At 64.7% G+C, this 53738-nt stretch carries 61 protein-coding genes and 3 tRNA genes (1 of these 64 only partly in view); 31 read left to right on the forward strand and 33 right to left on the reverse strand.

What is annotated here, in order from left to right; translation table 11 throughout:
- Nucleotides 1–555 (reverse strand): aconitase family protein (locus E4S61_RS26265; protein WP_245180816.1); only part of this gene is annotated, 555 nt, incomplete at its 3' end.
- 138 nt (nucleotides 556–693) lie between these two features.
- Here E4S61_RS26265 and E4S61_RS17395 point away from each other — a divergent pair.
- The 4 genes from E4S61_RS17395 (at nucleotide 694) to E4S61_RS17410 (ending at nucleotide 2849) form a co-directional block, all read left to right on the forward strand.
- Nucleotides 694–1158 (forward strand): deoxyuridine 5'-triphosphate nucleotidohydrolase, encoded by a 465-nt coding sequence (locus E4S61_RS17395; RefSeq protein ID WP_135305220.1) that lies wholly within the window; start codon nucleotides 694–696, stop codon nucleotides 1156–1158.
- A gap of 229 nt (nucleotides 1159–1387) precedes the next feature.
- On the forward strand, nucleotides 1388–2047 hold the full coding sequence (locus tag E4S61_RS17400; RefSeq protein WP_135305221.1) for a helix-turn-helix domain-containing protein: 660 nt from the start codon (nucleotides 1388–1390) through the stop codon (nucleotides 2045–2047).
- 96 nt (nucleotides 2048–2143) lie between these two features.
- A complete protein-coding gene (locus E4S61_RS17405) occupies nucleotides 2144–2422 on the forward strand; it encodes a HalOD1 output domain-containing protein (protein ID WP_135305222.1) in 279 nt (92 codons plus the stop codon).
- 43 nt (nucleotides 2423–2465) lie between these two features.
- Nucleotides 2466–2849 (forward strand): methylglyoxal synthase, encoded by a 384-nt coding sequence (locus E4S61_RS17410; RefSeq protein ID WP_135305223.1) that lies wholly within the window; start codon nucleotides 2466–2468, stop codon nucleotides 2847–2849.
- 4 nt (nucleotides 2850–2853) lie between these two features.
- On the opposite strand, the gene queC is transcribed toward E4S61_RS17410, so the two are convergent.
- The 8 genes from queC to E4S61_RS17450 all read right to left on the reverse strand — a co-directional run bounded on the left by queC (nucleotide 2854) and on the right by E4S61_RS17450 (nucleotide 10225).
- Nucleotides 2854–3552 (reverse strand): 7-cyano-7-deazaguanine synthase QueC, encoded by a 699-nt coding sequence (gene queC, locus E4S61_RS17415; RefSeq protein WP_135305224.1) that lies wholly within the window; start codon nucleotides 3550–3552, stop codon nucleotides 2854–2856.
- A 40-nt stretch (nucleotides 3553–3592) separates the two neighbouring features.
- Entirely contained in the window at nucleotides 3593–4393 is an 801-nt protein-coding gene (locus E4S61_RS17420; RefSeq protein ID WP_135305225.1) for a 7-carboxy-7-deazaguanine synthase QueE, read from the reverse strand.
- Nucleotides 4393–4842 carry a 6-pyruvoyl trahydropterin synthase family protein gene (locus E4S61_RS17425; RefSeq protein WP_135305226.1) on the reverse strand — a complete coding sequence of 150 codons (450 nt, stop codon included), beginning with the start codon at nucleotides 4840–4842 and terminating at the stop codon, nucleotides 4393–4395. The genes E4S61_RS17420 and E4S61_RS17425 overlap by 1 nt, the downstream gene beginning before the upstream one ends.
- Before the next feature lie 485 nt (nucleotides 4843–5327).
- Complete coding sequence (locus tag E4S61_RS17430; RefSeq protein ID WP_135305227.1) at nucleotides 5328–6062, reverse strand: DICT sensory domain-containing protein; 735 nt, start codon at nucleotides 6060–6062, stop codon at nucleotides 5328–5330.
- On the reverse strand, nucleotides 6059–6463 hold the full coding sequence (locus E4S61_RS17435) for an ArsR/SmtB family transcription factor (protein ID WP_135305228.1): 405 nt from the start codon (nucleotides 6461–6463) through the stop codon (nucleotides 6059–6061). Before E4S61_RS17435 ends, E4S61_RS17430 begins: the two co-directional genes overlap by 4 nt.
- 221 nt (nucleotides 6464–6684) lie before the next feature.
- Entirely contained in the window at nucleotides 6685–7947 is a 1263-nt protein-coding gene (locus E4S61_RS17440; RefSeq protein WP_135305229.1) for an ABC transporter ATP-binding protein, read from the reverse strand.
- The gene (locus tag E4S61_RS17445) at nucleotides 7940–9031 is read right to left on the reverse strand and encodes an ABC transporter ATP-binding protein (RefSeq protein ID WP_135305230.1); all 1092 of its coding nucleotides are present in this window, start codon (nucleotides 9029–9031) and stop codon (nucleotides 7940–7942) included. The genes E4S61_RS17440 and E4S61_RS17445 overlap by 8 nt, the downstream gene beginning before the upstream one ends.
- Before the next feature lie 3 nt (nucleotides 9032–9034).
- Entirely contained in the window at nucleotides 9035–10225 is a 1191-nt protein-coding gene (locus E4S61_RS17450; RefSeq protein ID WP_245180818.1) for an ABC transporter permease, read from the reverse strand.
- A gap of 172 nt (nucleotides 10226–10397) precedes the next feature.
- On the opposite strand from E4S61_RS17450, the gene E4S61_RS17455 reads away from it, so the two are divergent.
- Both E4S61_RS17455 and E4S61_RS17460 read left to right on the forward strand, forming a co-directional pair.
- On the forward strand, nucleotides 10398–11342 hold the full coding sequence (locus E4S61_RS17455) for an ABC transporter permease (protein WP_135305231.1): 945 nt from the start codon (nucleotides 10398–10400) through the stop codon (nucleotides 11340–11342).
- 420 nt (nucleotides 11343–11762) lie between these two features.
- Entirely contained in the window at nucleotides 11763–12713 is a 951-nt protein-coding gene (locus E4S61_RS17460; RefSeq protein WP_135305232.1) for an AEC family transporter, read from the forward strand.
- 43 nt (nucleotides 12714–12756) lie between these two features.
- Here the strand turns inward: E4S61_RS17460 and E4S61_RS17465 are convergent, their stop codons facing one another.
- The 5 genes from E4S61_RS17465 to E4S61_RS17485 all read right to left on the reverse strand — a co-directional run bounded on the left by E4S61_RS17465 (nucleotide 12757) and on the right by E4S61_RS17485 (nucleotide 18135).
- Nucleotides 12757–13659: a hypothetical protein gene (locus E4S61_RS17465; protein WP_135305233.1), complete on the reverse strand. Its 903-nt coding sequence runs from the start codon at nucleotides 13657–13659 to the stop codon at nucleotides 12757–12759.
- Between the two features lie 142 nt (nucleotides 13660–13801).
- Entirely contained in the window at nucleotides 13802–14917 is a 1116-nt protein-coding gene (locus E4S61_RS17470) for a Gfo/Idh/MocA family protein (protein WP_135305234.1), read from the reverse strand.
- A 67-nt stretch (nucleotides 14918–14984) separates the two neighbouring features.
- The gene (locus tag E4S61_RS17475) at nucleotides 14985–16031 is read right to left on the reverse strand and encodes a class I SAM-dependent methyltransferase (RefSeq protein WP_135305235.1); all 1047 of its coding nucleotides are present in this window, start codon (nucleotides 16029–16031) and stop codon (nucleotides 14985–14987) included.
- A 15-nt stretch (nucleotides 16032–16046) separates the two neighbouring features.
- Complete coding sequence (locus tag E4S61_RS17480) at nucleotides 16047–17183, reverse strand: 60S ribosomal export protein NMD3 (RefSeq protein ID WP_135305236.1); 1137 nt, start codon at nucleotides 17181–17183, stop codon at nucleotides 16047–16049.
- A gap of 58 nt (nucleotides 17184–17241) precedes the next feature.
- A complete protein-coding gene (locus tag E4S61_RS17485; protein WP_135305237.1) occupies nucleotides 17242–18135 on the reverse strand; it encodes an NAD-dependent epimerase/dehydratase family protein in 894 nt (297 codons plus the stop codon).
- 117 nt (nucleotides 18136–18252) lie between these two features.
- Here E4S61_RS17485 and htpX point away from each other — a divergent pair, with 117 nt between their 5' ends.
- From htpX to E4S61_RS17515, 6 genes are all read left to right on the forward strand, one after another.
- Entirely contained in the window at nucleotides 18253–19137 is an 885-nt protein-coding gene (gene htpX, locus E4S61_RS17490; RefSeq protein WP_135305238.1) for a zinc metalloprotease HtpX, read from the forward strand.
- 267 nt (nucleotides 19138–19404) lie between these two features.
- Nucleotides 19405–21582: a catalase/peroxidase HPI gene (gene katG / locus E4S61_RS17495; protein ID WP_280663817.1), complete on the forward strand. Its 2178-nt coding sequence runs from the start codon at nucleotides 19405–19407 to the stop codon at nucleotides 21580–21582.
- A gap of 70 nt (nucleotides 21583–21652) precedes the next feature.
- Nucleotides 21653–22270 (forward strand): PspA-associated protein PspAB, encoded by a 618-nt coding sequence (pspAB, locus tag E4S61_RS17500; RefSeq protein WP_135305240.1) that lies wholly within the window; start codon nucleotides 21653–21655, stop codon nucleotides 22268–22270.
- Entirely contained in the window at nucleotides 22271–22729 is a 459-nt protein-coding gene (locus E4S61_RS17505; RefSeq protein WP_209309547.1) for a hypothetical protein, read from the forward strand.
- Between the two features lie 154 nt (nucleotides 22730–22883).
- Nucleotides 22884–23930 carry a DNA repair and recombination protein RadA gene (gene radA, locus E4S61_RS17510; protein WP_135305241.1) on the forward strand — a complete coding sequence of 349 codons (1047 nt, stop codon included), beginning with the start codon at nucleotides 22884–22886 and terminating at the stop codon, nucleotides 23928–23930.
- 42 nt (nucleotides 23931–23972) lie between these two features.
- Complete coding sequence (locus E4S61_RS17515) at nucleotides 23973–25019, forward strand: PAS domain-containing sensor histidine kinase (RefSeq protein WP_209309548.1); 1047 nt, start codon at nucleotides 23973–23975, stop codon at nucleotides 25017–25019.
- Between the two features lie 302 nt (nucleotides 25020–25321).
- Here E4S61_RS17515 and E4S61_RS17520 read toward each other — a convergent pair whose 3' ends face one another.
- Genes E4S61_RS17520 through E4S61_RS25555 form a run of 3 tightly spaced genes read right to left on the reverse strand, consistent with a single transcriptional unit; the run spans nucleotide 25322 to nucleotide 27620 of the window.
- Entirely contained in the window at nucleotides 25322–26374 is a 1053-nt protein-coding gene (locus tag E4S61_RS17520) for an aldo/keto reductase (RefSeq protein ID WP_135305242.1), read from the reverse strand.
- Nucleotides 26375–26432: 58 nt separating this feature from the next.
- Nucleotides 26433–27443: a CPBP family intramembrane glutamic endopeptidase gene (locus E4S61_RS17525; RefSeq protein ID WP_135305243.1), complete on the reverse strand. Its 1011-nt coding sequence runs from the start codon at nucleotides 27441–27443 to the stop codon at nucleotides 26433–26435.
- 24 nt (nucleotides 27444–27467) lie between these two features.
- Nucleotides 27468–27620: a hypothetical protein gene (locus E4S61_RS25555; protein ID WP_167768554.1), complete on the reverse strand. Its 153-nt coding sequence runs from the start codon at nucleotides 27618–27620 to the stop codon at nucleotides 27468–27470.
- A 64-nt stretch (nucleotides 27621–27684) separates the two neighbouring features.
- Between E4S61_RS25555 and E4S61_RS17530 the strand changes: the two genes are divergently transcribed.
- The 6 genes from E4S61_RS17530 (at nucleotide 27685) to E4S61_RS17555 (ending at nucleotide 31210) form a co-directional block, all read left to right on the forward strand.
- Nucleotides 27685–28587, forward strand: a complete 903-nt coding sequence (locus E4S61_RS17530) for an acyltransferase (protein ID WP_135305244.1) — start codon at nucleotides 27685–27687, stop codon at nucleotides 28585–28587.
- Between the two features lie 97 nt (nucleotides 28588–28684).
- Complete coding sequence (locus E4S61_RS17535) at nucleotides 28685–28942, forward strand: DUF7577 domain-containing protein (protein WP_135305245.1); 258 nt, start codon at nucleotides 28685–28687, stop codon at nucleotides 28940–28942.
- A 30-nt stretch (nucleotides 28943–28972) separates the two neighbouring features.
- Nucleotides 28973–29686: an Nmad3 family putative nucleotide modification protein gene (locus E4S61_RS17540; RefSeq protein WP_135305246.1), complete on the forward strand. Its 714-nt coding sequence runs from the start codon at nucleotides 28973–28975 to the stop codon at nucleotides 29684–29686.
- A gap of 133 nt (nucleotides 29687–29819) precedes the next feature.
- A complete protein-coding gene (locus E4S61_RS17545; RefSeq protein WP_135305247.1) occupies nucleotides 29820–30506 on the forward strand; it encodes an RAD55 family ATPase in 687 nt (228 codons plus the stop codon).
- Complete coding sequence (locus tag E4S61_RS17550; protein WP_135305248.1) at nucleotides 30503–30913, forward strand: hypothetical protein; 411 nt, start codon at nucleotides 30503–30505, stop codon at nucleotides 30911–30913. The genes E4S61_RS17545 and E4S61_RS17550 overlap by 4 nt, the downstream gene beginning before the upstream one ends.
- Nucleotides 30914–30970: 57 nt before the next feature.
- Nucleotides 30971–31210 (forward strand): ribbon-helix-helix domain-containing protein, encoded by a 240-nt coding sequence (locus E4S61_RS17555; protein WP_135305249.1) that lies wholly within the window; start codon nucleotides 30971–30973, stop codon nucleotides 31208–31210.
- A 79-nt stretch (nucleotides 31211–31289) separates the two neighbouring features.
- Here E4S61_RS17555 and E4S61_RS17560 read toward each other — a convergent pair whose 3' ends face one another.
- Entirely contained in the window at nucleotides 31290–31577 is a 288-nt protein-coding gene (locus E4S61_RS17560) for a DUF5789 family protein (protein WP_135305250.1), read from the reverse strand.
- Between the two features lie 145 nt (nucleotides 31578–31722).
- On the opposite strand from E4S61_RS17560, the gene E4S61_RS17565 reads away from it, so the two are divergent.
- The 4 genes from E4S61_RS17565 to E4S61_RS17575 all read left to right on the forward strand — a co-directional run bounded on the left by E4S61_RS17565 (nucleotide 31723) and on the right by E4S61_RS17575 (nucleotide 33575).
- Nucleotides 31723–32496: a PHP domain-containing protein gene (locus tag E4S61_RS17565; RefSeq protein ID WP_135305251.1), complete on the forward strand. Its 774-nt coding sequence runs from the start codon at nucleotides 31723–31725 to the stop codon at nucleotides 32494–32496.
- Nucleotides 32497–32550: 54 nt separating this feature from the next.
- Complete coding sequence (locus E4S61_RS25560) at nucleotides 32551–32715, forward strand: DUF6757 family protein (RefSeq protein WP_164509628.1); 165 nt, start codon at nucleotides 32551–32553, stop codon at nucleotides 32713–32715.
- Between the two features lie 46 nt (nucleotides 32716–32761).
- Nucleotides 32762–33229, forward strand: coding sequence for a cupin domain-containing protein (locus E4S61_RS17570; protein ID WP_135305252.1), 468 nt, complete (start codon nucleotides 32762–32764; stop codon nucleotides 33227–33229).
- Nucleotides 33230–33326: 97 nt separating this feature from the next.
- Nucleotides 33327–33575: a DUF7533 family protein gene (locus E4S61_RS17575; RefSeq protein WP_135305253.1), complete on the forward strand. Its 249-nt coding sequence runs from the start codon at nucleotides 33327–33329 to the stop codon at nucleotides 33573–33575.
- Here the strand turns inward: E4S61_RS17575 and E4S61_RS17580 are convergent.
- Nucleotides 33572–34246, reverse strand: coding sequence for an RNA ligase partner protein (locus tag E4S61_RS17580; RefSeq protein WP_135305254.1), 675 nt, complete (start codon nucleotides 34244–34246; stop codon nucleotides 33572–33574). The genes E4S61_RS17575 and E4S61_RS17580 overlap by 4 nt on opposite strands.
- 73 nt (nucleotides 34247–34319) lie before the next feature.
- Here E4S61_RS17580 and E4S61_RS17585 point away from each other — a divergent pair, with 73 nt between their 5' ends.
- On the forward strand, nucleotides 34320–35432 hold the full coding sequence (locus tag E4S61_RS17585; RefSeq protein WP_135305255.1) for an RNA ligase: 1113 nt from the start codon (nucleotides 34320–34322) through the stop codon (nucleotides 35430–35432).
- Nucleotides 35433–35488: 56 nt separating this feature from the next.
- Here the strand turns inward: E4S61_RS17585 and E4S61_RS17590 are convergent, their stop codons facing one another.
- From E4S61_RS17590 to E4S61_RS17600, 3 genes are all read right to left on the reverse strand, one after another.
- Nucleotides 35489–37330 (reverse strand): UvrD-helicase domain-containing protein, encoded by a 1842-nt coding sequence (locus E4S61_RS17590; RefSeq protein ID WP_135305256.1) that lies wholly within the window; start codon nucleotides 37328–37330, stop codon nucleotides 35489–35491.
- Nucleotides 37331–37405: 75 nt separating this feature from the next.
- Nucleotides 37406–37705: a DUF7521 family protein gene (locus E4S61_RS17595; RefSeq protein ID WP_135305257.1), complete on the reverse strand. Its 300-nt coding sequence runs from the start codon at nucleotides 37703–37705 to the stop codon at nucleotides 37406–37408.
- Between the two features lie 26 nt (nucleotides 37706–37731).
- Complete coding sequence (locus tag E4S61_RS17600; RefSeq protein WP_135305258.1) at nucleotides 37732–38082, reverse strand: ArsR/SmtB family transcription factor; 351 nt, start codon at nucleotides 38080–38082, stop codon at nucleotides 37732–37734.
- A gap of 132 nt (nucleotides 38083–38214) precedes the next feature.
- Here E4S61_RS17600 and E4S61_RS17605 point away from each other — a divergent pair, with 132 nt between their 5' ends.
- Complete coding sequence (locus E4S61_RS17605) at nucleotides 38215–38715, forward strand: PadR family transcriptional regulator (protein WP_135305259.1); 501 nt, start codon at nucleotides 38215–38217, stop codon at nucleotides 38713–38715.
- Nucleotides 38716–38927: 212 nt separating this feature from the next.
- On the opposite strand, the gene E4S61_RS17610 is transcribed toward E4S61_RS17605, so the two are convergent.
- A complete protein-coding gene (locus tag E4S61_RS17610; RefSeq protein WP_135305260.1) occupies nucleotides 38928–39107 on the reverse strand; it encodes an HVO_0416 family zinc finger protein in 180 nt (59 codons plus the stop codon).
- 155 nt (nucleotides 39108–39262) lie between these two features.
- On the opposite strand from E4S61_RS17610, the gene E4S61_RS17615 reads away from it, so the two are divergent.
- Nucleotides 39263–39517, forward strand: coding sequence for a hypothetical protein (locus E4S61_RS17615; protein WP_135305261.1), 255 nt, complete (start codon nucleotides 39263–39265; stop codon nucleotides 39515–39517).
- A 145-nt stretch (nucleotides 39518–39662) separates the two neighbouring features.
- Here the strand turns inward: E4S61_RS17615 and E4S61_RS17620 are convergent.
- Nucleotides 39663–39737: transfer RNA gene (locus E4S61_RS17620), tRNA-Ile, on the reverse strand.
- Nucleotides 39738–40087: 350 nt separating this feature from the next.
- Nucleotides 40088–40160 (reverse strand) — tRNA-Asn (locus E4S61_RS17625).
- Between the two features lie 96 nt (nucleotides 40161–40256).
- Between E4S61_RS17625 and cca the strand changes: the two genes are divergently transcribed.
- Entirely contained in the window at nucleotides 40257–41666 is a 1410-nt protein-coding gene (gene cca / locus E4S61_RS17630; RefSeq protein ID WP_135305262.1) for a CCA tRNA nucleotidyltransferase, read from the forward strand.
- On the opposite strand, the gene E4S61_RS17635 is transcribed toward cca, so the two are convergent.
- The 4 genes from E4S61_RS17635 to E4S61_RS17650 all read right to left on the reverse strand — a co-directional run bounded on the left by E4S61_RS17635 (nucleotide 41645) and on the right by E4S61_RS17650 (nucleotide 45250).
- On the reverse strand, nucleotides 41645–42652 hold the full coding sequence (locus E4S61_RS17635) for a histone deacetylase family protein (protein ID WP_135305263.1): 1008 nt from the start codon (nucleotides 42650–42652) through the stop codon (nucleotides 41645–41647). The two genes, cca and E4S61_RS17635, sit on opposite strands and share 22 nt — an antisense overlap.
- Nucleotides 42653–43090 (reverse strand): histone, encoded by a 438-nt coding sequence (locus tag E4S61_RS17640; protein ID WP_135305264.1) that lies wholly within the window; start codon nucleotides 43088–43090, stop codon nucleotides 42653–42655.
- 55 nt (nucleotides 43091–43145) lie between these two features.
- The gene (locus tag E4S61_RS17645) at nucleotides 43146–44600 is read right to left on the reverse strand and encodes a single-stranded DNA binding protein (protein WP_135305265.1); all 1455 of its coding nucleotides are present in this window, start codon (nucleotides 44598–44600) and stop codon (nucleotides 43146–43148) included.
- A gap of 164 nt (nucleotides 44601–44764) precedes the next feature.
- Nucleotides 44765–45250 (reverse strand): hypothetical protein, encoded by a 486-nt coding sequence (locus E4S61_RS17650; RefSeq protein WP_245180820.1) that lies wholly within the window; start codon nucleotides 45248–45250, stop codon nucleotides 44765–44767.
- A 134-nt stretch (nucleotides 45251–45384) separates the two neighbouring features.
- Here E4S61_RS17650 and E4S61_RS17655 point away from each other — a divergent pair.
- Nucleotides 45385–45457 (forward strand) — tRNA-Arg (locus tag E4S61_RS17655).
- A gap of 273 nt (nucleotides 45458–45730) precedes the next feature.
- Nucleotides 45731–47536: an ArnT family glycosyltransferase gene (locus E4S61_RS17660; protein WP_135305266.1), complete on the forward strand. Its 1806-nt coding sequence runs from the start codon at nucleotides 45731–45733 to the stop codon at nucleotides 47534–47536.
- Nucleotides 47537–47585: 49 nt separating this feature from the next.
- Here E4S61_RS17660 and E4S61_RS17665 read toward each other — a convergent pair whose 3' ends face one another.
- The 4 genes from E4S61_RS17665 to E4S61_RS17680 are packed head-to-tail and all read right to left on the reverse strand — an operon-like array spanning nucleotide 47586 to nucleotide 50466.
- Nucleotides 47586–48599 carry a lysylphosphatidylglycerol synthase transmembrane domain-containing protein gene (locus tag E4S61_RS17665; protein ID WP_135305267.1) on the reverse strand — a complete coding sequence of 338 codons (1014 nt, stop codon included), beginning with the start codon at nucleotides 48597–48599 and terminating at the stop codon, nucleotides 47586–47588.
- 1 nt (nucleotide 48600) lies between these two features.
- The gene (locus tag E4S61_RS17670; protein ID WP_135305268.1) at nucleotides 48601–49443 is read right to left on the reverse strand and encodes a polysaccharide deacetylase family protein; all 843 of its coding nucleotides are present in this window, start codon (nucleotides 49441–49443) and stop codon (nucleotides 48601–48603) included.
- Nucleotides 49436–49789, reverse strand: a complete 354-nt coding sequence (locus E4S61_RS17675; RefSeq protein WP_135305269.1) for a DUF2304 domain-containing protein — start codon at nucleotides 49787–49789, stop codon at nucleotides 49436–49438. The genes E4S61_RS17670 and E4S61_RS17675 overlap by 8 nt, the downstream gene beginning before the upstream one ends.
- A 2-nt stretch (nucleotides 49790–49791) precedes the next feature.
- On the reverse strand, nucleotides 49792–50466 hold the full coding sequence (locus E4S61_RS17680; RefSeq protein ID WP_135305270.1) for a glycosyltransferase family 2 protein: 675 nt from the start codon (nucleotides 50464–50466) through the stop codon (nucleotides 49792–49794).
- A 100-nt stretch (nucleotides 50467–50566) separates the two neighbouring features.
- On the opposite strand from E4S61_RS17680, the gene E4S61_RS17685 reads away from it, so the two are divergent.
- The 3 genes from E4S61_RS17685 to E4S61_RS17695 form a co-directional block, all read left to right on the forward strand.
- Nucleotides 50567–52108 (forward strand): alkaline phosphatase family protein, encoded by a 1542-nt coding sequence (locus E4S61_RS17685; RefSeq protein WP_135305271.1) that lies wholly within the window; start codon nucleotides 50567–50569, stop codon nucleotides 52106–52108.
- Between the two features lie 51 nt (nucleotides 52109–52159).
- A complete protein-coding gene (locus tag E4S61_RS17690; RefSeq protein ID WP_135305272.1) occupies nucleotides 52160–52771 on the forward strand; it encodes a DUF309 domain-containing protein in 612 nt (203 codons plus the stop codon).
- Nucleotides 52772–53220: 449 nt separating this feature from the next.
- On the forward strand, nucleotides 53221–53738 hold the 5' portion of the coding sequence (locus E4S61_RS17695; RefSeq protein WP_135305273.1) for a hypothetical protein. It continues 88 nt past the right edge of the window; 518 of the gene's 606 nt are visible here — the first part of the coding sequence; its start codon is at nucleotides 53221–53223; its stop codon lies beyond the right edge, outside the window.

Consider the following 53738-nt stretch of genomic DNA (forward strand, 5'->3'; position numbering starts at 1 on the left):
CTTGACGGAGAGACGGCGGAGCAGTTCGAGGATGACGTCCTTGGCGGTGGCCCAGTCGGGCAGTTCGCCTTCGAGACGGACGTTGACGACCTCGGGCATCTCGATGTAGTACGCGCCGCCACCCATCGCGACGGCGACGTCGAGGCCACCGGAGCCGATGGCGAGTTCGCCTAGGCCGCCGGGGGTCGGCGTGTGGGAGTCCGAGCCGAGCATTGTCTTGCCGGGCGCGGCGAAGTTCTCCTTGTGGACGTTGTGACAGATACCATTGCCGGGGCGCGAGAAGTGCGCACCGAACGTACCGGCGGCCGAGCGCAGGAAGCGGTGGTCGTCGGTGTTCTTGAAGTCGAACTGGTAGGTCTGGTGGTCACAGTACTGGGCGGCCAGTTCCGTCTGGACCTCTTCGAGGCCGAGCGCCTCGAACTGCAGCCAGACGAGCGTGCCGGTCGTGTCCTGTGTGAGCACCTGGTCGATCTCGATACCGATCTCCTCTCCGGGAGTCAGTTCCCCTTCGACGAGGTGTTCGTCGAGAATCTTTTCCGTGAGCGTCTGTCCCATAACGTCCGACAATCGACGGTCCGCGCGTATAAATCCCGCGTATTCCACCCTATTTTTCATCGAACGATACCCGCGCCCGGTTCCGGTTCCCGCCGGTCGAACAGTAGCGTTTTCGCGGTGGCGGTCAGAGCCGCCACTATGTTCAAGAGCGGGCAGTTCGTCGCCGACAGACTCGGTGACGTGCGCGACGGACAGGTGCAACCAAACGGCGTCGACCTCACACTCGGAGCGGTGTACGAACAGGTTGAACCCGGTCGCATCGAGAAGGGAGGGAAGACAGTGGGCGAGCGCCGAGAAGTCGACCAGGAAGACGGCGTCTACGCGCTCGACCGGGGCGGATACGTCGTCGAGTACGCCGACCGCGTGGTTATCCCGGAGGGACACATCGGCTTTCTCTATCCCCGGTCGTCGCTGCTTCGCAACTCCTGTATGCTCGATACGGCGGTGTGGGACGCCGGCTACGAGGGCCGCGGCGAGGGACTTCTCGAAGTGCATCACCCGATCGAACTCGAAACGGGCGCGCGCATCGCGCAACTCGTCCTTGCAGAGGCCGCTCACGAGGGGACTTACGAAGGGAGCTATCAGCGGGAGAATTTGGACTAAGCGCTCCCGTCTTTCACTCGAACGCGTCCCGGAGACCCCGCTGAGTGCGAACTTGTGACACGGGAGGTGCATATTTAAGTAATACCACTGAGTAGTACCAACTGGTGTTTCGGGGGCGTCAACCGATCTGTGCCTCTGACAGCCCTAGATTCGGCCCCCTTCGGCACCGTTTTCGCGTCGGACAGCCGTCTGCCAGCATTTTATGCCGACGCCAGACCCACCCAAACACATGATAGCTGAGTTTCACGTGAAGTCGGCGTGTCTCCGGCGGATCGGCGAGGCAGCGTACGGCGGCGTCTCGATACAGCGTCTCCACGCGCGTGAGCGACGATGCCGACTCGTCGTCTGGGTCGGTGAGTCAGACCGGCGCGAGGTCGAAGCGGCGATAGCAGACGAGGACTGCGTACAGACGATGACCCACGTCGGTGCGGAGGCTGGCGGTCACTGGTTCGTCGTCGAGGCGACGGACGCGGCGTTGCTGACCGTCGGGCGCGCGCTGTTGTCGGCCGACGGGATGTTGATCCACGCCGACCGGGCCGATGAGGGGTGGACGGTCCGAGCGCGGTTCTCCGACCGGAGCGCCGTCATCTCCTTTCGCGAAGACATCGTCGCAGACGGCGTGACCGTGGACTTCCAAAGCGTCCTCACGGACGACGACGAGCCGTCTTCCAACTTCGGTGTAACTGCCCCCCAGCGAGAGGTGCTGTTGCTCGCGTCGGAGTCGGGCTACTTCACGGTCCCGCGGGACGCCTCCCTCTCAGACCTCGCAGCGCGACTCGATATCTCTAGTCAGGCCGCGTCCGAACGTCTCCGACGAGGAACGGGGACGCTCGTCGGCAACACGCTCGCGTCCCCGCACCGACCTGCCGTCCGCTCACACCGCCCTTGACTGGCTACTCTCCCGGTGGAGAGACGCGCTTTCGGGCTATTTCACGTTCTGAAACCACCCACATCCCGTTATATCGTTCGAGGGAATAGGAACGGTATGAATTCGGACGAGGGGACAGTGTACATGATACGGGGCCGCACCGCCGACGAAGGCGGCGACGAATGGGTCAGTCCCGAACCTGCAGACGACGTGATTACCGACGCCGTCGTGGACGCGACGGACCGCACGGTGGACGAGATCGACGCCATCGAGACGTACGTCGATGCCGACGAACTCCGGGCCGTCCTCGGCGACGGCGACAGGGAGACAATCACTTTCGACGTAGCGGGCCACGACGTGACCGTCACGGCCAACGGCGAGGTCACTGTGGCGTGAGAGAACCCACATATCTTTGGCCGGTGCCGACCTTGTCCGAGATATGACACGCGTCGCGCTCATCGCCCACGACGACGAGAAACCGGAGATGATCGACCTCGTGCGGGAGTACGAGGACGTCCTCTCGGCGTTCGACCTCGTCGGGACGGGCACCACCGGCAAGCGCATCATGGAGGAGACGGCCCTCGACATCGAGCGCAAACAGAGCGGGCCACTCGGCGGTGACACCCAGATCGGGGCGGAGGTCGCCGACGACCGGATGGACGCGATCGTTTTCCTCCGAGACCCGCTGACCGCACAGCCACACGAACCGGACATCTCCGCCCTGCTCCGTATCTGTGACGTTCACGACGTGCCGATGGCGACGACCCGCACCTCCGCCGAGTACGTGCTGGACGGTCTCGCAGCCGACGGGAGCGACAAGTAGGATATCAGCCGGCGTATTCGGGTCGCTCTTCGTACTCGATTGGGTCACGTTCGCCGAGTCGCTGAAACGCTTCGAGTCTGAACGCGCAGGCGTCGCAGGTGCCACAGGCCGGTTCGTCGCTCCGGTAGCAACTCCACGTCTCGTCGTAGGGGACGCCCAGTTCGAGCCCTCGCTTGGCGATATCCGTCTTCGACCACTCGACGAACGGTGCGGTCAGTTCGACGTTCGTCTCGGGTTTGGTCCCCACGTCGATCACCCGCTGGAACGCCTCGAAGAAGGCCGGTCGGCAGTCCGGATACCCCGAGAAGTCCTCGCTGTGTGCGCCGATAAACACCGCCGCGCAGTCGTTGGTCTCTGCGTAGGAGACGGCCATCGAGAGGAGATTCGCGTTCCGGAAGGGGACGTAGGAACTCGGAATCTCCTCGCTGTCGGTGTCGGCCTCGGCGACGCTCATGTCGTCGTCGGTCAGCGACGAGCCGCCGATCTGCTGGAGGTGACTCGTCTCGACGTGACAGAAATCCGCCGCGTCGACGTGGTCAGCGAGGGCGCGAGCGCAGTCGTACTCACGCTGTTCGGTGTTCTGGCCGTAGCTGGTGTGCAACAGATACAGGTCGTCGTATCCGCGTGACTGTGCTTCGTAGGCCGCCGTGGCGCTGTCCATGCCGCCGGAAGCGAGCACGACAGCGCGGTCGTCGTGGGTCATGATGATTTCGGTGTCTCGATCGTCGGTTTCGGTGCAGTGTTCAGGTGCCCGGCGCGTCGTTCCAGAGGTCGACGTGAAGCCGCGGCGTGTAGCGGTAGCCGAACTCGATCGCCAACTCCGCGACGACTTCGCGGGTCTCGTTCAACTGCTCGCGCGTCTGGCCTTCGGGCATCAGCAACACTCGATCGTCGGGCAGGGTGGCGTCGGTCCCCGCTCGCACGCGCGAAACAAGCGTCTCGACCTCGTCCATGTCGTCGGGACCGGTGACGACGAACTTCAGTTGCGTCTCGTAGCGTTCGAGCAGTTGGGCGAGCGTTTCGACGTCGAGTCGCCGCTGTTCGTGTCGGTCCGCCCACTCGCCGTCGCCTTTCGGGTCGCGCTCGTCGGTCGGCGTGCTCGATGCGAGTTTCGGGCTCACGCTGGCGAGGTCGATGGGGGCATCGCGGTAGATGGTACCGTTGGTCTCGACGGTGGTGTGGTATCCCCGGTCGGCGAGCGCTTCGAGAAGATCGACGCTCGCGTCGTGGATCAACGGTTCGCCGCCGGTCAGCACGACGTGGTCGGCGTCGAACTCGCCGATGGCCGCCACGAGGTCCGCGACGCCGTACCAATCGCCGGTCGGTTCCCAGGACGTGTGATAGGAGTCACAGAACCAACAGCGGAGGTTACAGCCGCTCGTGCGGACGAATACGGACGGGACGCCGGCCAGTTGCCCCTCTCCCTGTAGCGAGCAGAACAGCTCGTTGATGGGGAGACTGTCGTCTTCGCCACCGCCCTCGCGTCCCTCGCCGCGTCGTTCGACAGTCTCGCCGAGCGCGTCGGTGTCGTCGGCGACGGGCATCAGCGAGTGCAGAGTTCGTTGGTCTCCCGAACGGTGACGCCGACATCCGAGACGGTGTCCGGAAGCCGATCGGTCAACCGCCGTTCCAGCACCGCGGCCATCACCTCGGCCGTCGGTGGGTGATCGAGGACGACGACGCTCTCACCGTCGCCGCTCTCCTCGAACGCCTCGACGAGTGGATCGCCCGTCTCTAGGAGGAATCGGTGGTCCCACGCGTCGATAACGTCGGTGACGACGCCCTTGTCGACGATCCAGCCTTCGTCGGTGAGTTGACCGGTGATGTGTACCGTCACCTCGTAGTTGTGTCCGTGCGGCCGCGAGCACTTCCCCTCGTGGTGCATGAGTCGGTGTCCCGCCGAGATGCGAAGCGGCCGGTCACCGCCGACGATGAGTTCGCGGTCGTCGGTCCCGGTGACCGGGTCGTTCGCCGTCGATATTCTCTCAGTCACACCCCGTGATTATCACGAGGCGATATAAACGCCTCGGCTACTGCTCGCCGATCGTCGCTCGGTAGCCGCGTCGCTCGAAACGTTGTGGCAGTGTGGCACCGCGCCAGGTGGGTAGCGCGGTGCCGAATGGGGGATTGGTGCACGTGATGCCCCCGGACACGAGGGCAGTCACGTATCCGCTGACTGACGACGGCAGGGGACGGGTCGGCCGGGGAAATGGCTGTAGACTCCGTTCGGCATGGACTACGGGACCGGTCGTGGGTGGGTGGGATGACCGGTCACACGTATCGGCCCGACGACCTGCCACCTGTACCCACTCACCGCTACGATAAATACTCTACGAAATATGTTACTTCTGAACCGAGTAAGTTCTTTCACCGAGATACCAGCCACCTCTTGCCAGTAAACCGACGATATGGGTTTTGGTAGTGGTGTCTATTTTATGATAATAATACGTAAACTCTGCGCCCGGTGTGCAGGTTCACTTACTCGATAGCCGCGAACGCCCGGGCGATTAGTTCCTGGTCGTACGTCCAGATACCACGATACTGGCCCGGAGCGGTCTCCTCGGCCACGAGACCGCAGTTTTGCGTCCCGTTGCCGCCGTCCTCGAAGAGGATGAACCAGTAGCGACCGATTTCGTCCGACGGTCCGACGTGGATCGTCAACGGCGCGTCGTCGAGGTGGTCGGCAGCGACGGCCGAATCGACGTAAACGTGGACGTCGATGTCGGTCGCGGTCGCCAACTGGCGATAGAGGTCGGCTTGGGCGGCGAAGGCGTCCGGCGATTGAAAGCCGACGTGGAGGCGGCCACGACCGGTTCGCCACGCGCGGTCCTCGAACTCTCGGGACGTCGCCAGCAGCTGTCGGCGGTTCAGCGCAACGAACAGCGTCTCGTCCAGCAGCTCGAAGATAGCGCGGTATTCGAGGTCGGCCGAATCGAGGTCTGCAGGTCGTTCGATGGGTGGCGCGAGGAATACGAGGAGGTCGGCGAGCGAGATTGCGCCCCGAAAGCGACCGTCGTCGCGGACCACGACGAACGCGTCGTCGCCGATAGTCGGGAGCGTCCGGTGTTCGACAGTCACGTTTCGCGTCGCGAGCGTCTCCGCGAGGTCCCGCTCGGCCCGGTCGGGCGCGTAGACGACGACGGACTTCCGTCGTCGAGCGACCTCCGCGAGAATCCCGCCGAGCGTCGTCACCCCGGTCTCTGTGGGAGTCACTGCTGGTTCTCGACGGCGCGTTCGTACTCGTCTGCGAACTCGAAGAGACCGTAGACAGCATCAGGGAGCGACGTGAGACGAACTTCGCCGCTGTCCTCGTCGTAGTCGACGAGACTGGCCTCCGTCAAGAGCGGGAGATGCGCGTGAACGAGTTCTATTTTCACCTGCGCCCACTCGTCCGGCCCGGCCGGACCGTCGGTCGTGGTCGCCATTCCAACGAGGATGTCCGTCAGGTCGTCGAGCGCGATCGTCTCTTGGGCCGCCAGCAACGCGAGCAACTGGCGACGCTTGGTGTTGGCGAGTGCCCGAAATAGATCGTCGGGCGGTGGCCGCGTCGCTGCGCTATCGAGCGACTCGGCATCGAGAGGCGTCTGCAGAGGCCGGTCGTTAGACGGAGCCATCTGTGCTCACACGTAATAATTCACGGGGCAACGTAATATATGTTGTTCAATCGTTAACGACCCCGGGTAGCCGTTCGAGATGATCTATGGATGAACTATCCGTGACTGACCCGAAGACAGAGGTAGAACTGGACAACTGGTATTCACACTCGGACTCCTGGCAACCACGTCTTCTCGCGAGACGACTCGTCGGCCCGGACCGGGCTGCCGGCCAGACGGCATCAGTCGAGTCCGTCGGAATCGACGAGCGGTTCGCCCGCCCGCTCGGGGTTGTAGCGATGACACTGCACCGAACAGCCTCCGACGTCTGTCGTCTCGGGCGTCTCGCGCTCGCAGATGGTCGGGAGCGCGTCGGCGAGGCGCTCGCTCGCGCGAGTCAGATTCCCGTCGGCCACCGACGCGGCGGCGTCCGCGACGGCGCGTTCGACCGTCTCGTCCGGAACCTCGTTCGGCACGTCGAAGACGTCTCTGACTGCCCCGGCGTCGGTCGCGTCGGCGGCCGCGGGCGGGAGGGTGCCCGCTTGCAGCGTGAACCGGAACGCGGCGACGGCGCGCCACGTCGCCTCGGGCAACGAGACGCTGTCGGGCTGAATCACCGCGGGACAGCGCGGATGAAATCGGCAGCCTGCGGGCGGGTCGGCGGGGTCGGGGACGGTGTCGGTCAGCGGTTCCGCCAGTCCCCGGTCGGTCGGGTCGAGCGAGGGAACGGTATCGAGCAAGAGGCGGGTGTAGGGGTGGGCGGGCGCGGTCAGCACGCGGTCGGTCGGTCCCCGTTCGACGATCTCGCCGAGGTACATCACCGCCACGCGGTCACAGAAGCGCCGGACGACGTCGATGTCGTGGCTGATGAACAGCACCGCGACGTCGAACTGCCGGCGGATGTCCGCGAGCAAGCCCAAAATCTCGGACTCGACGCGGGTGTCCAGCGCGCTCGTCGGTTCGTCGGCGACGACGAGGTCCGGGTCGACGACGAGGGCGCGGGCGATGGCGAGGCGCTGTTTCTCCCCACCGGAGAACTCGTGTGGGTAGCGGTCGGCGTCGGCCGCCGACAGGCCGACGTGTTCGAGCAAATCCGTGACGATGGCCTGCCGACGCTCGGCGTCGGCCATTCCGTGGAGTGCGAGCGGTTCGGCGACGGCCTCCCCGACCGGCAGCCGCGGGTTGAACGCCTCGTTGGGGTCTTGGACGACGAGTTGGACGCGACGGCGAAACGCGCTCTCGTCGGCCCCTGAGAGGTCGCTCACGGGAGCCCCCTCGAACCTGACCTCGCCACCGGTCGGCGTCTCTAAGCCGAGAATGGCGTGGGCCGTCGTCGTCTTGCCGCTGCCCGACTCGCCGACGAGGCCGACCGTCTCGCCGCGGCCGACGGTGAAGTTCACGCCGTCGACGGCCCGCACGCGGCCGACCTCCCGACGGAGCAGTCCCTCCGTGATAGGGTAGTGCTTTTCGAGGCTCTCGACTTCGAGAAGCGGGGCGTCAGTCATCGTCACCCTCGGCTTCGGTCGGGCTAGCCGCGCGAGCGTCGGCCAGCAGGTCGTCCGCCGGTCGGTCTTCGGCGTAGTAGACACAGGAGGCGGTGTGGTCCTCGTCGCCGGCGACGGCGTACTCGGGTGGTTGATTCGGCCCCGAGCACGCTTCGATGGCGTGAGGGCACTCCGCTCGGAACCGACAGCCGTCTTCGGGCACGTCGTCGCGTGCGGGGCGGTCGGGCCGCCGAGCGAACCCGTCGTAACTGTCGAACAGCGCCTGCGTGTAGGGGTGAGCGGGCCGCTCGAAGACGGCTTCGACGGGACCGCGCTCGACGATGGTGCCGCCGAACATCACGAGGACGCGGTCGGCGAGTTCGGCGACGACCCGCAGGTCGTGGGTCACGAGTAGCAGCCCCACCCCGTTGGCGAGTAAGTCTCTCAGAAGCGCCAGTAAGCGGGCCTGCACGGTGACGTCGACGGCTGTCGTCGGTTCGTCGGCGACCAGCAGCTCCGGGTCGGCTGCCAACGCGATGGCGAGGGCGACCCGCTGGCGCATCCCGCCGGAGAACTCGTGTGGGTAGTCCTTGACCCGTTCGGCGGGGTTCGGGATGCCGACCCGTCCGAGCAGCTCGACAGCTCGGTCGCGGGCCGCTTCGTCGCTCACATCGCGGTGGACGGTGACCGCCTCGGCAAGTTGTTCACCGACGGTGTATACCGGGTCGAGGGCGTGTTGGGGGTTCTGGAAGACGTGCCCGATCCGGTCGCCGCGGACCGCCCGCAGGTCGGTGTCGCCGTCGTGAAGGGAGGTTCCTTCGAAGGAAACGCTACCGCCGACCATCTCTGCGGGCGGACTGGGGACGATACCGGTCAACGACTCGCAGGTGACGCTCTTGCCGCTGCCGGACTCGCCGACGAGACAGACGGCTTCGCCGCGGTCGACGGTGAAGCTCACGCCGTCGACGGCTCTGACGGGTCCGTGGTCAGTGTGGATGTGCGTCCGGAGGTCCGTGACGTCGAGTAACGGCGCGGCGTCGTCGGACGTGGATAGGAAGCTGGCAACGTCGGACTCGGCAATTCGTGAGGAGTGGTCGGGAGGCATGTGTCAGTTCTCCGTTCGGGGGTCGAAAGCGTCTCGGAGGCCGTCACCGGCGAGTTTGAACGCGACGACGGTGGCCGCGAGCGCCAACGCGGGTACCGTCGAGACCCACCAGACCTCGTGGGGGTACATCGGGTCGGTCGAGAGGCCCTCGGCGATGGTCGACCCCCACGAGTGGCGCTCGATGTCGCTGAACCCGAGGAAGGCGACGCCGGCCTCGGCGACGACGAGGATGGCAAAGAGGTGGAACACTGCCGGGACGAGCGTGTTCGTGACGTTCGGGAGGACGTGTCTGGTGGCGAGATACCGGTCGGACGCTCCGAGGCTCCGAGCGAGGCGGACGTAGCCGTCCTCGCGGCACTGGAGCACCTCGCTCCGGACGAGCCGGGCGATACCGCCCCAACTCAGCAGGCCGAAGGTGGCGAGCAATAACAGGAGCGAGGGGCCGAAGTACATGTAGCCGACGAAGTACAGAAACAGGGCGGGCACGCTGACCTGCACGTCGACGTAGGCCATCAGGAAGTCGTCTACGCGACCCCCGCGCAGGCCGGCGGCGACGCCGACGGCAGTGGCCAGCGGGACGATGAACGCGGCCGTGAACGCGACGACGTAGACGGCGGTGCGAGCGCCCGAGATGAGCAGGTAGTCGAGTGGCTGTCCCCGGTAGTTCGTCCCGAGCGGGTAGTACAGCGACCCCCGACAATAGCGCGTGATGCCCGGCCCCTGTAGCACCTCGCCGAGACAGCCCGTGTTGTATATCTGGACCGTGAAGCCGACTGGCGGCTGATACGCGTAGTTGAAGGTGAGCGACGGTTCGCCGAGGACAGGCGCGGCAACGAGGCCGAGGACGGCGACGAAGCCAAGCGTGGCGACGCTCCCGAGGAGGGTAGTCTGTGCCCGAATCGCCCGGAAAATCCGACGAGTGGAGCGAGGGCGTCGAAGCGCCGGGACGACACCGTAGGCGGCGAGACAGATGCCCCCGAGCATGACCGCCCAGTCGACGGGTGTCACCTCCCAGGACCCGACGAGATAGACGTGGGCGACGTAGGTGTCGTACAAAACGAGGGTGAGGAGAACCGTGACGCCGAGCGCGAACGTGACCCGTTCAGGCGTCGCTCGACGGCGACGCGGCGCTATCTCCGCCCACTCGACGCGCTGAAATCGCGGCCGCTCGTCCGACTCGTCCATGGAGGGCATGCCAAACCGACCCACGGAGCGTCATAAATGTAACTGTTCTGCACGCTCCGCTTCGCCGCCGGGTTTTTGTCGTGGTAGCGCCCAACACGTATCTGATGCCCTCCCCGTGTGTCACCGTATCGTCCCGCCGAGGGGCCGGCCCGCTGACGGAGCCGTTTCGGGAGTGGTCCGCGTGAGGGTTCTCCGCGTCGTCGCGTGGCGCGCGCTGTTGGGGCTGTTCTCCGCGTGGACGGTGCTGACGGCGGTGTTCGCGCTCTTTACGCTGACCGAAGACTGGGTACTCGAACAGCAACTGGCCGGCCTCAAGTGGCAGGGGGCGGAGGAACGGCAAATCGAGCGAGTATCAGAACAGTATCTCGCCGCGCGCGGATTCGACCGCCCGCTCTGGGCGCAGTACGTCGACTGGCTCGGCAACATGCTCACACTGGAGTGGGGCACGTCGTTCCGCGTTGGCGAACCGGTGTTCCCGCTTGTCGTCGGGGCGGTGGCGCGGACGGCGACGTACGTCCTCCCGGCGCTGGTCGTCGCCGTCACCGTCGGCGTCTCGCTGGGCCTGTACGTCGCACTCGAACCCGAAAGCCGCCTCGCGGAGTACAGTCTCGGAACGGCGTACACGCTCTTCGCGATACCGAACTTCTGGGTCGGCGGTCTCCTCGTCTCGCTCGCCGGCGGCGGCGTCATCACCCGGCCGCCGCTTCTCTTCGGCTACGTCCTGCCCGTCCTGCTGACCGCGACGACGGTGCTCGGCGGGGTCGTCAGCTACGCCCGAGCGTACTCCGTCGAGTACGCGTCGGCGGAGTTCGTCCGCCTCGTGACCGCGAAGGGCGCGTCGAAGCGACGCGTCGGCGCGCACATCCTGCGCAACGCGGCCATTCCCATCTTCTCGATGGTGTTCACCGAGGTGCTCGCGTTACTGGTACTCGCTGTGTTCGTCGTCGAGGTGTTGTTCGGTATCGAGGGGTTCGGGCTCTTGCTGTTTCGCTCCGTGCAGGAGCGGGACTTGCCAGTGTTGCTCGGGGGGACCCTCCTCATCATCACCGCTGGCGTCCTCGGAAACGTCGCACAGGACCTCTCCTACGGTGTCATCGACCCGCGCGTCGACACCGGCAGTCGGTAGTGGCTCCCGCCGCGTTCTCCCGTGTGGAGCCGGACCGCCGATGCTCTCTCCGAGATATCTGGCTGTGAACTGTCTGCTATTGGGGCAAAAACGACTGCAAACTCGATGAATTGACGACGAAAAGCTGGTAACTAGCAACTACGCTTTTTACCATCCCGTCGGTCGCTCGGTCGTATCGGTCACCGAACGGCGGGACCGGAGGAAGAGATGTCAGTGATAGGGATGTTGCAGAGCGTTCTGCAGGGCGCGCGGTCGTGTATCGTCTACGAGTGCCGTATGTGTGGTATGAAGATGCCCCAGCATTCGGACGTCTGCCACCAGTGTGGGTCGACGGAGATCGCGCGGTACGACCTCTGTTAGATCCCCCCGCGGTGGGTCGAAGTCGAAAGTATTCTGCCGTTCCCCAGGCGAGGCTCTCCCGTGTCACTGCTGAGTATCTTCGCCTCCGCTATCCTGCCTGTCGTCGGCGTGGCGGCCGTCGGCTTCTTTCTCGGGCGGTACGAGGGCGTCGACCCGGACGCGCTCAACACCGTCACGGTTTACGTCCTTGCGCCGGCGCTCGTCGTTCACAGCCTGACGACGTCGGCGTTGGGCGGCGGGACCATCGTTCAGGTCGTCCTCACCGTCTTCGCCTTTACCGCGGCGATGTTGGTCGTCGCCGAACTCATCGGTCGCCTCTCGGGGTACTCCGAACCACTGTTGGGCGCGTTCGTCCTCGTCTCTATCTTTCCGAACACCGGCAACTACGGCATCCCGCTGGCGGACTTCGCGTTCGGCCCGACGGGGCGGAGCGTGGCGGTCCTCGTAACGGCGCTCCAAGGTGTCATGCTGTACACGCTCGGCATCTACGTCGCGGCCCGAGGGAGTGGCGACGACCCACTCGCGGACATGCGGCAGGTGTTCGGCGTGCCGCTGGTGTACGCGGTCGTCGTTGCGCTGGCGGTCCGCTGGCTCGGTGTCGTCCCGGCGGAATCCTCGACACTGATGCAGACTCTCGAACTGCTCGGCAACGCCTCGATCCCGGTGATGTTGCTCATCCTCGGTATCCAGCTGTCGAGCGTCGACGGCACCGACGCGGTGCGGCCGGTCGGCACCGCGAGCGGCCTCCGGCTCCTGCTGGCTCCGGTCGTCGCCACCGGAACTGCCCTGCTCGTGGGCTTCTCGAACCCGACCGTCGCCCGGGTGGTCGTCCTCCTGCTCGCGACGCCGACGGGCGTGACGACGCTCATCCTCGTCGGCGCGTTCAGCGACGACACCGAGCAGCTGGCTCCCAGCGAGTTCGTGAGTGCAACGGTGCTGCTGACGACGCTCGCCAGCGTGCTGACCGTGACGCTACTGGTCGCCGCGTTGCAGTCCGGAGCGGTGTTGTGAGTGCGCTTCTCGCGGTACTCTCCGAGTTCGGTGCCGCTGCCAGTCACTCGGCCGTCGGCGTCGCCCGTGGGTTCCGAACGCTCGCCCACCAGTCGCGCCCGTCGTAGCCCAGCAGCCACGTCCCGCCGTACTCGTCGACGTCGAGGCCGTCGTGAGTCCGGAATTTCTCCACGAGACCGGTGAATGCCTGTGACGGTGGGTCTTCAGAGCGGGCTTCGCCGCCTTTCGCCTCGTCCAGAATCGAGCGCTGTTCGGGGGTCAGGTCGGCGAACTCGAAGCGATAGCGCTCGCGGGCCAGCGCCGCGATGCCGGCGTCGTCCTCGGCCAGCGGTTCGGCGCGGTACCGGTAGTCGGCGACGGTCACCTGCCGGGTGCCGTCGACGCCGATGCCGACTGTCTGGTCACCCCGCGTGACGCCGTCGTACTCCGGCTCGGGGACGACGACCGATTCGGCGGCCTCGGCGTCGGTGTAGACCGCCGGCGTTCCCAACCGAGTGTTCGTCTCGTCAGTGCGGTCCCAGTGCGACTCCAGCAGGTCGTCGAGGACTTCGCGGTCGACGGCCGGGAGGTCGGCGAAGGTGACGGTTGTCTCGGGCGCGGGGTCAGGGTTGAACGTCACGACGACGTCGTAACTGGTCTCTTCGCGCTCGTTCATCGTCTCGTAGCCGATGTCGTAGTACGCACCTTCGTATCGAACCGGTCGAGAGAGTTCGAGCGGCGGACTCGTGTCCGAGGCGGTCGCCCGCGCGTCGTCGCCGTCGACGGCACCGGCTGCCAACTCGCGGGACGATTCGCGGAGGGAGTCGGCGGGGCGTGTCCACTGTTCGGCGAGGGCCGTCTCGTCGCTCACGTCGGTCAGCCGGATGGATCCGCGCGGGTCCGAACAGCCGGCGAAGGGGGCAACGACGGCGACGGAGAGGGCGGCGAGGAACTGTCGGCGGCGCATACCTGATAGAACTCGGATAGGTAGTGAATAGTTTGGGGTACGTGCGGGTCGCGTTTCGGCACGTACTCCGAAAGCGTTCGTCGCGGCGTAGCCGATGACGAGGTCGAGAGAGCAATGGCCGATTCAAAGCGGCTGCACGGCCTCACTCGGTCCGATCGCCGGAGCCGGCGGCGTCATCTTCGCCGACCACGGCGACCGTCCCCGACTCGCCCGACCGATAGATGGCGTCGATGACGCGTTGGACCGTCAGCGCTTGGTCGATGGTGTTGTGTTCGGGTGCCTGTCCACGCACCACAGCGTCGAGGAACAGTTTGTCGCTCCCGGCCCAGCCGGTGTGGTCGAGCGACGCGTCGACGACCTGCGACTCGACGAGGTGGTCGGTCCCCTGCCGACCGGCGTCGAACAGCGCCAGTTCCTCGCCGCCGAGTTCGAGCTTGGCACCGGCGTCGGTCCCGCGGACGACGAACTCCCTCGTCTCCGCCTGGTTCGCGGCCCACGCGACCTCCAGCGTGATCGTCCGGTCGTCGGCACAGCGAATCATCGCGGTCGCCGAGTCCTCGACGTCGAAGACGGCCTCGTCGGTCGCTTCGTACCAGTCGTCAGGGTCAACGTAGTCGTCCTCGTTGCCGAACTCGGTCCGGGTGACGGCGGAGACTTCCTCGACGGCCGGGAAGCCCATCAGGTACAGCGCCAGGTCGATGGCGTGGACGCCGATGTCGATGACGGCACCGCCGCCGGACAGCTCCTCGTTGGTGAACCAGGAGCCGACGCCGGGGATACCCCTGGAGCGGACGTAGTTCGCTTGAATTGCCGTCACGTCGCCGAAGCGTCCTTCCTCTTGATACCCTTTGAACACCTCGACGGCGGGCATGATGCGGTTGTGGAAGTTCACCATGCAGAAGCCCTCGGATTCGTGTGCAGCCGTAGCCATCCGCTCTGCGGCCGCTAGGTCGTCCGCGAGCGGTTTCTCACAGAGGACATCGTAATCGTGAGAGAGCGCCGCGACGACGGCGGCTTCGTGAAACGAGTTCGGCGTCGACACCGCGACGGCGTCGAGCGACTCGGTGCGATACATCTCCTCGAAGTCCTCGTAGGTCGCCGCGTCGTACGACCGTGCGAACTCCTCGCGCGTCTCGGCGACGACGTCCGCGCCGGCGACGATTTCGTGTCCGAGATCACGGGCGTTCGTGGCGTGGGTCTGTCCCATGAAGCCGAGGCCGACGACGCCGAGACGAACCGAGTCAGTGGCTTTGCTCATACGTCTTCGAGACTCGCCGGTTCAAAGTACCTTTACCTTCGCTCTCGACAGCCCCCGCTCCCGGCCGTCACTCGACCCGCGCGTCCACGACGACGTGGGCGACGCCCTCGCTGTACCCCTTCACGCGACGGGTGTCCAGAACCTCGACCGAGCGGCCGGCGTCGGCCGCCGCGTCTTCGAGACGCTCGATTGGCCGGTCGAAGACGAGGTCCTCGGGGGTCGCTTCGTGCATGTGGACGACGCCACCGGGCGAGAGCGCCGACAGCGCCGAGTCGAGGTATTCGTGTGATTCGTAGTATCCCATCACCACGCGGTCTACCGTCCCCTCGGACAGCCCTTCTCGAATCACGTCCCGACAATCCGCTCGGTACGGCGTCACGCGCTCGCTCACGTCGTTGAGCATCGCGTTCTCGACCAGATAGCGGAAGGCGGTCGGGTTGCGCTCGATGGCGGTGACGGTCGCGCCGGCCCGCGCCATCGGCAGCGTGAAGTAACCGATACCGGCGAACATGTCGAGGACGTGCTCACCGGCTTCGACGGCTTCGCCCATCCGAACGCGCTCGGCTTCGTTGCCCGGCGAGAACATCACTTCTGCGAGGTCGAGCGCGTACTTCGTCCCGTGTTCGGTGTGGACCGTCTCGGTGTCGCCTTCGCCAGCGATCACCGTCACGTCGGGTTCGCGGTGCGCGCCGTCGATGCCGCCGCGAGCGAGCACCGTGTCGGCCTCGCCGTGGAGTTCCAGGAGCGCCTCGCCGACCGCTTCGGGTCGGGGGCTGTCGCCTAGTTTCACCAGGACGACGCTGCCGACGACGGCCCACGACGAGGGGGCATTATCGAGTTCGCCGTCGCTCCACCCGCGCTCGCGGAGGTGGTCGTCTAGACTCCGCAAGCGAGGCTCGCCGACCTGCCGGACGACTTCCCGAACGTCGACGGATTGGGGCGGGTCGGTCACGGGGATCGCGACGCTCTGCTCGCCCCACGACTGGACGCTTCGGTCGGCGTCGTAGACGCCCTCCGCTTGCAGGGCGTCGATGACGGTCTGCGTTCGAGGGTTCGCTACCACGACGGCTAGCCGCTGGTCGGCGTCTGCGGGACCGTCAGCGTCGTCACTCATGATAGATCTCCGCCGTCACGCCTCGTCCTCGCTCTCGTCGTCCTCGGGTAGGACGTGCAGGCCCGCCCGACTCTTGATGACGGGCACCTCGTCAGCGTCGGTGTCGAGGTACTCCGGCCGGGGGACCGTCTTGCTCTCGAAGGTGTCCGGGTCTAACACCTGGACGGCGTTCTCGTCTTCGACGGCGACGAGCGTCGTCGGCTCGCCGTCCTCGCGGAACCCGAGGCGGGTGGCGTCGGGGGCCTCGCTCTCCTCGAAACTGGCCTCGTAGTCCTCGCCGGTGACCAGTCGCGTCCCCTTGAGGTTGCCCTGTATCGAACGCACCAGCACGGGGCCGCCGCCGTCCTCGGGGTCGATGACTTCGCCTCGCTGATACTTGGGCAAGCGGACGGCGTAGGACATCCGGTAGAGTTTCTGCCCGTCCTCGTCCTCGGTGATGAGACGCTTCGAGTCGGAGTACGACCCCCCGAGTTGGGCCGTGATGCGCTTTGCGACGCCCTGGCCCAGCTTGTTCGTCGAGATCTTCATGTTCAGCCCCTCGTCCAACTCCTTCGTCTCGGTGATGAACGCGTTGCGAGAGCCCGTCGCCTCGCGGGCCGCGACGTACTCCTCGGTGATGGTCTTCGCGCGTGCGACCTCCTCGTCGGTCGGGTCGCGGCCCTCGGCGCGCACCTGCACGATGCTGGCGAAGGAGCCGCCGGCGATCTTCCCGCAGCGCTCGCAGGTCTGCCGGGAGATGCTGACGGGGACGACGACTTCCTCGGTGACGGGCGTCCCGCGGACGACGCCGGAGAACTCGGCGTGCATCCGGATGTTGTTCTTGTCGACCTGTTCGGGGGCGACCTGCCAGGCGACCGACTGGGCGTCGACGTGGATGCCGAGCGCCTCGCTGACCTGTTCGACGGCGATATCGGTGTAATCTTCCGCGCCCACGTCGACCCAGCGGTTCCCCTTGTGGACCGCGCCACACTGGGCACATACGCGTACCTGAATCTCCTCGGGGGCGTCCACGAGGTCGAACTCCTGGAAGTAGCAGGCGTCACAGAGGACTCGCTCGGAGTCCCGCTGTGCGCCCGGCAGCTCGGGTCGGTCCGTGGGCGACTCGGACATCTCCTCGCCGCACCGCGGACAGAAGGCTCCGGACCGGCTCATGTACGCTCCGTAGTCCGGTCAGTCGGTTAAGTCGTGCGTTCCGACGCTCGCCGTCGGCCTACTCTCCGAGGAGGGTCGGCTCCGGAACGTCGGCGTCGGCGGCCTCGCGCCAGTCGTATTCGGGTGCCCACTCCAGCAGGCTCCGGGCCTTCGCGGTCGAGAGCGCGGACTGCTCGCCGTCGAGTTCGCACTCCTCGGGGAGTTCGCCCCAGTACTCTTCGACCAGTTTCGCGGTCGGCCGGCCGACGTAGTTCTCCGCCGCAGCGGCGTGGAACGCCTCGTGACCGTCGAAGTCGGCAGCGAGCGCCGCCTCGACCAGCGTCGCCACGTCCCGGATGTCGACGTACGACCAGCAGTTGCCCGCGCCGCCGGCGAGGTCGCCCTCGGCCACATTGCGGCAGGCGTACTTGCCCGGGTACTGAATCCACGAGGGGCGAACCGACGCGACGGGGACGCCGTCGCGGCGCGTGACCATCTTCGCTATCTCCTCGCCGGTCACCTTCGACGTGCCGTAGGGGTCTTCGGGGGCCATCGGATGATTCTCGTCGATGGGGAGGTATGCTGGCAGCGGCGTCTCCTCGGCGAAAGCCAGTCCGTAGGCGCTCTCAGAGGAGGCCCAGACGATGTCCGCACCGGCGCGTCCGGCGGCGTCGAGGACGTTGTACGCCGCCGAGACGTTCGTCTCGAAGACGCGCGTGCCAGCGTGGCGCTCGGGGGCCGGAATCGCCGCCCAGTGGACGACGGCGTCGGGGTCGTATTCACTCAGCAGGTCGCGGACTTCGGCCCCGTCGGTCACGTCGACGGCCTTGAACTCGACGTGCTCGCGTTCGGGCACTTCCCAGCCGGGGTGGTCCAAATCGACGCAGACGACGTGGTACTCGCCCGCGAGGTGGTCGCAGATCCAGCGTCCGGAGCGGCCGCGACCGCCGGTGACGAGAACTGTCTCGGTCATGACCGTCGTTCTCGCCGACGGCACAAAGCCTCGGCGGCGTCTCCTTCCGCTCTCGTCCGTGTGTGATTCGAGAACACGATAGCGACCTTTTACCGTCTCCGCCCGCTATCTCCGCCCATGCAGTGGCAAACCGACTGGGGACTGCGCGGCCGGATGGCAGTGACCATGTTCCTGCTGTTCGCACTGTACATCGCGTTCCTCGGTTTCGTCGTCCTCTTCTTCGGCAACCGACTGTTCCCTGTCGTCATCGTGATGGCGCTGTTCCTGGGCGCACAGTTCTTCTTCAGCGACAAACTCGCGTTGTACTCGATGGGCGCACGCGAGGTCGAACCGAACGAGTATCCCGAACTCCACCGGATGGTCGAGCGCCTCTCCCAGCAGGCCGACCTGCCGAAACCGAAGGTAGCCGTCGCCGACTCGCGTACCCCGAACGCCTTCGCCACCGGCCGCTCCCAGAAGAGCGCCGCCGTCTGTGTGACGACGGGGCTGCTGAACATGCTCGACGAGGACGAACTCGAAGGCGTCGTCGCCCACGAACTTGCCCACGTCAAGAACCGTGACGTGATGGTGATGACCATCGCCTCGTTCCTCTCGACCATTGCCTTCCTCATCGTCCGCTGGGGATGGCTGTTCAGCGGCGGCCGCGACCGCGGCGGCCAGCAACAGGCCCCGGTCATCGTCGCCATCCTCGCCTCGCTCGTCGTGTGGATTGTCTCGTTCCTCCTCATCCGCGCGCTCAGTCGCTACCGCGAGTTCGCCGCCGACCGCGGCGGCGCGGCCATCACCGGCCGTCCCTCGGCGCTGGCGTCGGCGCTGATGAAGATCGACAGCGGCATGGAGAAGGTCCCGAAAGACGACCTGCGCGGCCAGTCGGAGATGAACGCCTTCTTCATCGTCCCTATCAGCGTCGGCTGGATCGGAAAGCTGTTCCGCACGCACCCGACCACCGAGAAACGCATCGAACGGCTTCGGGATTTAGAGCGGAACCTGGAGAGTCGCTGAACACAGATATCACCGCTTTCTGACAGCTCGCCGCTTGTCGTTGGCTCGACTCGCCGAGATGCCATCGTCTCGGTGCTCGAATACCCGAAATCGCCGGTTGGCGGCGATACGGAACGGCTGTAACTACATCTATAGATACTATCACCGGACGAGATTGTTCGGTCACTTTATCTGACCTCGAAGCGAAAACACGATTTCTGGCAATCGACATTTATAAACCCGGTAGATTGCTTACGATGCAGCGAAACTTCGTTTCCGAAATAGTCAATTTTAACTTGCGAAAGAGATAACTCCCTGCTGATGACCAGGTCTAATCAAGACTGGTGGCCGGATCAGTTGAACTTGGAGATCCTCGACAACAACACACGTCCCGGGGATCCAATGGACGAGGAGTTCGACTACGCCGAGGAGTTCGAGAAACTCGACTTCGAGCAGGTGAAAGCGGACATCGAGGACGTCCTGACGACGTCCCAGGAGTGGTGGCCGGCCGACTACGGCCACTACGGACCGCTGATGATTCGGATGGCGTGGCACAGCGCCGGTACGTACCGGGTCGCCGACGGTCGTGGCGGCGCGAGCCGCGCCGGGCAGCGTCTCCCTCCCCTCGACAGTTGGCCCGACAACGCGAACCTCGATAAGGCACGCCGACTGCTCTGGCCCGTCAAGCAGAAGTACGGGAAGAAGCTCTCGTGGGCCGACCTGTTGGTCCTGACGGGCAACGTCGCCCTGGAGTCTATGGGGTTCGAGACGTTCGGCTTCGGCGGCGGGCGCGAGGACGAGTACATGCCCGACGAGGCCGTCGACTGGGGGCCCGAAGACGAGATGGAGTCATCCTCCCCCGAACGCTTCGACGAGGACGGTGCCCTCAGAAATCCGCTCGGCAACACCGTGATGGGCCTCATCTACGTGAACCCCGAGGGACCGAACGGCGAACCCGACCTGGAGGGGTCGGCGAAGAACATTCGCGAGTCCTTCAGCCACATGGCGATGAACGACGAGGAGACGGTCGCGCTCATCGCCGGCGGACACACCTTCGGGAAGGTCCACGGTGCCGACGACCCCGAGTATCTCGGTCCCGAGCCCGCCGCTGCCGAGATCGAGAACCAAGGACTCGGCTGGGATAGCGACTTCGAATCCGGTCGCGGGCAAGATACGATCACCGGTGGGATAGAGGGGCCGTGGAGCAGCGCGCCGATTCAGTGGGACATGGGATACGTCGACAACCTGCTCGACCACGAGTGGGAGCCTCACAAGGGCCCCGGCGGCGCGTGGCAGTGGCGGCCGGTAGACGAGGACCTGAAGGGCACCGTTCCGGACGCCCACGACTCGTCGGAGATGGTAGATCCCATGATGCTGACGACGGACGTCGCCCTGAAGCGAGACGAGGACTACCGGGAGGTCTTAGAGAGCTTCCAGGAGGACCCCCGTAAGTTCCAGCAAGCCTTCGCGAAGGCCTGGTACAAGCTGATTCACCGCGATATGGGGCCGCCGTCCCGGCTCCTCGGCCCGGAGGTTCCCGACGAGGAGATGCTGTGGCAGGACCCGATTCCCGACGCCGACTACGGCATCGTCGGTGAGGCGGAAGTCGACGAACTGAAAGCGGAGATACGCGACTCGGAACTCTCCGTCCCCCAGCTGGTCCGGACCGCCTGGGCGTCGGCGTCGACGTACCGCGACAGCGACAAGCGCGGCGGTGCCAACGGCGCTCGGATCCGCCTCCGGCCGCAGCGGGACTGGGAGGTGAACAACCCGGAGGAGCTGACGACCGTACTCGACACCTTCGAAGAGATACGAGAAGCGTTCAATAGCTCGCGTTCTGACGGGACGAAAGTCTCGCTCGCCGACCTCATCGTCCTCGGCGGCAACGTCGCTGTCGAGCAGGCGGCGGCAGACGCTGGGTACGACGTCGACGTTCCGTTCGAACCGGGCCGCACGGACGCCTCGCAGGAACAGACCGACGTCGAGTCCTTCGAGGCGCTCAAACCGGACGCAGACGGGTTCCGGAACTACCGTTCCGACGAGGCTGACGAACGGGCCGAAGAGCTACTGGTCGATAAGGCGGAACTCCTCGACCTGACGGTTCCCGAGATGACGGTTCTCGTCGGCGGAATGCGGGCGCTCGACGCGAACTACGACGGGTCGGACCTCGGCGTCTTCACCGACCGGCCGGGAACGCTGACCAACGACTTCTTCGTGAACCTGCTCAGCATGGACACGGAGTGGGAGTCGGCCGACGAGGACGAGTACGTGTTCGAGGGGTACGACCGCGACACGGGCGAGGTCGTCCAGAAGGGGACTCGCTTCGACCTCGTCTTCGGGTCGAACGCTCGGCTCCGAGCCGTTGCAGAGGTCTACGGCAGCGACGATGGGGAAGAGAAGTTCGTGCAGGACTTCGTGGACGCTTGGCACAAAGTGATGACCCACGACCGCTTCGACCTCGAATAGTCCGCCCCGTCGTCCGTCTCCCACGGACGGACGAAAACGACCTTACCCACGGCCCGCATTGTGCCGGTATATGGGACTGCTGGACGGACTCAAGAGCGTCCTCGGCGTGAAAGCCGAGGCCGACGCGACCCGGGACGCCGACCCGGAGGACCTCTTCGGCATGTCGACGGCGTACATCACGATGGAGGCCGACCTCGGCTACGCGCCGACCGGCGACGCCGCCCTCTGTTTTGGCGACGTGGACAGTACGGACTTCCAGGACGCGAAAGACGAAGTGGAGACCATCCTCGACGCGGGGGAGGCAGAGACCGGAACGAACGCCGAGTTCACGCGGGACAGCCACGGCTATCAGTGGGTCGTCCTCCACGACGACGACTTCGAAGACCTGGTGACCTCGATTCACTTCGCGGCCGACACGCTCATCGAGCGACGGTACGGCTCTCGGCTGCTCGCTGCACTCTTTGGCTTCGAAGACGAACGAAGCGGGCAACTGGTCTACTGGGTGTACTCCTTCCGCCGGGGAGCGTACTACCCGTTCGCGCCCGACCCCGACCGAGATCACGAACGGGACACGACTGCGGAGTTCAAACTTGAGAGCAACTTAGACGGGGAACTAACCGTCGAGGGGGACAAGGAGTTCTGGTATCCCCTCTGGCCCGACCGCCCCGGCGAGCACCCCTGGGAGTAGATGTCCGACGATACACCGGCCGACGACACGCCGTCGGTCTACGCCCATCTCCGACCGGCGGCGGGCGAGTATCCAAGCGGTATCTATCGCGTCGTCGGCACCGACGGGGACGGGGTGACGCTCTTGCGCGTGGCCGACGCCGACGACCGGCGGGTGGACACGGGCGAACTCTACCGCGTTCCGACCGCCGACCGCTCGGCGTTCGAACCGGCCGAGAACCCCGACGGCAACCGCTCGGCGACGGCCACCATGCGCGCGTCGCTGGATCGCCTCTACTGGTCGGCGCGGGTATTCGTCCAGTCACTGGCGGCCCATCCCATCGCGTCGACCATCGCTCTCGCGCTGTTTCTGGCCGGCGAGTTCGGACAGGGTGCCCTCTCGCTCTCGCCGCTCGCGGCCAGCGCGCTGATTATCGTCGGCGGGCTCTCGCTCGTCTACATCGGGAGCGGTCGTTTCTGAGCGATATCCTCCAGACCTGATTCCGCCCCGCATCTCGCGCCTTCACTCCTAAATGTCCCGATACCCGACCAATCTACCCCGCCGCAGCCCCGCAGTTTCACTTTCACTACGGTGTTAACGGGGGTTTATATGCCACCGGGCGTAATCCACGTCCATGTCCGCAAGTGAAGACCTAGAGGACCTCCCGGGCGTCGGCCCGGCCACAGCAGAGAAACTCAAAGAGAACGGCTTCGACTCCTATCAGGGAATCGCCGTCGCCTCCCCTGGCGAACTGTCGAACACGGCCGACATCGGTGAGTCTTCAGCTGCCGACATCATCAACGCCGCCCGCGACGCCGCCGACATCGGCGGATTCGAGACCGGGGCCACCGTTCTCGAACGCCGCGAGCAGATCGGCAAGCTCTCGTGGGGCGTCGACGAGGTCGACGAACTGCTCGGCGGCGGCGTCGAGACCCAGTCCATCACCGAAGTGTACGGCGAGTTCGGGGCCGGGAAGTCCCAGGTAACGCACCAGTTGGCCGTCAATGTCCAACTGCCCGCCGAACACGGTGGCCTGGAAGGGAGTACCATCTTCATCGACTCCGAGGACACCTTCCGCCCCGAGCGTATTGAGCAGATGCTCAAGGGCCAGGACGACGAGGTACTCGCCGACATGATGGAACTCCACGGCGTCGCCGAGGAGGGCGAGGCCGACCCCACCAACGAGGCCCTGCTAGACGACCTCCTGGAGTCGGTGCTGGACAAGATCCACGTCGCCAAGGCGTTCAACTCCAACCACCAGATTCTCCTCGCCGAGAAGGCCCAGGAGATCGCCAGCGAGACCCAGGACGAGGAGTTCCCCGTGCGACTGCTCGCCGTCGACTCGCTGACCGCCCACTTCCGCGCCGAGTACGTCGGCCGTGGCGAACTGGCCGAACGCCAGCAGAAGCTCAACAAGCACCTCCACGACCTGATGCGCGTCGGCGACCTGAACAACACCGCCGTCGTCGTCACCAACCAGGTGGCCTCGAACCCCGATTCGTTCTTCGGCGACCCGACCCAGCCCATCGGTGGCAACATCCTCGGCCACACCTCCACGTTCCGCATGTACCTCCGGAAGTCCAAGGGGAACAAGCGGATCGTCAAACTGGTCGACGCGCCGAACCTGCCCGACGGTGAAGGCGTCATGCGCGTCGAAGAAGGCGGCCTGATGAACGAGTAGCGGGGTAACGGCTTTTTATGTTCGCGCCCGTATCTCACGAGAGTGAGCGACGACGAGGCGGCTGAACGCGTCCGCATCGCCACCAGAGTCTTCGACGAGTTCCCGCATCAGGTCGCTGTCATCGACGACGAAGGCGTCATCCGTGCGACCAACCGCGCGTGGGAGACGTTCGGCATCGAGAACGACGTGGGCGTCGAAGCCGACATGGTCGGCGAGAACTACCTCGCGGTCTGTCGCGCAGGCGAGGACGAGGACTCGGCGACTGCCGCCGAGGGTATCAGCGCCGTCATCGACGGTCGGGAAGACGAGTTCTCCTTCGAGTATCCGTGTCACGGACCCGCCGGGAAACGCTGGTTCACGATGCGGGCGACGCCGTTCGAGTTCGAGGGGGAGACGCTCGTCCTGGTCGTTCACACGGACATCACCGACCGTCACCGCGCCGAGGCCGATGTCGCCGAGCGAAACGAGACCCTGGAGATGGTCGCCGGTATCCTCAGCCACGACCTGCGAAACCCGCTCTCGGTGGCGACGGCACGCACGGAACTGATGCAGGAGACGAGCGACGAGGACGGAGACGACGACCTCGCCGCTATCGAACGCTCGCTCGAACGGATGCGCGACATTATCGACGACGCACTGCTCATCGCTCGTCAGACCGGCCCCGATGCGGTGGTCACCGTCGACCTCGGCGCGTGCGCCGAACGGGCCTGGGAACAGGTCGCCACCGGCAACGCGACACTCCTCGTCGAGGGAGACGCGACCGTCGAGGCAGACGAGACGCTGCTGGCGCAACTGCTGGAGAACCTCTTTCGGAACGCGGTGGAGCACGGCGGCGACGACGTGACCGTCACCGTCTCGCCGCGCGAGGACGGCTTCGTCGTCGCCGACGACGGTCCCGGAATCCCCGAGAGCGAGCGCGACGCCGTCTTCGAGTCGGGCTACACGACCAATCAGGACGACGGCGGCACCGGACTGGGTCTCGCCATCGTCAGTCGAATCGCGGACGTACACGGCTGGTCGGTCGAAGTGGCCGACGGACCGGACGGTGGTGCGGCGTTCGTCGTCTGGGGCGTCGCCGTCGACCGATGACGCGGCCGCCTCCTGACTCGCTTCTTTCCGAACGACTCTTTGTGACGTGGCCCCGTGGCCCGCACCCCCTCGTTTCGTGTCGAACCCGCTCCCGTCCGGCGTCTATCGTCCGTCTGACGAACCGGAGTGAAAGTAAACCGCTAGCCGACAAACCGCCGGACTGCGAGCTATCTCCTGTGGAAGCCGGGGGGTCCGGGAGAAAATCACACGACGACGTTTGATTCACGCGGTTGAGCGAGGGATCGCTCCTCGGTTGGGAATCTCGGGTCGTTTCGTTCGACGGGCGGAAACGACCTACAGCGTCAGTCGCCAGCGGACTTCATGCCGGTGCCGTCTAAGTCCTCGCCGCCGACGGAGGAGCGAAGCGCGTCCATCCCGTCGTCGCGATCGATGCCGAAGTTGTCGGCGTAGAGGTCCTGGACGCGCTCGAACTCCTCGTCGCTGAGCGGCGGCGTATCGGGCGCGGCGGCCCACTCGTCGATGTCGGCGTTCGTCCGGAACGTCGGCGTGACTGACGCCACTTCGTCGTGGGCCAGCAACCACTGGATGGCGGCCTGTCCCATCGTCCGTTCGCCGTCCCGTTCGAGGAATCGAATGGTCTCGACTTTCTCCCACCCGGTCTCGTACCACTGGGTCGGGCGGTGCGAGCGGTGGTCGCCATCGCCGAGTTCGGTGTCGGGAGTGACCTGCTCGTTCAGGAGACCCGAGGAGTGGGGGACGCGAGCGAGGACGGAGGTGTCGGCGTTCTGCTCGCGGATGGTGTCGATGAAGTGCTGTCCCGGGGTCTGCTCGAAGAGGTTGAACACGGTCTGGAGCGCGTCGAACTCGTTGGCGACGGCGGCGTCGCCATCGGCCAGCCAGCCGATGGAGGGGCCGAGCGCCCAGCCGATGGCCTCGACTTTCCCTTCCTCGCGGAGTTCGTCGAGGGTCTCTAAGACGTCCTCGTCCACCTCGCCGACGTTGGCGTTGTGGAGCATCAGCAGTTCGACGTGGTCCATACCGAGACGGTCGAGCGAGCGGTCGAAGGCGGTGCGGATCCACTCGGGCGTGAGCTTCTTCGGCAGTTCGCCGTGACCGGCCTGCGGATTGTTGTAGAAGTCGTACCCGACCTTCGTGGAGACGGTCACTTCGTCGCGGACCTCGGCCAGCGCCTCGCCGATAATCTCCTCGCTGTCTCCGTGGCCATAGACGTCGCCGGTGTCGAAGAAGGTCACGTCCTCGTCGACGGCGTGGTGGACCATCTCGACGGCGTCCTCGCGGGTGCGGTCGCCCCACCAGTCCGTCCCGACGACCCACGCACCGAAGCCGACTTCCGAGACTTCGACGCTCGTGTTCCCCAGCGTATCGTACTTCATGTTCGCGCGTTCGGTGTCGCTGCACTTATCGGCCGCGGTTCTCGCTTCGCACTCCCACTCACTGCCCGCCGCGCGTCCGGATCCGGAGGTCGGGCGTCGCGATGGCCTCCAGAATCTCGACGGTGCCGTACTCGCGGCGAACCCACCAGCTCAGCGCCGCCGCGCCGACGACGAGCAGCGGCAGCGCGATGAGGCCGCCTTCCGGACCGAAGGAGCCGCCGGTCACCAGCGCCGGACCGGACGAGCGGGTCCCGAGCAGGGCGGCACCGGTCGCGAGGCCGCTAACCGGAAAACTCCACAGCGAGAGCGTGTAGTTCCACGCGACGTGAAAGCCGCAGGCGATCCCCAGCCGGCCGGTGAGGACGTAACAGGCACCCAGCAAGATACCGTAGAGCGTGATGTTCAGGGTACTGAGCAGCGAGGCGCTCGGGTTGGTCCAGTGGAGGACGCCGAACAGCGCGCCGGTGGCGACGGTGGCGGCGACGACCGAGCGCCACTTCCCGAGTGTGCCGGCGAGTCCCTCCGCGAGGTTCGTCAGGAGGTAGCCTCGAACCAGTATCTCCTCGGTCGTTGCCTGTACGAGAAAGAAGGCCGCGAGCAGCGCCAGTCGGACCACCGCGTCGGTCGTCCCGAACGGGAACTGCTCGCTCGGACTCGCCACGAGGACGCCGGTGACGACGGTGAATCCGACGGCGACCTGTACAAGGAGGACGAGCGTCGGCAGACCAAAGCCGAGCGCGACGCCGAACCCAGCGTCTCGCCACCACTGTCGGTCGGGGAACAGCCCGTAGTCCGCTATCGTTCGTCGGTCGAGCAGATAGCCGATACCGATCCCACCGATCGACAGCGCGATGAATCCCCATATTTGCTCGGCGACGGCATAGAGGGTTGGTGTGAGTCCAGTCGCGCGCTCAGGGGCGGGGACGACCCCGAAGAGGGCACTGAGGACGATGACGACGAATCCGGCAGCGAACAGCCAGACGACGACGCGCCAGGGCGTTCGCAACCGTCGCTCTTCGGGGTTGACGAGATAGCCCCGAACCTCCATGATGAAGTCCGACCTGACCATGCCGATTCGTCGGCCGGCGGCGGTTTATACTGTGTCCTCGCCGACCGTCGCGGCGTCGACCGGGCCCCCGGGCGGTCGGCGAGGCCGATGGCGGCCCAGTGTCCGTCGAACGACGACCCACGGCAACGCCAGCGGGTCGTGCGGGTCTAATCGCTCGACGCGACCGGTCGGTGTCATCGGCGCTACCCCCTTACCGATTGGTAAGGAAACTCCTATTGTCCGTGCGGTCATCCGACGGCACATGACCAAGCGCCACGTATCGCTTCCGCCGCTCGCCGAAGATGGTCTCCGGGCGTTCTTAGACGAAGTCGACGAACGCCTCTCCGGCGAGGAAGACACCTGCGACGTGGTCGAAGACGTTCTTATCGACCTCCACGGCGATCGCGACGCGTACGAACGCTGGCAGTCTGGTGAGGACATCTCCCCTGCCGAACGCGTCCGCCTACAGGGGTACGATCCCTGCAATACGACCTTAGAGAGCGAGTACTACGCCGAGAAGGACGAGGAGAAGTTCAAGCACTCGAAACACCTCCAGTGGCTCTGGCGGCAGTTCGATGCGACGCCGATGGCCGACAACGTCGAGTTCGCGCTCCGATTCCGGCAGATGCTGGCAGATCACCTCTTCGAGTCCTGTGGCGACGGCTGCCGATTCTTCAAGGGAATCACGTTCACCTACGGGCACAACATCGAGATCGGTGACAACGTCGTCGTCCACGACGACGTCCACTTAGACGACCGCGGGAAGCTCACCATCGGCGACCGCGTCTCCATCTCCGACGATACCCACATCTACAGCCACGACCACGACGCGGTCGATCAGACCCACATCGACAACTTCCACACCATCGTCGAAGACGACGTCCGGCTTACCTACGACTCGATGGTTCGCGCGGGCGTCCGTGTCGGCGAGAACGCCATCCTCGCCGCGAAGTCCATCGCCGGGAAGGACATTCCTGCCCACCACATCGCCGCTGGCACTCCCGCGAAGTCCATCGCCGTCAAGGACGGATGGGAGTCGGTCGCTGACCCCCTCGAAGATGCGAACGAAGACCGGCGCGCGGAGCGGGGCATCGAATACGAGCTGCCGGAGGGGATGGACGACTTCGACGAGTTCAAACGCGATCTCCACCCACCGGACCGCTGACAGAGCCGCACCGAGGCGTGCCGTTCTCTCCCGACGTGGTATCACTTCTGATACTGTAACCCAAACACAAAAATAGAAGTTCGTGCGACGTACTGGCATGAACGTCTGGGCGTGGCTCACCGCGTACGTCGTCGGCTTCGGCCTGTTGCAGGTGTTGCTGTATCAGTACGTCCAGACGACCGACCCAACGCCGGAGCGTGCGGCGGGGGCGGTGAACGGTGCCGGAAGCAGCGCAGGCGGTGACCCGACGCGATACGACGAAGAGAGCGTCGTCCACTGCCGCCACTGCGGCGCGGCCAACGAGTCTCACCTGATGCTCCGGTACTGCGGGACCTGCACCGAGTCGCTCCGGTAGCTCTTTTGCCGGCGGAGACGACCCTCAATCATGCGGAGCGTCGCCATCAACGTCGGAGCCAACACCAACGAACCGGGGTTTCGCGGCCCGCTCTCCCCCGACGGCACCTTCGAGTACATCCCGATTCCGGAAGCGAAGCCCACTGCCGACTCGGTCCCGACCTACGCCGACCTCGGCTTGGCAACCGACGTGAGCGGCGTCGCCGACCGGCCGGTCCACTTCGACCCGGAGTTCCCCGAGGCCGGGGGCGAGCGCTACACCTACGGTGACGAACACGGCGTCAAGGCCCGTCCGCTCTCGGCCCTCGCTGCGGGTGACTACCTCTTTTTCTACGCCACGCTCACGACCACCGGCGACTCGCCCGCGTGGGCACCCGAACGGTGGGGTGCGTACGTTATCGGCCACTTTCGTCTGGCGCGCGACCCGGTGACCGGCGAAGCATATTGCGACCTCTCCCAGACGGAACAGGCCGTCTTCGACTCGAACGCTCACGTCAAGCGCGCCGAGTTCGATGCGGAGGTGTTGCTACTGGGCGACCCCGGCGGCTCGTGTCTCTACGAGACGGTGGTCCCACTCTCCCGGCCGAGCGGCGGGACGGACGCCAACTGGTTGGTCACCGACCGCTCCTCGGATTCGGGGAAAGGACCGTGGTGGCGACGACCGATGCGCTTCGACGAGAACGGGACGGAGACCCTGCTGTCGCTCGTCGACGAGCACCCGCGGGCAGTCGCGGACCAGCAGTAGCGGCCGCTGCGTCATCGAGGAGCCCCGTCGGACACGACCACCTCGGCTGTTGCCCAGCGAGGGAGCCGATTAGGTTATCACGGGTGAAAACAGAGCACCAAGACATATGTCGAGACGCGCGTATGCTGGTGATATGCGAATATCGAGTGGGGTTCCCGGCTTCGATGACTTAGTGCAGGGCGGCTTGCTTCCGGACCGCCTGTACGTGGTCAGCGGGCCGCCCGGAAGCGGCAAGACGACGTTCTGCTCACAGTTCATCACACGGGGTGCCAAGGAAGGCGATACGTGCCTCTACGTGACGATGCACGAGACGAAGTCGGAGCTGATGCAGGACATGGCGGGCTACGAGTTCGGTTTCGACCGGGCGATGCAGTCCGACGCCGTCCAGTTTCTCAACCTCGTCACCGAGAGCGGCAAGCGCACCATCACGCAGTTCGGGACCGAGGGCGGCCTGACGAATCGGTTGGTCGCCTACATCGAACAGAACGACATCCAGCGGGTGATCATCGACTCGACGATGCTGCTCCAGCACTTCATGAACGATGTGGATAGCGAGATTACGGGCTTTCTCTCGGCGCTGAAACAGACCGACGCGACGACGCTGCTCATCTCCGAGATGACTGACCCATCCTCGTACAGCGACGAGCACTATCTTGCCCACGGCGTCATCTTCTTCCACAACTTCCTGGAGGGAGGGAGCATGACCCGCGGCGTGCAGGTCATCAAGATGCGCGGGACGGCAATCGACTGTGACATCCGGCAGATATCCTTCAGCGACCGTGGACTGCAGGTCCACGCGGAGACGAAGGTCGAGACATGAGCCGTTACGAACGCGAGTTCGAGACCGACTGGAAGACACTCGAAAAGGACGCCGCCACCGACCGCGCCTACGCCATCGGCGTCGCCGAGCGCCTCGGGGAGTACAATCGGGAGGAACTGGAAGCCATCTACGTCGAGATGGACTCGGCGTACCATCGGAGCATGGTCGAGCTGGCGTACGACGAGGGGCGAAACGAGGCCAAGACGGCCGCGAAAAGCGCTGACGGCGACCACGACGCCGTCTGGGCGCAACTGGTCGAAGGCGAAACGATCGTCGTAGACGAAACCGATCTTCCGACCGGGGGCCGCGATGGGCTGCCCGAAGCGCTCGAACCCTCGGAACTACTCGACCGACAGAACGTCGACAGCACCGAGGCAGTAGACCGACCTGATTTCTTAGAGCGGTAGGGTTCGACCGTCGCTTCGGCAACAGCGTTATACGTTCGACCGGATAAGCCGGCTCACATGAGCCGAATCAAGGTGTCACTGCCCGATCAAGTCGACTCCGACATCGACCGCCTCGTCGAACAAGGCGAGTTCATCAACCGCGATCAGGCCGTCGAGGAACTCCTCTCGCGAGGCATCTCCGCGTACAACACGACGACCGAAGACGATACCACTGATGTCGACGACGAGATGTTCGGCCAGACGACGAACGAACAGCAGGACCCGGCGATGCAGGACGACGACGAGTTCGGCTTCTGAAGCCGTCGCTTGCGCCGCCGCTACTCACGACTTGCATCAAAAAACGATAGCTGGGACCGAGCTGAGCGACGTGCGTCGCTCAGAACGAGACTTCTTCCGGGCCGTCCTCGCCCATGCAGACGGGGTCGCGGTCCGAGTAGCCCTTGCGGCCGATGGCCTTGCTGGAGAGACCTGCGCACGCCGTCAGTCGTGCATCTTCCGCGCTCTCGAACGTTTCCGGGGCCGAGCGACTGAGCGCGTCGGCGACCGTCTCGGTGCCGTTGGGCAGCTCCAGTGTGACGTCGCCGTCGGCCTCGATCAGTTCTTCGGTGGTCATCGGGTACTCGTGTGCTTCGAACGCCTCCGCCGCGTCGGTCATCATTCGCATATCACGGTAAAGTGGATGGTCGATAATAAACCTTCACTATTTATGATGTTAATATACCTTAATGCGTTTAATGGACATGGGGGAGGCGCTACCACGGCCCACAACCAGGGAGAAGGCGCTTGTGGCTGGGCGGGAATCGCTTCGTATGGTTGTCGCGGACCTCCACGTACATACCACGCGCTCGGATGGCACGCTTACCTTGGAGACGCTTCCCGACGCCGCGCGTCGGGCAAGCGTCGAGACCGTCGCCGTCACCGATCACGACCGGATCAACCCTGAACTCGACGGACCGATAACGACACGCGACGGTATCGACGTCGTCCACGGGATCGAGTTGCGCGTCGAGACTGACGACCAGCGCCTCGATCTCTTGGGATACGGCGTCGAGCCGACCGCCGAACTGATCGCCGAGTGCGACCGCATCCAGCAGAACCGGCAGGAACGGGGCCAGCGCATCATCGACTGCGTCGAGGACCGACTGGACGTCTCGCTGCCGGTCGAACCCCGCGAGGGACTCGGCCGCCCGCACATCGCGCGCGCTATCGATGAGGCGTCCGAATACGGCTACAAGGAGGCGTTCGAGCAACTCATCGGCGACGGCTGTCCGTGTTACGTCGCCCGCGACGTGCCGTCCTTCGAGCGGGGTCGGGAGTTGCTCACCGACGCCTGTGGGCTAGTCGGACTTGCCCACCCCTTCCGCTGCCCCGACACCGAGGCCGCGTTGGCCCGCTGTAAGTCACTTTCCGCCGTCGAACGATGGTATCCGTACGACCAGTCGGTCGACACTGAACGTCTCGAAGCGGCGATCGAGCGCTACGACCTCGTGCCGACCGGCGGCAGCGACGCCCACGACGAGACGCTCGGGAAGGCGGGTCTCGACGCGGCAGCGTGGGAGCGAGTTCGCGCGGCAATCGTCTGACGGCCGGCAGACGCAATGCGAGGGTTCAATGCGCCAGAGCCACAACTAGGGAGTATGCAGTGTCACTACTGCGACGACGACGCTGACCTCGCCGTCGAGAGCGACGGTGTGAAAGTCGGAGTCTGCAAGACGCACTTCCGCGAGCAGATGGCCGAACTCGAAGACGCCGAGTGGCTCGAAGAACTCGACGAGGAACTCGACATCGACCGACGGGAGTAACGCGTCGCCGCCCAACGTTTTGTCGCTGGCGTTCCCAGTCTCGGACATGGAGAAGGTCAGCGTCGACGCCGTCGATTCGCGCATGGGTCCCGCCGACGTCAAGCGCTCGCTGTCGAACGCGCTCGACACCAGCGATCTCGCGGTCAACTACTACGAACTCGCACCCGGCGAGACGTTCGGGCTGGGGTATCACCAGCATCCCAATCAGGAGGAACTCTTCTACGTGCAGAGAGGGACGGCCACTTTCGAGACCGAGGACGGCGATATCCCGGTCGGGCCGGACGAGGCCATCCGCTTCGCGCCCGGCGAGTGGCAACTCGGGCGCAACGCTAGCGACGAGCGGGTGGTCGCACTGGCACTGGGCGCGCCGAAAGACACCAGCGAGACGGAGATGGTCCGCCACTGCGAGTCCTGCGGTGAGCGCACCGAACAGCGCGTCGAGATGACCGACGACCGCGATGCGCTCGTGACGCGCTGTGTGAATTGCGACGAGGAGACCGGTCGGTTCACGTAGCCGCTACCGCTCGCTGTTCGAAAAACGAGGGACTCGGCGTCACCGACCGCGCTTCGGTCCCGCGAGGCTTTTATCTCGGAGGCGCGAACGAGGGGCAATGGCACAGGGCATTCTCGACACCATCGGCCTGATGGCGGTCGTCGTTCTCGCCGTTCCCATCGCGCTGTTCGGTGCCGAACACCTCGTCCGCGGCGAGTTGCTGGCCGGCGGCGTCTATCTCGGCATCGCGGCGCTGATGATCGCCATCGAGCAGTACCTCACGACGCCGACGGATATCCCGGGGATGGTCGCGGAGAAGACCGTCGGTGCCGTCGTCAAAACCGAGGACCCGACCGAGGAGGACTAGCGCTCGTCACGCCAGCGGTCGGGGTCGTCGGCCGCCAGATACTCCGTCAGTAACGCCGGGAAATTTCTGCCTTCGAGATAGCGCAGTCCGAAGTCTTCCGCCCAGTTGATGATGCCCTTGTCTTCTGTGACGACGCCGGCGTCGAGTTCCTTCGCCAGGATGAGCAAGTCGAAGTCCTCCCGGGAGTCGAGGACGCCCTGCCTGAGCGTCTCGCGGTACTCGTCGCGCAGTTCCGAGATGACCTTATCCACTTCGGTCATGTGGTCGTGTTCTTCGACGGTCTCGGCGCGGGACTCCTCGGCCTTGCGGACGGCCTTCTCGGAGACGCGCAGGCCGCGGTCGACGCGGTCGGACATCTCGTCGATGAACGTATAGACGTGGTCGGCCGGCACCATCACCTCGTGGTGGGCCGGGGCCTTCGTGATGACCCACGTGTCCAGTTTCATCAGCACCGCCTCGTCGACGCCGCGACTCTCTAGCATCTGCGTTAGCTCCGTCTTGATGGAGGGCGGCATGTAACAGGAGATGTTGTGTATCTGCTTGGCCGCCGCGATGAGTTCGAGTAAGTCTCGGCAGGCCGCCTCGACGTCTTGGTCCGGACCGCGTATCTCCGTCGTGAGAAACAGCGACGTATCGAGGACGAACCGTTGTTTGAGCGGGCGGTCGACCATATGCGTGGTACGGTGTCTATACAGAAATGATTGCTGTGCGAGAGCTTTAGTCGGTACGAGAACAATTTCGGCTATGGCCCGGGACTGGGCGGCAGTGTTCGACCTCGACACCGACGCCGAGGACTTACTGGAACACTTCGACCGCGCGTGGTTCCGCGGGCGGCCGTATCGGTATCTCACGGACGCCCGTCACGGCGTCGAACGAGGCACCGCCATCTTCGACGACGTAGTCGTCCGGGGCTACCCCTCGATTCCCCGCGCTCTCGTGTTGGAACCCGCAGTCGAGGCACATTTTGCGGGGCCGATCGCCGTCGAAGAGAAACTCGACGGCTACAACGTCCGTATCGCCCGCATCGACGGCGACCTGTTGGCCCTCACACGGAGCGGGTTCGCCTGTCCGTACACCACTGCGAAAGTCGAGGAACTGCTCGACTTCGCCGACTTCTTCGCCGACTATCCGGAGCAGATGCTCTGTGGCGAACTGGTCGGCCCGGAGAATCCCTATACGGAACACGACTACCCGGAGATCGAAGAAGCGGCGTTCTCCGTCTTCGACATTCGCCATCGGGAGACCGGCGATCCGATGGCCGTCCCCCGCCGCCGCGAGTGCTGTGCCGAGTACGAGCTAGCCGCCGTCAGCCACTACGGAACGTTCGCGCCCGAGACGGCCGCCGAAGCGGCCATCGAGACGGTTCGTGACCTCGACGTGCGGGGTCGGGAGGGCGTCGTCCTCAAATCCGTCGACGGCGAGCGAGCGCTGAAATACACCACCAGCGCCATCCATCGGTCAGACCTCGAACACGCTTTCGGCCTCCCGTTCGACTACGGCCGGGACTTCCTCTTCACCCGCGTCGTGCGCGAGGCATTTCAGACGGTGGAGTTCGACGAGTCTCCCGAGGAAGCCCGCGAACGGGCGCGGAAACTGGGCGAATCGATTCTGCTACCTGCTGTCGAAACTATCCGGGCCGTCGAGGCGGGCGACTCGGTCGGCGACACCCACACCGTCCGCGCCGACCCTGCCGTCGTCGAGGCGTTGCTGTCGTACTTCCGCGATAAGGGGCTGAAACTGGCCGTCGAGCGCGACGAGCGAGAAGACGACCAGCGAGTAGTCGAATTTACCAAAATCGCCCGCTCGACGCGGGACAAGACGGCGTACTACCTTGGCGGCGGGACGGTCGACGAGTGAACGAGTGGGTGAGAACGCGGTCGGTACTGAGATGGGAGAGGGAGCGAAGTGTCGGCTCAGTCGGCGACGATGGTCCCGCCGGCCTCGTCGAGCAGTTCGTCGATGGAGCGCTCGCTCGGTGCGTTCTCCAGTAGCACGTCGATGGGTAGGGTCGGCGCGCCGTCGACGAGGTTCTCCATCAGCACGAGCCGTTCACGCGCCCGTGACATCCCGACGTAGAAGACGCGGCGTTCGTTGTCGGTCAGGGTCGGGACCGGGCTGGTGTGTTTCGTGAACTCGTCGATGCCGGGGATGTCGATGCCCTGCTGGTCGACCGTCGCGGCCATCTGCTCGACCACCTTTTCGGTGAGATCCGTCCCGACGAAGACGTGGTCGGCCTCGCGACCCTTCGCGGAGTGGATGGTCCCCAGCCGAACCCGGCCGGCGTCCATCCCGCGGTAGTCGCCTTTGAAGTAGGCGTCGACGCTGCGCTGTTGGAAGTTGGTCACCTTCCGGAGCATGTCGCCCGCGGACGCGTCGTCGGGGACGAACGGGACGTGGTCGGTGACGACGTCGGGTTCGATCTCGATCTCGGCGATGTCGTCGGCCTCGTGGGCGTCTTCGATGTCCTCGAGGGTGTCGAAGAAGTCGTCGCGCTCGCCGGTGCCGAACGCGGAGTCGACGAGCATGTCGGCGAGTCGGCGCGCTTCGAGTACCGAGAGCGGTTCGTCGTCTTGGATGGCTTCGACAGCGTTGACGTACTGGCTGAGGCGGTCGGTCCACATCCGCTGGTCGGTCAGACAGGAGAAGGGGATGCCGTCGTCGATGAACTCGTCGATGAACTGGAACATCTGATAGCGCGCACGGAACAGCACCATCACGGTCTCCTCGGACTGCTCGATCGTGCCCTTGACGTTGCGCGCGAGGTCGAACATCGAGGGGTTCTGGACCGCCTCGACGCGGCCGCCCTCCTTGCGCGGATTGAGGTCTTTTTCCTGGCGCTTCTCGATGTGGCGCACCTCGCGGTTGACGACGTTTAGAATGCGCGAGGGGAGTCGGTAGGAGTTGGGCAGGATCTCGTCCTGCGTAACGTCCTCTTCTAAGAGGAGGTCGGGGTCCGCGCCCTGCCACGCGTAGACGACCTGGTCGTCGTCGCCGGCGATGAGGACCCGCTTCATGTGGGGTTTCCACTCCTCGTAGACGTCGTACTGCAGCGTCGTGATGTCCTGGAACTCGTCGATGATGAGATAGTCGACGTTGGGGAGCAGCGAGCGCTGGGCGACCCGTTCGAGCATGTCCGCGAAGCCGATGACGTCGTTGTCGCCCTTGTAGGTGCGCCAGCCGCGGATGGCGTTGGGCACGTCCACCCGGTCGTCGTCGGTGGGCCACGTCGGCGTGTACTTGTTGCCCGTCTGTGCGTTGTCGTCGATTTCTGGAGGCAGCCGGACCTCCTCTTCGTCCCACTTGAAGGGGACGTCGTACCAGTCGGCCACGTCGCGGCGGGTCCGCTGAAGCCACTGGCTCGTCGCGATAATCTTGTTCCCGAGCGTCGTCGACCGAGCCGAACGCCGCCGGGAGCCTTCGTACTCGTCCTCGTAATCGATGCCGAACTGGTCGCAGAACTCCTCCTTGTCGTCTTCGCCGACCACGTCGCCGCGCGAGAGGTTCAACAGTTCGTACGCCTTCGCGTGCATCGTACAGACGTTCCCCCGCAGGGAGCGCGGTGAGATGTCCAGCCGTTCGGCCAGTCGTTCACGAATCTCGGCGGCCGCGGCCCGCGTGTAGGAGACGACCAGCACGTCGCGGAAGTCGACGTCGTCGTCTTCGAGTATCTCCTCGACACGGTCCAGTAGCGCCGTCGTCTTCCCGCTTCCCGGCCCACCGAACAGGCGGACGACCTCGGTGGTCGAATCAGTCATTGCACCTATACTAGGCCCCCGACGCAATAAACCACGTGCTTTGGAAGGCGACGGAAAATCGCCGCAATTTCCGGACTATCGGTACAGCGAGACGTACAACATCGCGAAGCCGATGATGAAGGGGATCGTCTCGGCCATCTGAAAGAACACCTGCTCGAACGGGTTCACTTCGCCGGCGCTCAGCTGCGTGATGACGCTGGTGATCGCGACGCCCATGCTGATAAAGGCGAAGCCGACGAACGCGTACTGCAGCCGTTCTGAAGGACGTTTGCGGTAGGCCTGAAAACTGATGAGCGTGATGCCGAGCGTCAGCCCGAACACGACCATCCGCATCAGTACGAGCGCCCCACGGGCGATCGCGACGCCGTCAGTCATCGTATCGGGACACCTCTCTCATCGGTTCACTCCGGGTTCAGTTCGTCCCATAGCTGGCTGAACCGGTCCGGCAGGTTCTCTTCGCGGTAGATCCTGACCTTGTACTCTTCGTCTTCCAGCGAGATGACGGTTGACTCGAAGTTCGACTCGTACACCTTGTAGTGGTTGCCGTCGTCCGCGATGAGCGTCCGGTCGGTAATCAGGTCGTACTCGTCGAGCAGTTCGATTCGCCGATACACCGTCGGTAACGAGAGGTCACACGTCTCTGCGAGTTCTTTCGCCGAATGCGGCTGGCGGCTGATTGCCGCCAGTACCCGGCGAGCGTGCTGGTCCCCGATAGTGTCGAGAATCTCCTCGATGCTCTCGTCCTCTGCCACTGTTGATTCGTTCGCGGCAGGTCACATAAGCGTTTTCGAGCGCGGGGGTTGTTTCACGCTCCGAAAACACTGGTAGGTTTATATGCTGGTATCGCCAGTACGGTCGAGTGCGGATTCCGTTCAGGTGAAATGATGTCTGGAGACAACCTCCGTCGCGTGACGACGGGCAAGACGATGGGCGATCGACCCGACGAGCGACTGACCCCCCTCGAAACGGTCGACGACCCACGAGCGAACAGTAGTACTGCCAGTCGTGACGCTATCCCGGAGTCACTGTTGACTTCGGTCATCGACGACGTCGCTGACGGTGACCTCGCCGTCGACGACGGGCTCGTAACTCAGAGTCTGGACGAAATCTTACTCGCGCTGATCGCGTTGTCTGACGGTGGCACGCACGGGACTGGTCTCATGGACGACCTCTCGCAGCTCTTCGATGCGCAACTGAGTCCGGGGACCGTCTATCCGCGTCTGCACGACCTCGAAGCGGACGGGACGCTCACGATGCACGAACTGGTACAGACGAAGCAGTACCTGATCGAAGACGCCGCTGACGCAGAGGCACAGATCGAACAAGCGGCGTACCGGCATCTGCTCGTCGGGATGTTCCTGCGCGCGTCGCTCGACGCACTGTAAGTCTCGCCCTCTCTTTCCCTTTCCTCGGTCACGGCCGACCACTGACCCCGGTCGGCCCGCGACCGCCTTCACGGTCGAGTCATTGACTGACCGGCTAGACGGACGAGACTCTCGACAGTACAGCGCCGTCGCTACGTAGTACTGCTCACGACGCCGACAGCCGCGTCGCTGTCCGGTCGTCGCAGGAAAAACCGATTACCCCATGTCCCCGTTCAGTTTACCGGTGTCCACCCACACACCGAGCACTCGCTCGCGGCCGTCTCGTGAATACCGCCACAGTCAGGGCACTGTTTCTTGTTGTAGCTCTCCTCCCAGCCGGTCTCCTCGACGTCGTGACCGCGCTGTGAGAGGAAGTCGTCGAACATGTCGTCACCACTCGGGGTGGTAGCCATACATGCTATGGTATAGCACAACAGTATATAGAGATACCGGTAGTGAGAAACGTTGCCACGAAACCGCCGACGACCGGTTCACAGTGCTGTCACGTCCTGAGAAGCGATTCGACCGATACCGAGAACTACTTACGAATGGCTTGGAATCTCCCGGTATGCCCTCTATTCGACCGTTCATCGACTCCGCGACGGGCGAACTGAAGACGACGCAGTTGCTCCAAGAAGCGTTGCCACTCGCGAAGCTCATCGCGCTGTTCGTCGGCATCGCGCTCGTCCCCTACGCGCTCGCCTTTTTCGCGTTCGGCAGTTCGGCTCTCGGTGCCCTGTTCTCCGTACTCGGCCAGTTCGTCCTCGCCGTCGGAACCGGGATCGTACTCATGTACTGTGTTGCCCGCGGAATGCACCTCTAATCGGTCGGTAAACAGACCCCTGAACGCTTCACGGGGGCGGTACTTTGCGGCCGTTTTCGATGACGACGTTTCTGCCGCCGCGAGCTTTAGAATGGTAGTCCGTAGCCGCCGGATTGTTTCGGTCACGAAACGGGCAGAAGTTGGATGGGCCCTGCCGGATTTGAACCAGCGCTCAATCGGTTATGAGCCGATCGCTTTAACCAGACTAAGCTAAGGGCCCTCGTGGGTTGATTCTCGATTCCACGTCTTTAGCCTGTCGGGTCCGCGTCGGTGGGTTCGGGGCCGGCATCGCGTGTTCGAGCCTGTCGAAACACGGCTTCGTGGGCGACAGCGTTCGGAGCCGACGCTCCTCACGAGTTATCGTCCGCAGAAATGCACGCCACCGCCAGGGCTCGAACAGGTGCGAGACGGTCGCCCTCGCTCCACTCGGGCGCTGCGACTCGCGTGTTCGAGCCCTGCGTATCCCGCTTTCACGATTCGCTGCAGACTCGCTTCGCTCGTCAGATAGCGAACCGAGAGGAGCGCCGTAAGCAGACGCTGTCTGCTAGCCATGAATTTCACAGAAATACACGCCACCGCCAGGGCTCGAACCTGGGACAACCTGGGTAACAACCAGGTGCTCTACCAACTGAGCTACGGCGGCTTGCTCGCACCCGTTTGTAACCAGAGTTGGTAATTAGGGCTTTCGTTTCTGATTCCCATCGACACGCTTTCACGCACTCTCCGAGAACGGCCGGACATGAGCGACGAGTTCGACGCCGTCGTCGAGCGGGTCCGAGTGCAGGCCTCGCCCGATGCCGATGAACGCGAGCGGTTACAGCGGGCAGCCGAGACGGTGATGGAGCGGGCGCGCGAAGCCGTCGCCGCGCTCCCGGTCGAGGCCGAAGTGATACAGGTCGGGTCGACGGCGCGGGAGACGTGGACTGCCGGCGATCGCGACGTGGACGTCTTCGTCGCCTTTCCGCCGGAGTTGCCCCGAGAGACGTTGGAGGAGTACGGGCTGGAGGTTGGCCACGCAGTGTTGCCCGACGGACGCGAGGAGTACGCCGAGCATCCCTACGTCGTCGGCGAATGCGAGGGCTACGACGTCGATCTCGTGCCGTGTTACGCCGTCGAGGACGCGACGGCCATCCAGTCGGCCGTCGACCGGACGCCGTTTCACACCCGTTACCTCGAATCTCGACTGGACGACGAGCTCGCGGGGGAAATACGGGTCACCAAGCAGTTCCTGAAGGGCATCGGCGTCTACGGAAGCAACCTCCGAACTCGGGGCTTTTCGGGCTATCTGACGGAGCTACTGGTACTGGAGTACGGCGGCTTCCGTCCACTCCTCGACGCGGCCGCCGACTGGCATCCGCCGGTCAAGTTCGACCCCGAAGACCACGGCCGGGCGTCTTTCGACGACCCATTGGTGGTCATCGACCCGACCGACCCCGAGCGAAACGTCGCTGCGGTGTGTTCGGCGACCAACGTCGCCCGGTTCCAGCACTACGCACGCGACTTGCTGGCTGACCCGCGAATCGCCCTCTTCGAGGCGAGCGAGCCGATGCCCTACGAGGCCGCCACCGTCGCAGAAGCACTTGATCGCCGCCAGACGACGCCGGTCGCGCTTCGATTTTCGGCTCCCGACGTCGTCGAAGACCAGCTTTGGCCTCAACTGCGGAAATCGCTGGCCAGCCTTACCGACGAACTCGACCGCCGCGGGTTCGATGTCATCCGATCTGCGGCGTTCGCCACCGACGCTACCGAGCGGACAGACGGTCCTGAGAGCGAAGTGACGGCAGACGACGGCGCCGAAGCCGTGCTCTTTGCGGAACTCGAAGTCGCCGAACGGCCGGCCGTCGTCCGCCACGATGGACCGCCGGTTCACGTCCGCCAGCACGCGACCGGCTTTTACGAGAAGTACGCCGACGACCCCAAGGTGACCGGTCCCTACGTCGACGGCGACCGCTACGTCGTCGAGCGGTCACGCGAGTTCGAGACAGCGACGGCGTTTCTCCACAGCGACGCCGTCTTCGACGTGAGCCTCGGTCCCCACGTCGAGTCGGCGCTCGAATCGGGCCACGAAGTGCTCGTCGGCGACGACGTCACAGAACTCGCTGATACCTTCGGCGTTCAACTGGCCCGTTACTTCGACCCGAAGCCCTGAGCCTCGACCCGGTCGAGGACCTCGCGGGCGTCCTCGCTCACGTCGTCGTCAGGTTCCATCGGGGTGTAGCCGTCGAACACCTCGTGGACCGTCGTCACCGAATCGGAGAGCGTATCCAGTCCGTAGCCGCCTTCGAGAACGAATGCCAGGCCCGCCTTGCAGTCTCTCGCGAGGTCGCGCATCCGCGCGGCCATCGCACCGTACCCCTCCGTGCTCACGCGCATCCGCGAGATGGGGTCGTGTTCGTGTGCGTCGAAGCCCGCGCTCACGATGAGGACATCGGGGTCGTAGTCCTCGATAGCCGGTGCGACGGCCTCGTCGATAGCCGCGAGGTAGTCCGCGGTGTCGGCACCGGGCTGGTACTTCACGTTGAGGTTGGCCTCCGAACCGTCGCCCTCGCCCGTTTCGTCGATAGCTCCCGTCCCGGGGTAGAGCCCGTCTTCGTGGATGGAGGCGTAGAACACGTCGCCGCGGTCGTAGAAGATGTCCTGCGTGCCGTTGCCGTGATGGACGTCCCAGTCGAAGATGGCGACTCGTTCGGCGTCGTTTTCGAGGGCCGCCTGTGCGGCGACGGCGGCGTTGTTGATGAAACAGAATCCCATCGCGTCGGCTGTGACGGCGTGGTGGCCCGGTGGTCGGCCGAGTGCAAAGGGCGTATCGCGGTCGGCGACGGCTGGCCCGGAGACCTCGGCGGCCCAGACCGCCAGCCCGGCCGAGGCGAGCGCGGCGTCCCACGTCGCCTCGACGGCGACGGTGTCGGCGTCCCAGTTGCCGCCGCCGTCGGCACAGAACTCCCGAAACGACTCGACGTAGTCTGCGTCGTGAACCGCCTGAACGAGGTCTAAATCGGCGTCGTTGGCGGCCACGTACTCGACGCCGTGGCGCTCCTTGAGTGCGCGCCGAACTGCCCGAAGACGGTCGGGACTCTCTGGATGGCGCGGGCCGGTGTCGTGGTCTAAGCAGACTTCGCGGTAGCCGAAGTTCATTCAGTAGTACTGCGCGAGTTCGAAGTAGGTCTCGACATCCGCCGCTTTCACCGTCCGGCGGTCGGCGTGGCGGGCGAGGTCAGCGGCGGCGGCAGCCACGTCGTCGGCGAACGACTCTAAGATGTCGGCCAGTGCGACGCGGGCGTCCATCGCTACGCGGTAGTCGTCGTCGATGTCGAGTCGTGCGATGCGGTCGATGGGAGCGACGGGCAGTTCCAGCCGGTCCTTGTCGGGGGAGCGTGCGACGCCGAAGTCCGAGGGCATCAGCGTCTTTCGCCCGTCGGCAGTCGCTTCCTCGGCGGCGACGACTGCCAGTTCGGCTCCCCGTTCCTGAATCCGGCGCGCCAGTTCCTCTGCCGCGCCGGCACTCACTCGCAATCCGCCCGCATTCCGGCGGATAACGGTGTCCACCGGTGCGAACGGCAGCTCGACGCTCATACCCACAATCGGGAGTGTTGCGGCCTTAAGAGTTTCCGTAGCGGTGCTCCTCCGCTCAAAACACGTCGTCGGCGTCGAGTCGGCCGTCATCCAGCAGCCCGCGAACGGTAATCTCTTGACCCAACTGAACGTGTTCGCTCGTCTCGACGCTCATCGTCTCTTCGCCGTTATCGAGTACCACGGGGTCGCCGGTCTGGACGACGGTGCCGGTGAACTCTACCTGTTCGGCGGCCTGTGCGCCCCCACCTGTAGTATCGCTGTCCGACCCGCTCCCGGTCGTCGCTGTGGTACTCGCCGACGACGTTCCGCTTTCAGCGCTTTCGCCGCCGTCGCTACCGAACGACGAGAGGCCAGCGTGTTCGTCGTCGCCCGCTTCGTCGGCGGGCGTCGTCCCGACGCTCGCGGCGTCGTCGAGAACGACGACGGAGGAGGCCCAGTTGGCCGACGCCTCCTTGTCGTCCTGCCAGCCGTCTTGAATCTCCACGTCGGCGGCCAGTACCTCGTCACCCGGCGCGATCTCCTTATCAGCCTTGTCACCCCACAGCGCCACGCGGATATCACCGGTGGCGTCCTGAAGCCGGATATTTCGGACCTGTCCCTCGCTGCCGTCGTCGCGGTCGAACGTCCGGACAGGGTCGGTCGAGCGCACGACGCCCGCGATGTCGACCGTCTCGTCTATCTCGACGCGCTCGATGGGGTCGGCATCGGGTTCGAAGGCCACAGAGTCCTCGACCTCGTCGACGGCCCCATCGTCGCCGACGTGTAGCTCCAGAGAGCCGTCGCGCTCGCGGACGTAGCCGTCGACCACCTCGACGGCTGTGCCGGGGTCAATCTCCTCGGCTCGGTCGGCTTGGTCGTCCCACAGCGTCACCCGAATCCGTCCGGTTTCGTCGCCGAGCAACAGGTTCGAGACGCGACCCTCGCTGCCGTCGTCGCGGTCGAACGTCCGGATCGTGTCGGTGTCGAGGACCAATCCGCGAAGGTTCACGTCGGACTGCCCCATCGTCAGCGACTCGGCGGTCGCGCCCTCGCCGGGTTCGATATCGATGGTCGCGTCGTCGTCGGGTTCAGCCTTGTCGACTGAGACTTCGAGGCCGTTGTAACCGTCCTGTGGCCGCCCCTTCACCCGGAGCACGTCGCCCACTTCGAGGCTTCCCTCGTCGATGTCGACGGCCTGGCCGTCCCAGAAGGCCAGTCGGACGCTCGCGGTCTCGTCGGCAGCGTCGACGTTGATGACCCGGCCGTCCTCGTCCTCGCCGTCGCGTTCGAAGGTTCGCAACTCGCCGATAGCCATCACCTTCGCGATGAACTTCGCCTCGTCCATCCCCGGCTCGATGTCGGCGACGGTCTCGACCTCGCCCTCGTTGAGTTCGTGGGCCAGCAACATCGCGGCCGTCTCCTCGTCCGCGAGGCCACCCATCTGTTCGACCTTCTCCTCGACGGCCTCCCGAAACTCCTCCTCGGAGACATCCGTCTCTAGGTCGCCGTAAATGTCCTCTATCGCACCCATCTATCTATGGGACGCAGGGATGGGGCGCGCTTAAGCGTTGTCGTTGGTCGAGCGAGCCGCTGCCGTCTGTCGGTTTCGTCGCTGCGGTCGGCATAGCTACGGGTGGCTTCGCGACCGGATATAAACGCTCGGAGAGGTGGGGGACCGTTTGCGTCGGCGGGCGGCTACTGCCGGGCCGTCGTCACTTCCCTGCCGCCGTCGCCGTGGTCGTGGGTGACGACGACGGTGGCTGGCAAGCCGTGGTCGAAGGTGACCGTCGCGCGGTACTCGATTTCGACGATGGCCTGCGTGCACATGTCGCCGGCGTCCTCGCGGTCTTTCGTCCCGACGGCGACGGTCAGTTCGTCGGCCTCGGCGTCGTAATCCGTACCGAGTAGTTTCCCGGTCTTACAGCCGTTGGCCCCCCAGATGGTCCCCTCGACGGCCACCGTATCACCGTCGAAATCGACGCTCGCAGCGTCTTTCTGTGTTCCGGAGCCACTGGCGGTGACGGTGAACGTCGAGTCGGTCATACGTGGGTCTGGGTCGGGCGCGTCGGTGGGTGTGTCGGTCGGTGTGCCGTCGTCGCCGGGGTTCGCGCTCGACGCGCAACCGGCGAGTGCGGCCACAGCGGCCGTTCCGATTCCTTTCAGGAGGGCTCTGCGCTCCATACGATCACATATGTCGGATAAAGAATGGGTCTTCCGTTGGTTCAAACCGGCGTTTGAGCGTGGTGTGCGCTCCCGTCGCGTGGCGGGGGGCGAACCGTCACCCTTTTCATACCGACTGCCCTCCGTCAATACGAGTCCGGGTAGGGTAGTGGACTATCCTCTTGGCTTGCGGAGCCAGGGACCGGAGTTCAAATCTCCGTCCGGACGCTACATTTTCAGGCGCAACGCGACGAGCGAAGCGAGTCGGCTGCGCCTGTTATGCGGCCCTGCGGAGATTTGAGCAGAGAAGTCGCAGCCCGGAAAGCGACCGAAGGGAGCGACCCGGAACGTCTTCACGAGTTCAAATCTCCGGTTCGAGCGCGACCGCTCGAACGTGCTCCACGCTCACTTCGTTCGCGTGGAACTTCGTCCGGATGTCTATTTCGTCCACAATCCAACGCAGACCGGTTTGCTTTTACCCCCGCTGATGCATTTGCTGGCATGCTCGGTGCGGGACGGCAACTGGTTGGCCGCGTGAAACGGCAGGTTCGAGACGACCTCGGAGCCGATCCGTACCTCCTCTACATCCTCGTCGGGGCGGCGCTCCTGACGAGCTTCTGGTTCTGGCATCGCATCCCGAACTTCGCGACGCGCGACGAGAAGAGTCGGCTACTGGACGCGATGGTTCCCTACGGGACGACGCTCGCGGACCCGAGTTTCGAGTCGTTGCAGGCGGGCGTCGAGTGGAGCCGCGTGCCCTTCGGGGCGACGCTGTACCTGTTCGGGCTGGCCATGCTCCCGGTGGTGATCGTCGCGTTGCTGACCGGCCAGTCGGAAATCTTCGCCGCCGTCGGGTTCCCGAGCTGGGAGTTCGGCCACTACCCGGTGTGGCACGAGACGCCGCGGTGGGTCTGGACGTGGAGTCTGGTATTCGTTCGGCTGTTCAACGCCGCCTTTGCCGTCGGCTCGGTGTATCTCACGTACCGATTGGGGACCGCGATGGGCGACCGGACCACCGGACGATTATCGGCAATCCTGCTGACACTCACGTTCGGTTTCCTCACCATCGCACACGAGGGTGGCGAGGACATGCCGGCGCTGTTCTTCAGTCTGCTGACGCTGTATCTGCTCTACGTCTTCGTGAAGACGGGCGACGACGCGTCTTTCTTCGCCGCGTCGGCGTTCGGCGGCGTCGCCATCGCGTTCAAACTCACCGCTGCGCCCATCATCGCGGTCATCGGTGTCGCATACCTCTTTCGCGCGGACCTCGTCTGGGCGTACGACGACGACACGAGCCTGCTGGCGGCGCTGTTCGCGCCGCGCCTCCTCGTCGGCGGGGCGGCACTCGGTCTCATCGCCATCTTGCTCGGGTTCCCGACGTTCCTCGTCGCCGGGTTCGACCCGCTCTTAGAACGGGTGTTCGGCGGGTCGATGTCGCGGATGAGCCACCCGACGGGCCCGGACGCACCGGTCTGGTGGTGGTTCCTGCGCGGCTACTTCAGCGCGCTCGGGCTGCCGCTGTTCGCCGCCGCCCTCGGGGGCGTCCTCGCGAGCGTGGCGCGCCTCCGTCGCTGGCGTTCCGAGGTGTACGGCACGGCACTCGTCCTGTTCACGCTCGCGGTCTATCTCGCCCTGTTCAGCCAGTGGCACGACTTCCGGGTCCACCACTTGCTGCCGACGTTCCCGCTAATCGCGCTGTTGCTCGCGCGCTCTCTCGGTGAGTTCCACGAGTGGAGCCCCTCGATTGCCCGGCCCGCCGTCGCGCTCTTGTTGGTGACGACGACCATCTACGCTGGCGTCGGGACCCTCGGGTTCGCCTCGATGCCGCGGGACGAGGCGACGGCGTGGTTGAACGAGAACGCCGAGGAGGGCGATACGATGGAGGTGTATCGGCGGGATTTCCAGGACGCGGCGATCCCCCACGGGATGAACATCAATCACGCCTTCGGCGAGGAGGGAGACGACGAACGCCTCGTCCGCTGTCCACGGTACATCCAACTAGGCTATCGTGACCTCCTCTATCTGAAGGAAGGGAGCTACTACCGCAACGGCGAAGCGCAGGCCGAGTACGTCCGCGGGCTACTGGAGGGACAGTACAACTACGAGATCGTCGCGGAGTTCGGGGAGCGGCCGCCGAACTTCGTTCCGCAGCGAGCGACGCCGGGGTCGTTCACTGAACTGCTCCGGTACGGCGTCGTCCCCCAGACCGACCAGTTCGCCGACGAGCAGGAACTAGCCGCCAACCAGTACACCGTTATCTTAGAACGAACCGGTGAATGCAGCGCTCGGCGAAACCCGCCGTTCTGAGCAGCACACGGACCGTCGTGCTGATTGCAGTTCCATGTTATCGCCCTGACTACAGCACCGAGAGGTCCATCGAGAGCGACGGGTACCAACCCGCGAGCGCCGGGAGGTAGACGCCGAGGAACCGGTCGACGAAGATGACGGGGATGACGACATCACTCGGGACGCCCAGGCCGACGAACACCGCCGTCGCCGTCGCTTCGGTCACGCCGATACCGCCGGGCGTTAGCGGGAGCAGCGTCACGCTGTAAGCCGCGACGAGGTACAGCGGGAGCAACACCGCGGGTTCGACGCTCGCACCGAAACTGGTAAAGAGCAGCCAGACCCGGAGGCCGGGCGCGACGACCAGCGCCCCGGTCCAGCCGACAGCATACCGGAGCCAGACGCTTGCGTCCCCGGCGATGGCCCGGAACGAATCCGTCGAGGACGACGTGATTTCGGTGATTCCCCGAATCCGCTCGGCGACGGCCTCGCCGACACGAGGGATGCGGGTTGTGAGGGAAGCCATCGCCTCGACCACGCGGTCGAACAGCGTCAGGTTGACGCCAGCCAGGAGGACGACCGCGCCGGCGACGAAGTAGAGGGCCGTCGAGAGCGCGAGCAAGAGGAGGATGCCGGTCGAGAGGCGGTCGTAGACGGTGGCGAGTCCGAGCAGCGACGCGACGCCGTAGAGGACGGCGTAGATGCCGGTGTGTGCGCCCGTGGCGGCGGTCGCGTCGGCGTACTCCATGCCCGTCTCGGCCCGGAGGACGAACGGCGCGGCGACCCGGCCCGAGAGGCGCGACGGGAGCAACTGGTTGATGAAGTTCACCGTCAGGTCGATTCGACCGGCGGTTCCCAGCGGAATCGACGTGAACGGCGAGATGACTGCGCTCCAGGTGTAAAAGCGGGCGACCAGCCCGGCGACGGTCACGATGCCGAGCGCGGCGACGACGGCGGGCGAGGTGTTCGAGAGTCGGTCGACGACGGCCGCGAAGTCGACCTGCGTGAGCAAGATGCCGAGTGCGACGATGCCGACGCCGTACTGGAGGAGGGAGACGAGGAGGTCGCGCCGCGTTGTCGCCACGCTACCGGGCACCTCCGGCGGCGCGCGGGACGTGGCGTTCGACGACTGACTCGGCAGTCGTCCACTCGAACGGTTGCTCGAGGAGGAACTCTACCGCCTCGCGCATCCACTGGCCGGTGTGCCAGTAGACGCGTTTTGGCACTCCCTCCACGTCGGGAAGGTCGGCCAGTTCCCACGGGTGGACGTACAGCACGGGCGCAATGCCGCGGCGGGCGAGCAGTCGCATTCCCAGCGCCGTGTACCGCGGACCGAAGAAGCGCAGCCACGTCCCGGTCAACGGGAGTCGGAGACCGGGCATCACGCTGGCCGGGAGTTCCGCGAGGTCGGCGGGCGCGTCGGGGTCGACTGCCGTCGCCATCGCGGGCCGATCGAGGTCGTACTCGCCGCCGTACCACCCCGGAATCCGTCGGCTGGCGACGATACTGGAATCGTAGTCGTACCCCGCCGAGTCGAGCAGGTCGAAGTGGTCGTCGGTGATGTCGAACGCCGGCGCGCGAAAGCCCGAAACGGACTGGCCGGTGAGTTCCTGCAGTACCCGCCGAGAGCGGTCGAGTTCCTCTCGGCGCTCGTCCGCATCGAGCGTGGAGAGCAGGCGGTGCTGGTGGGTGTGCGAGCCGATTTCGAAGCCGGCGTCGGCGAGCGCCCGAATGGCATCGGGACAGCGCTCGGCCAGCGACGAGACGACGAAACAGGTCGTCGTCGCCTGGCGGTCGTTTAGCGTCTCACGGAGAAAGTCGAGACCACCGAGACCGACGTTTTCTCGGTCGGTGGTCCCCTCGGCGGCGCGGTAGGCCGGTGTCTGATCGAACAGTTCGACGTCGATCGAGAGCACCGCCTCATTCATTTCGCTGTTCCTCGAGTTCGGTCCGCAACAGGCTGACCTCCTCGTTGAGCCGCGAGAGGCGGTCGTACAGCTTCCCGATGCGGTTGAACAGGTAGGTGGCGACGACGAACAGCGTCAGGTTCGAGATGACGAGGATGGCCCGCGCCTTCAGTTCGAGGCCGAGGACGGTGGCGATGACCTGAAACACGTCCGGGAAGACGGCGACGAAGATGAGGCCCGACCCGATGGCCACCGAGACGACGAACAGGGCGATGGCCTCCCGGCCCTGCTTGACCATGACGTAGCCGTTTATCAGGAACGCGAGGCCGACGACGAGCGCGATGAGGTTGACGAGCGTGTATGCCATGGTCAGCGAAAGAGGAGGACGCGGAGGATGGTGTCGGTCATCCGAACGGGATAGAGGACGAACGTATCGAGGGTGAACTGCGAATCCCCTTCCTCCCGAACGGGCATCTCGGTCGATACCTCGGTGATGCGGAAGTCGCGTTTCGCGGCCTCTAAGGTCTGTTCTATCGCCCAGTGCTTATCCGAGCGGTGGAGGATACGCCGGAGCATCGAGACGCGATAGATCCGAAAGCCGCTGGTCACGTCGGTGATTTCGATGCCGCCCAGTCGGTTGACCACTTCGGTAAAAAAGCGAATGCCGACGTTGCGGGTCGCCGAGTAGTTCTGATAGCTGTCGTTCAGGTATCGACTGCCGATGACCATGTCGTGGTCTTTGGCTACGTCCAGCAGTTTCGGAATCTTCGCCGGGTCGTGCTGGCCGTCGGCGTCGACCTGTACTACCATGTCGAAGTCGTGTTGGATGGCGTACTGGTAGCCGGTCCTGACGGCCCCGCCGACGCCGGTATTGAAGACGTGTTCGACGACGACGGCACCGTGTTCGCGGGCGATGGCGGCGGTGCCGTCGCTGGACCCGTCGTCCACGACGACGACGCGGTCGACGTACTCGCCGGTCTCGTCGACGACTGGGCCGATGGTGTCGGCCTCGTTGTACGCGGGGATGACGGCAACTGTGCGCACTGTGTGACGGTAATTCGGCAATCGGATATATGCGTTGTGTCACAGCGTCGTGAGCGTGGAGACGAAAAGACCTATTGTGACTGTCGTACCGAGATACGGTATGACGCGGACGTTCGTCGTCGGACTGGACGGCGCGAGCTGGCGACTGCTCGACCCCTGGATCGAAGCCGGCGACTTACCGAACCTCGCCGCACTGCGTTCGGAGAGTTCGTGGGCCGAGACGCGTAGCTGTCTCCCGCCGGTGACGTTCCCCAACTGGAAGTGTTACTCCTCGGGGAAAGACCCCGGAGGATTCGGCGTCTTCTGGTTCGAGCGCGTGGACTTAGCGAACGAGCGTATCGACGTGACCAACGGCAGTGACTTTCATACGGCGGAGCTGTGGGACTATCTCAACGACGAGGGGCAGTCGACCGGCGTCGTCAACATGCCGACGATGTTCCCGCCGCGAGACCTCGACGGCCCGGTCATCTGTGGCGGCCCCGACGCCGTCCAAGGCGAGTACCGGACGATAGACAGCGGCTACACCTCGCCGTCGGAGTTAGAGGACGAACTGGCCGAGCGCTTCGACTACCGCGTTCATCCGGACCCGCTGCTGTCCTCGAACGATGAGCGCGGTGCGGAGGTCGATGCCATCCTCGATATTCTCGAGAAACGATTCGAGGTGGCGCTGTGGCTCTTCGAGGAGCACGACCTCGATTTCGTCCACGTCACGCTCTTTTACCTCAACGTCTTACAGCACTTCTTCTGGGACGAGGAACCGACCAAGCGCGCGTGGGAACTCATCGACGACTGGCTCGGTCGCCTTCAGGACCTAGACGACACGAATCTCGTGTTGATGTCCGATCACGGGAGCGCCCCGACGACCACGGAGTTCTACGTCAACGAGTGGTTGGCCGAGAACGGCTATCAGGCCCACGAGCGAACCGTCGAGGACGTGCTTCGCCCCCTCGGGCTCACCCGTGAACGCGCGCTGAGCGTCGCCAAACGCGCGGGTATCGTAGACCTCTTGGCCGCCACCGTCCCCGAGCGCATCCAACAACTCGTCCCCCAGAGCTCGGGGCTGAAACGCGACCGGAAGCTCGAAGCTATCGACCTCTCTCGGACCCAGGCCGTCGCCAGCGGACAGGGACCTGTCTACCTGATGCCCGGCGTCAGCGACTCGGTTCGTGACCGACTCATCGAGGACCTCCGCGGCGTCACCGACGAACACGGGAACATCTTCACCGACGTATACCGCGGCGAGGACATCTACAACGGTCCCTACGTGGACGAAGCACCCGAAATCGTCGTGGACCAACGGCCCGGCGTCCACGTCAACGACGGCATCGGCGGCGGCACCATCCAGACCGGTCCCGACCGCTGGGCGGCCGAGAACACGCCCAACGGCATCTTCCTCGCTTCCGGCCCGGACTTCGAGAGCGAGGGCGAACTCGACCAGATCAGCATCACCGACATGGCCCCGACGATTCTGGCCGCCAACGGCACCGCGCCGGCGACGGACATGGTCGGCGAGGTGCTGCCCATCGTCGCCGGGGACGTCCCCGAGGACCGACGGGACCCCATCGACATCGGCGACGGCGCGGGCGGGCAGAGCTCAGAGGAGGTCACCGAGCGCCTCCAGCAACTGGGGTACATGGAGTAACGGTTCGCAACGGACGACGCTGTTTTCGGCCCCGCCGCACTACCGATAGCTATGGACGCCCACCTCCAGGCCGGTATCGCCGTCTACAACGCCGGGCGATACCACGCCGCCCACGACGCCTGGGAAGACTACTGGCTGGACCTCGGCTCGGGCGACGACGAGCGATTCCTCCACGGCCTCATCCAGTTCACTGCCGTCGTCCACCACGCCAAGAACGAGAACTGGTCGGGCGCGCAGGGGTTGGCCGAGAGCGCGGGCGAGTACCTCGCCGACCTGACACCGGAGTACCGCGGCGTCGACCTCGATTCGGTTCGTTCGTTTCTCGAACGCGTGGCGGCCGACCCCGAAGCGGTGGAGTGGGACGACCCGCCGAGGCTGACCCACGGTGGCGAAGCTATCGGCTACGACGACCTCGACTTCGACGCCACGGCCGTCGCCGCCGAAGTATTGGCAGAAGCCGACGGCTACGACGAGGACGCTATCCCGCACGCCATCGAGTACGCCCGCGACGAACTCGACGAGCGAGGCGAGGGTCGCTTCGTCGGCCTGCTGTTCGCGTTCGTCCGCGACTCCGAACATCGGCCCGTGGTGTATCATCGCCTGCGTGACCACGTCCAGCGCGAACGGCAGAAAGACGACGACGTGGCGGGGTTGTTTGACTAGACGTGTGTGTTTTTGCGAGCGTTTCGAGACAAAGCGTCAGTGACGATTCAAACTGCCAGAAAGCCCCGGCCAGTTCCGCTCCCGCGACTCGCTGTGCGCTTCCTTCACTCACTTCGTTCGCTCAGTCCAGTGCTTACGTCGTCGGGGTTCGCGCAACTGGCCGCCCCTTTCAGTCCCACCCCGTCAGTTGCCACACGGGGCGGGACTGAAAGGGGCCGGACGCTCGGCGTTCGAGACGACGTAAGGACCGCAGGGAGCGAAGCGACTGAGGACCACAGCGAGTCGCAGTCGCCGAGCGTCCGGGGGCTTTCTGGCTGGTACGATACGTGGGGTCTACCCAGACACTTCATCAATGAGTGACTCTCGGGTGAAGCCATATATTGAACAAAGAGATATGCTCCTGCGGGTACCCTGAGTGTTTTTGTCCTTGGTATTAAGATTGCAGATGAATGGTAAATGAAATTGTAGCGCTATTCATCCCTCTTCTATTGGCTGTTGTAACGGGTCTGTCCTCATTTCTCAGGGAAAGCGTTGATTTGGAAACGGCTGTGATTAGAGACCGTCCCTCTTTTCCGGTGCTTTTGTCATTCTTACCGCCCCTTGGAAGATTCCCAGCGATACATTTGTCTAATATTCTATTACTCTTGATTGGAATAAGATTGATAAAAGATGTTGCCACAGATAACCAAACGGCAATTATTGGTGCTGTAGTATTGGGCCTCTTTCTTCTGATTTTGCCGATGATTGAGATAGACTTGTTTGACCAAATCTTGGATGAAGGTGGCTCTCAGTGGTTCTCTCCGCGGTCCTACTATTATCATTGCTTGGGCGTGATTTTCCTCTCTCTATCCTTCTTTGGTTTCGTAGAACTGCAGGTGATGGTTATCAATTTCTTTGTTTTACGCGGGTTCAGCGTTAGTGGGACCGCCATCTGGCTACTTAATCGAATTTTGGGGATTATTCTAAT

The sequence above is a fragment of the Haloarcula amylovorans genome, assembly GCF_004681185.1.
In the GTDB taxonomy this organism is placed as follows: Archaea; Halobacteriota; Halobacteria; order Halobacteriales; family Haloarculaceae; genus Haloarcula; species Haloarcula amylovorans.

Excerpts from the sequence above, each read along its gene's own strand:
- E4S61_RS25555 (WP_167768554.1), bottom strand. The coding sequence starts at position 27,620 with ATGACACCGACCGGTCGCGTCGAGCGATTAGACCCGCACGACCCGCTG.
- pspAB (WP_135305240.1), top strand. The coding sequence starts at position 21,653 with ATGGGACTGCTGGACGGACTCAAGAGCGTCCTCGGCGTGAAAGCCGAG.
- E4S61_RS17440 (WP_135305229.1), bottom strand. The coding sequence starts at position 7,947 with ATGACTGACGCCCCGCTTCTCGAAGTCGAGAGCCTCGAAAAGCACTAC.
- E4S61_RS17485 (WP_135305237.1), bottom strand. The coding sequence starts at position 18,135 with ATGACCGAGACAGTTCTCGTCACCGGCGGTCGCGGCCGCTCCGGACGC.
- E4S61_RS17610 (WP_135305260.1), bottom strand. The coding sequence starts at position 39,107 with ATGGCTACCACCCCGAGTGGTGACGACATGTTCGACGACTTCCTCTCA.
- E4S61_RS17685 (WP_135305271.1), top strand. The coding sequence starts at position 50,567 with ATGACGCGGACGTTCGTCGTCGGACTGGACGGCGCGAGCTGGCGACTG.
- E4S61_RS17540 (WP_135305246.1), top strand. The coding sequence starts at position 28,973 with ATGCGGAGCGTCGCCATCAACGTCGGAGCCAACACCAACGAACCGGGG.
- E4S61_RS17575 (WP_135305253.1), top strand. The coding sequence starts at position 33,327 with ATGGCACAGGGCATTCTCGACACCATCGGCCTGATGGCGGTCGTCGTT.
- E4S61_RS17675 (WP_135305269.1), bottom strand. The coding sequence starts at position 49,789 with ATGGCATACACGCTCGTCAACCTCATCGCGCTCGTCGTCGGCCTCGCG.
- E4S61_RS17595 (WP_135305257.1), bottom strand. The coding sequence starts at position 37,705 with ATGACTGACGGCGTCGCGATCGCCCGTGGGGCGCTCGTACTGATGCGG.
- E4S61_RS17545 (WP_135305247.1), top strand. The coding sequence starts at position 29,820 with ATGCGAATATCGAGTGGGGTTCCCGGCTTCGATGACTTAGTGCAGGGC.
- E4S61_RS17535 (WP_135305245.1), top strand. The coding sequence starts at position 28,685 with ATGAACGTCTGGGCGTGGCTCACCGCGTACGTCGTCGGCTTCGGCCTG.
- E4S61_RS17690 (WP_135305272.1), top strand. The coding sequence starts at position 52,160 with ATGGACGCCCACCTCCAGGCCGGTATCGCCGTCTACAACGCCGGGCGA.
- E4S61_RS17560 (WP_135305250.1), bottom strand. The coding sequence starts at position 31,577 with ATGCGAATGATGACCGACGCGGCGGAGGCGTTCGAAGCACACGAGTAC.
- E4S61_RS17420 (WP_135305225.1), bottom strand. The coding sequence starts at position 4,393 with ATGCCCGTCGCCGACGACACCGACGCGCTCGGCGAGACTGTCGAACGA.
- E4S61_RS17480 (WP_135305236.1), bottom strand. The coding sequence starts at position 17,183 with ATGAGCCGGTCCGGAGCCTTCTGTCCGCGGTGCGGCGAGGAGATGTCC.
- E4S61_RS17580 (WP_135305254.1), bottom strand. The coding sequence starts at position 34,246 with ATGGTCGACCGCCCGCTCAAACAACGGTTCGTCCTCGATACGTCGCTG.
- E4S61_RS17435 (WP_135305228.1), bottom strand. The coding sequence starts at position 6,463 with ATGGCTCCGTCTAACGACCGGCCTCTGCAGACGCCTCTCGATGCCGAG.
- E4S61_RS17645 (WP_135305265.1), bottom strand. The coding sequence starts at position 44,600 with ATGGGTGCGATAGAGGACATTTACGGCGACCTAGAGACGGATGTCTCC.
- E4S61_RS17635 (WP_135305263.1), bottom strand. The coding sequence starts at position 42,652 with ATGAACTTCGGCTACCGCGAAGTCTGCTTAGACCACGACACCGGCCCG.
- cca (WP_135305262.1), top strand. The coding sequence starts at position 40,257 with ATGAGCGACGAGTTCGACGCCGTCGTCGAGCGGGTCCGAGTGCAGGCC.
- E4S61_RS17410 (WP_135305223.1), top strand. The coding sequence starts at position 2,466 with ATGACACGCGTCGCGCTCATCGCCCACGACGACGAGAAACCGGAGATG.
- E4S61_RS17650 (WP_245180820.1), bottom strand. The coding sequence starts at position 45,250 with ATGGAGCGCAGAGCCCTCCTGAAAGGAATCGGAACGGCCGCTGTGGCC.
- E4S61_RS17450 (WP_245180818.1), bottom strand. The coding sequence starts at position 10,225 with ATGCCCTCCATGGACGAGTCGGACGAGCGGCCGCGATTTCAGCGCGTC.
- htpX (WP_135305238.1), top strand. The coding sequence starts at position 18,253 with ATGCAGTGGCAAACCGACTGGGGACTGCGCGGCCGGATGGCAGTGACC.
- radA (WP_135305241.1), top strand. The coding sequence starts at position 22,884 with ATGTCCGCAAGTGAAGACCTAGAGGACCTCCCGGGCGTCGGCCCGGCC.
- E4S61_RS17670 (WP_135305268.1), bottom strand. The coding sequence starts at position 49,443 with ATGAATGAGGCGGTGCTCTCGATCGACGTCGAACTGTTCGATCAGACA.
- E4S61_RS17590 (WP_135305256.1), bottom strand. The coding sequence starts at position 37,330 with ATGACTGATTCGACCACCGAGGTCGTCCGCCTGTTCGGTGGGCCGGGA.
- E4S61_RS17640 (WP_135305264.1), bottom strand. The coding sequence starts at position 43,090 with ATGAGCGTCGAGCTGCCGTTCGCACCGGTGGACACCGTTATCCGCCGG.
- E4S61_RS17475 (WP_135305235.1), bottom strand. The coding sequence starts at position 16,031 with ATGAGTGACGACGCTGACGGTCCCGCAGACGCCGACCAGCGGCTAGCC.
- queC (WP_135305224.1), bottom strand. The coding sequence starts at position 3,552 with ATGACCCACGACGACCGCGCTGTCGTGCTCGCTTCCGGCGGCATGGAC.
- E4S61_RS17565 (WP_135305251.1), top strand. The coding sequence starts at position 31,723 with ATGGTTGTCGCGGACCTCCACGTACATACCACGCGCTCGGATGGCACG.
- E4S61_RS17520 (WP_135305242.1), bottom strand. The coding sequence starts at position 26,374 with ATGAAGTACGATACGCTGGGGAACACGAGCGTCGAAGTCTCGGAAGTC.
- E4S61_RS17615 (WP_135305261.1), top strand. The coding sequence starts at position 39,263 with ATGCCCTCTATTCGACCGTTCATCGACTCCGCGACGGGCGAACTGAAG.
- E4S61_RS17585 (WP_135305255.1), top strand. The coding sequence starts at position 34,320 with ATGGCCCGGGACTGGGCGGCAGTGTTCGACCTCGACACCGACGCCGAG.
- E4S61_RS17555 (WP_135305249.1), top strand. The coding sequence starts at position 30,971 with ATGAGCCGAATCAAGGTGTCACTGCCCGATCAAGTCGACTCCGACATC.
- E4S61_RS17570 (WP_135305252.1), top strand. The coding sequence starts at position 32,762 with ATGGAGAAGGTCAGCGTCGACGCCGTCGATTCGCGCATGGGTCCCGCC.
- E4S61_RS17660 (WP_135305266.1), top strand. The coding sequence starts at position 45,731 with ATGCTCGGTGCGGGACGGCAACTGGTTGGCCGCGTGAAACGGCAGGTT.
- E4S61_RS17400 (WP_135305221.1), top strand. The coding sequence starts at position 1,388 with ATGATAGCTGAGTTTCACGTGAAGTCGGCGTGTCTCCGGCGGATCGGC.
- E4S61_RS25560 (WP_164509628.1), top strand. The coding sequence starts at position 32,551 with ATGCAGTGTCACTACTGCGACGACGACGCTGACCTCGCCGTCGAGAGC.
- E4S61_RS17525 (WP_135305243.1), bottom strand. The coding sequence starts at position 27,443 with ATGGTCAGGTCGGACTTCATCATGGAGGTTCGGGGCTATCTCGTCAAC.
- E4S61_RS17470 (WP_135305234.1), bottom strand. The coding sequence starts at position 14,917 with ATGAGCAAAGCCACTGACTCGGTTCGTCTCGGCGTCGTCGGCCTCGGC.
- E4S61_RS17530 (WP_135305244.1), top strand. The coding sequence starts at position 27,685 with ATGACCAAGCGCCACGTATCGCTTCCGCCGCTCGCCGAAGATGGTCTC.
- E4S61_RS17465 (WP_135305233.1), bottom strand. The coding sequence starts at position 13,659 with ATGCGCCGCCGACAGTTCCTCGCCGCCCTCTCCGTCGCCGTCGTTGCC.
- E4S61_RS17445 (WP_135305230.1), bottom strand. The coding sequence starts at position 9,031 with ATGCCTCCCGACCACTCCTCACGAATTGCCGAGTCCGACGTTGCCAGC.
- E4S61_RS17550 (WP_135305248.1), top strand. The coding sequence starts at position 30,503 with ATGAGCCGTTACGAACGCGAGTTCGAGACCGACTGGAAGACACTCGAA.
- E4S61_RS17395 (WP_135305220.1), top strand. The coding sequence starts at position 694 with ATGTTCAAGAGCGGGCAGTTCGTCGCCGACAGACTCGGTGACGTGCGC.
- E4S61_RS17405 (WP_135305222.1), top strand. The coding sequence starts at position 2,144 with ATGAATTCGGACGAGGGGACAGTGTACATGATACGGGGCCGCACCGCC.
- E4S61_RS17505 (WP_209309547.1), top strand. The coding sequence starts at position 22,271 with ATGTCCGACGATACACCGGCCGACGACACGCCGTCGGTCTACGCCCAT.
- E4S61_RS17605 (WP_135305259.1), top strand. The coding sequence starts at position 38,215 with ATGTCTGGAGACAACCTCCGTCGCGTGACGACGGGCAAGACGATGGGC.